At 72.0% G+C, this 57671-nt stretch carries 48 protein-coding genes and 2 pseudogenes (1 of these 50 running past the window's edge); 35 read left to right on the top strand and 15 right to left on the bottom strand.

The genetic code is table 11. From position 1 onward, the window contains the following. Positions 1-376: the 5' portion of a MarR family winged helix-turn-helix transcriptional regulator gene (locus SNE206_RS34200; protein ID WP_407917453.1), read on the bottom strand. The gene continues 38 nt to the left of window position 1, outside the view; only the first 376 of its 414 coding nucleotides appear in the window; its start codon is at positions 374-376; its stop codon lies beyond the left edge, outside the window. A 242-nt stretch (positions 377-618) separates the two neighbouring features. On the opposite strand from SNE206_RS34200, the gene SNE206_RS34195 reads away from it, so the two are divergent. From SNE206_RS34195 to SNE206_RS34180, 4 genes are all read left to right on the top strand, one after another. Continuing rightward, positions 619-1530: an SDR family oxidoreductase gene (locus SNE206_RS34195; protein ID WP_407917452.1), complete on the top strand. Its 912-nt coding sequence runs from the start codon at positions 619-621 to the stop codon at positions 1528-1530. Position 1531: 1 nt separating this feature from the next. Beyond that, a complete protein-coding gene (locus SNE206_RS34190; protein WP_407917451.1) occupies positions 1532-2419 on the top strand; it encodes an amidohydrolase family protein in 888 nt (295 codons plus the stop codon). Between the two features lie 10 nt (positions 2420-2429). Next, the gene (locus SNE206_RS34185) at positions 2430-3971 is read left to right on the top strand and encodes an acyl-CoA synthetase (protein ID WP_407917449.1); all 1542 of its coding nucleotides are present in this window, start codon (positions 2430-2432) and stop codon (positions 3969-3971) included. A gap of 107 nt (positions 3972-4078) precedes the next feature. After that, entirely contained in the window at positions 4079-4537 is a 459-nt protein-coding gene (locus SNE206_RS34180; RefSeq protein WP_407917448.1) for a MaoC family dehydratase, read from the top strand. 199 nt (positions 4538-4736) lie between these two features. Here the strand turns inward: SNE206_RS34180 and SNE206_RS34175 are convergent, their stop codons facing one another. Both SNE206_RS34175 and SNE206_RS34170 read right to left on the bottom strand, forming a co-directional pair. Continuing rightward, on the bottom strand, positions 4737-6194 hold the full coding sequence (locus SNE206_RS34175) for an amidase (protein WP_407917447.1): 1458 nt from the start codon (positions 6192-6194) through the stop codon (positions 4737-4739). 356 nt (positions 6195-6550) lie between these two features. After that, a complete protein-coding gene (locus SNE206_RS34170; RefSeq protein ID WP_407917446.1) occupies positions 6551-7252 on the bottom strand; it encodes a substrate-binding domain-containing protein in 702 nt (233 codons plus the stop codon). Positions 7253-7326: 74 nt separating this feature from the next. Here SNE206_RS34170 and SNE206_RS34165 point away from each other — a divergent pair, with 74 nt between their 5' ends. The 9 genes from SNE206_RS34165 (at position 7327) to SNE206_RS34125 (ending at position 16818) form a co-directional block, all read left to right on the top strand. Then, the gene (locus SNE206_RS34165) at positions 7327-8094 is read left to right on the top strand and encodes an IclR family transcriptional regulator (protein ID WP_407917445.1); all 768 of its coding nucleotides are present in this window, start codon (positions 7327-7329) and stop codon (positions 8092-8094) included. Positions 8095-8208: 114 nt separating this feature from the next. Further along, the gene (locus SNE206_RS34160; RefSeq protein WP_407917444.1) at positions 8209-9450 is read left to right on the top strand and encodes a 4-hydroxybenzoate 3-monooxygenase; all 1242 of its coding nucleotides are present in this window, start codon (positions 8209-8211) and stop codon (positions 9448-9450) included. Continuing rightward, positions 9447-10472 (top strand): amidohydrolase family protein, encoded by a 1026-nt coding sequence (locus SNE206_RS34155; protein WP_407917443.1) that lies wholly within the window; start codon positions 9447-9449, stop codon positions 10470-10472. Before SNE206_RS34160 ends, SNE206_RS34155 begins: the two co-directional genes overlap by 4 nt. Positions 10473-10488: 16 nt before the next feature. After that, positions 10489-11181: a 4-carboxy-4-hydroxy-2-oxoadipate aldolase/oxaloacetate decarboxylase gene (gene ligK / locus SNE206_RS34150; RefSeq protein ID WP_407917442.1), complete on the top strand. Its 693-nt coding sequence runs from the start codon at positions 10489-10491 to the stop codon at positions 11179-11181. Then, entirely contained in the window at positions 11181-12101 is a 921-nt protein-coding gene (locus SNE206_RS34145; RefSeq protein ID WP_407917441.1) for an amidohydrolase family protein, read from the top strand. The genes ligK and SNE206_RS34145 overlap by 1 nt, the downstream gene beginning before the upstream one ends. A gap of 25 nt (positions 12102-12126) precedes the next feature. Continuing rightward, the gene (gene ligA / locus SNE206_RS34140) at positions 12127-13434 is read left to right on the top strand and encodes a protocatechuate 4,5-dioxygenase subunit alpha (RefSeq protein ID WP_407917440.1); all 1308 of its coding nucleotides are present in this window, start codon (positions 12127-12129) and stop codon (positions 13432-13434) included. Between the two features lies 1 nt (position 13435). After that, a complete protein-coding gene (locus tag SNE206_RS34135; protein ID WP_407917439.1) occupies positions 13436-14410 on the top strand; it encodes a Gfo/Idh/MocA family oxidoreductase in 975 nt (324 codons plus the stop codon). Next, on the top strand, positions 14407-15465 hold the full coding sequence (locus SNE206_RS34130; protein ID WP_407917438.1) for an aldo/keto reductase: 1059 nt from the start codon (positions 14407-14409) through the stop codon (positions 15463-15465). Before SNE206_RS34135 ends, SNE206_RS34130 begins: the two co-directional genes overlap by 4 nt. A gap of 300 nt (positions 15466-15765) precedes the next feature. Continuing rightward, positions 15766-16818 (top strand): ferritin-like domain-containing protein, encoded by a 1053-nt coding sequence (locus SNE206_RS34125; protein ID WP_407917437.1) that lies wholly within the window; start codon positions 15766-15768, stop codon positions 16816-16818. A 101-nt stretch (positions 16819-16919) separates the two neighbouring features. On the opposite strand, the gene SNE206_RS34120 is transcribed toward SNE206_RS34125, so the two are convergent. Then, a complete protein-coding gene (locus SNE206_RS34120; protein ID WP_407917436.1) occupies positions 16920-17573 on the bottom strand; it encodes a DUF1326 domain-containing protein in 654 nt (217 codons plus the stop codon). 300 nt (positions 17574-17873) lie between these two features. Between SNE206_RS34120 and SNE206_RS34115 the strand changes: the two genes are divergently transcribed. From SNE206_RS34115 to SNE206_RS34105, 3 genes are all read left to right on the top strand, one after another. Beyond that, the gene (locus tag SNE206_RS34115) at positions 17874-18674 is read left to right on the top strand and encodes a DUF2182 domain-containing protein (protein ID WP_407917435.1); all 801 of its coding nucleotides are present in this window, start codon (positions 17874-17876) and stop codon (positions 18672-18674) included. A 167-nt stretch (positions 18675-18841) separates the two neighbouring features. After that, positions 18842-19756 carry an NADP-dependent oxidoreductase gene (locus SNE206_RS34110; RefSeq protein ID WP_407917434.1) on the top strand — a complete coding sequence of 305 codons (915 nt, stop codon included), beginning with the start codon at positions 18842-18844 and terminating at the stop codon, positions 19754-19756. A gap of 55 nt (positions 19757-19811) precedes the next feature. Further along, positions 19812-20288: a MarR family winged helix-turn-helix transcriptional regulator gene (locus SNE206_RS34105; protein WP_407917433.1), complete on the top strand. Its 477-nt coding sequence runs from the start codon at positions 19812-19814 to the stop codon at positions 20286-20288. 390 nt (positions 20289-20678) lie between these two features. On the opposite strand, the gene SNE206_RS34100 is transcribed toward SNE206_RS34105, so the two are convergent. Next, complete coding sequence (locus SNE206_RS34100; protein WP_407917432.1) at positions 20679-21179, bottom strand: hypothetical protein; 501 nt, start codon at positions 21177-21179, stop codon at positions 20679-20681. Between the two features lie 496 nt (positions 21180-21675). Between SNE206_RS34100 and SNE206_RS34095 the strand changes: the two genes are divergently transcribed. Beyond that, positions 21676-21798, top strand: a complete 123-nt coding sequence (locus tag SNE206_RS34095; RefSeq protein WP_407917431.1) for a hypothetical protein — start codon at positions 21676-21678, stop codon at positions 21796-21798. Positions 21799-21808: 10 nt separating this feature from the next. Beyond that, complete coding sequence (locus SNE206_RS34090) at positions 21809-22687, top strand: alpha/beta hydrolase family protein (protein WP_407917430.1); 879 nt, start codon at positions 21809-21811, stop codon at positions 22685-22687. Positions 22688-22722: 35 nt separating this feature from the next. Here SNE206_RS34090 and SNE206_RS34085 read toward each other — a convergent pair whose 3' ends face one another. After that, complete coding sequence (locus SNE206_RS34085) at positions 22723-22926, bottom strand: hypothetical protein (protein WP_407917429.1); 204 nt, start codon at positions 22924-22926, stop codon at positions 22723-22725. Between the two features lie 102 nt (positions 22927-23028). On the opposite strand from SNE206_RS34085, the gene SNE206_RS34080 reads away from it, so the two are divergent. After that, entirely contained in the window at positions 23029-23457 is a 429-nt protein-coding gene (locus tag SNE206_RS34080) for a glutaredoxin domain-containing protein (protein ID WP_407917428.1), read from the top strand. 96 nt (positions 23458-23553) lie between these two features. Here SNE206_RS34080 and SNE206_RS34075 read toward each other — a convergent pair whose 3' ends face one another. After that, on the bottom strand, positions 23554-24192 hold the full coding sequence (locus SNE206_RS34075; protein ID WP_407917427.1) for a TetR/AcrR family transcriptional regulator: 639 nt from the start codon (positions 24190-24192) through the stop codon (positions 23554-23556). A 73-nt stretch (positions 24193-24265) separates the two neighbouring features. On the opposite strand from SNE206_RS34075, the gene SNE206_RS34070 reads away from it, so the two are divergent. After that, positions 24266-24979 (top strand): carboxymuconolactone decarboxylase family protein, encoded by a 714-nt coding sequence (locus SNE206_RS34070; protein WP_407917426.1) that lies wholly within the window; start codon positions 24266-24268, stop codon positions 24977-24979. A 287-nt stretch (positions 24980-25266) separates the two neighbouring features. Here SNE206_RS34070 and SNE206_RS34065 read toward each other — a convergent pair whose 3' ends face one another. Beyond that, positions 25267-25446 (bottom strand): hypothetical protein, encoded by a 180-nt coding sequence (locus SNE206_RS34065; protein ID WP_407917425.1) that lies wholly within the window; start codon positions 25444-25446, stop codon positions 25267-25269. 259 nt (positions 25447-25705) lie between these two features. Here SNE206_RS34065 and SNE206_RS34060 point away from each other — a divergent pair, with 259 nt between their 5' ends. Further along, positions 25706-25834 (top strand): hypothetical protein, encoded by a 129-nt coding sequence (locus SNE206_RS34060; RefSeq protein WP_407917424.1) that lies wholly within the window; start codon positions 25706-25708, stop codon positions 25832-25834. 246 nt (positions 25835-26080) lie between these two features. On the opposite strand, the gene SNE206_RS34055 is transcribed toward SNE206_RS34060, so the two are convergent. The 3 genes and pseudogenes from SNE206_RS34055 to SNE206_RS34045 form a co-directional block, all read right to left on the bottom strand. After that, positions 26081-27547, bottom strand: a complete 1467-nt coding sequence (locus SNE206_RS34055; protein WP_407917423.1) for a hypothetical protein — start codon at positions 27545-27547, stop codon at positions 26081-26083. Positions 27548-27578: 31 nt separating this feature from the next. Continuing rightward, a pseudogene (locus SNE206_RS34050) lies at positions 27579-28048 on the bottom strand (transposase); the annotation flags it as partial. 407 nt (positions 28049-28455) lie between these two features. Beyond that, positions 28456-29766 carry a cellulose binding domain-containing protein gene (locus tag SNE206_RS34045; RefSeq protein WP_407917422.1) on the bottom strand — a complete coding sequence of 437 codons (1311 nt, stop codon included), beginning with the start codon at positions 29764-29766 and terminating at the stop codon, positions 28456-28458. A gap of 263 nt (positions 29767-30029) precedes the next feature. Here SNE206_RS34045 and SNE206_RS34040 point away from each other — a divergent pair, with 263 nt between their 5' ends. After that, positions 30030-31232, top strand: a complete 1203-nt coding sequence (locus SNE206_RS34040) for a right-handed parallel beta-helix repeat-containing protein (protein WP_407917421.1) — start codon at positions 30030-30032, stop codon at positions 31230-31232. Positions 31233-32168: 936 nt separating this feature from the next. On the opposite strand, the pseudogene SNE206_RS34035 reads toward SNE206_RS34040, so the two are convergent. After that, positions 32169-32574, bottom strand: a pseudogene (locus tag SNE206_RS34035) (ISAzo13-like element transposase-related protein); the annotation flags it as partial. Between the two features lie 387 nt (positions 32575-32961). Between SNE206_RS34035 and SNE206_RS34030 the strand changes: the two are divergent. The 10 genes from SNE206_RS34030 (at position 32962) to SNE206_RS33985 (ending at position 47025) form a co-directional block, all read left to right on the top strand. Beyond that, a complete protein-coding gene (locus SNE206_RS34030; RefSeq protein ID WP_407917420.1) occupies positions 32962-33654 on the top strand; it encodes an HAD family hydrolase in 693 nt (230 codons plus the stop codon). Further along, positions 33609-34082 (top strand): hypothetical protein, encoded by a 474-nt coding sequence (locus SNE206_RS34025; protein ID WP_407917419.1) that lies wholly within the window; start codon positions 33609-33611, stop codon positions 34080-34082. The genes SNE206_RS34030 and SNE206_RS34025 overlap by 46 nt, the downstream gene beginning before the upstream one ends. Before the next feature lie 2 nt (positions 34083-34084). Then, positions 34085-34609, top strand: coding sequence for a gluconate 2-dehydrogenase subunit 3 family protein (locus tag SNE206_RS34020; RefSeq protein ID WP_407917418.1), 525 nt, complete (start codon positions 34085-34087; stop codon positions 34607-34609). Then, positions 34606-36285 carry a GMC oxidoreductase gene (locus SNE206_RS34015; protein WP_407917417.1) on the top strand — a complete coding sequence of 560 codons (1680 nt, stop codon included), beginning with the start codon at positions 34606-34608 and terminating at the stop codon, positions 36283-36285. The genes SNE206_RS34020 and SNE206_RS34015 overlap by 4 nt, the downstream gene beginning before the upstream one ends. 71 nt (positions 36286-36356) lie before the next feature. Continuing rightward, entirely contained in the window at positions 36357-37565 is a 1209-nt protein-coding gene (locus SNE206_RS34010; protein ID WP_407917416.1) for a hypothetical protein, read from the top strand. Beyond that, positions 37558-38859, top strand: a complete 1302-nt coding sequence (locus SNE206_RS34005; RefSeq protein WP_407917415.1) for a hypothetical protein — start codon at positions 37558-37560, stop codon at positions 38857-38859. Before SNE206_RS34010 ends, SNE206_RS34005 begins: the two co-directional genes overlap by 8 nt. Before the next feature lie 47 nt (positions 38860-38906). Continuing rightward, the gene (locus tag SNE206_RS34000; RefSeq protein WP_407917414.1) at positions 38907-41450 is read left to right on the top strand and encodes a S8 family serine peptidase; all 2544 of its coding nucleotides are present in this window, start codon (positions 38907-38909) and stop codon (positions 41448-41450) included. Then, on the top strand, positions 41447-43066 hold the full coding sequence (locus tag SNE206_RS33995; RefSeq protein ID WP_407917413.1) for a glycerophosphodiester phosphodiesterase family protein: 1620 nt from the start codon (positions 41447-41449) through the stop codon (positions 43064-43066). The genes SNE206_RS34000 and SNE206_RS33995 overlap by 4 nt, the downstream gene beginning before the upstream one ends. Positions 43067-43219: 153 nt before the next feature. After that, positions 43220-46345, top strand: coding sequence for an AAA family ATPase (locus SNE206_RS33990; protein WP_407917412.1), 3126 nt, complete (start codon positions 43220-43222; stop codon positions 46343-46345). A 311-nt stretch (positions 46346-46656) separates the two neighbouring features. After that, positions 46657-47025 carry a PH domain-containing protein gene (locus SNE206_RS33985; RefSeq protein ID WP_407917411.1) on the top strand — a complete coding sequence of 123 codons (369 nt, stop codon included), beginning with the start codon at positions 46657-46659 and terminating at the stop codon, positions 47023-47025. A 252-nt stretch (positions 47026-47277) separates the two neighbouring features. Here the strand turns inward: SNE206_RS33985 and SNE206_RS33980 are convergent, their stop codons facing one another. Next, the gene (locus SNE206_RS33980) at positions 47278-47865 is read right to left on the bottom strand and encodes a DinB family protein (protein WP_407917410.1); all 588 of its coding nucleotides are present in this window, start codon (positions 47863-47865) and stop codon (positions 47278-47280) included. Positions 47866-48188: 323 nt separating this feature from the next. Between SNE206_RS33980 and SNE206_RS33975 the strand changes: the two genes are divergently transcribed. Then, positions 48189-50162 carry a lamin tail domain-containing protein gene (locus SNE206_RS33975; protein ID WP_407917409.1) on the top strand — a complete coding sequence of 658 codons (1974 nt, stop codon included), beginning with the start codon at positions 48189-48191 and terminating at the stop codon, positions 50160-50162. A 325-nt stretch (positions 50163-50487) separates the two neighbouring features. Then, on the top strand, positions 50488-50676 hold the full coding sequence (locus tag SNE206_RS33970) for a hypothetical protein (RefSeq protein WP_407917408.1): 189 nt from the start codon (positions 50488-50490) through the stop codon (positions 50674-50676). Between the two features lie 107 nt (positions 50677-50783). Here SNE206_RS33970 and SNE206_RS33965 read toward each other — a convergent pair whose 3' ends face one another. Continuing rightward, complete coding sequence (locus tag SNE206_RS33965) at positions 50784-53363, bottom strand: hypothetical protein (protein ID WP_407917456.1); 2580 nt, start codon at positions 53361-53363, stop codon at positions 50784-50786. A gap of 551 nt (positions 53364-53914) precedes the next feature. Next, on the bottom strand, positions 53915-56815 hold the full coding sequence (locus tag SNE206_RS33960) for a hypothetical protein (protein ID WP_407917407.1): 2901 nt from the start codon (positions 56813-56815) through the stop codon (positions 53915-53917). Positions 56816-56942: 127 nt separating this feature from the next. On the opposite strand from SNE206_RS33960, the gene SNE206_RS33955 reads away from it, so the two are divergent. Beyond that, entirely contained in the window at positions 56943-57143 is a 201-nt protein-coding gene (locus tag SNE206_RS33955; protein ID WP_407917406.1) for a hypothetical protein, read from the top strand. The last annotated feature ends 528 nt before the right edge of the window (positions 57144-57671 follow it).

Here is a 57671-nt window from a genome sequence, read left to right as displayed (position 1 = left end):
TGAATCGGTCGACCTCCTCGGCGGTGAGTCCGGCGACCATGCGTTCCTCCAGCTCCCGGGCCGGCCCGGCGTGCGCGGCGAGCAGCTGCCGGCCCGGCTCGGCGAGCAGCACGAGGCGCTCGCGGCGGTTGCCGGGGTTCGGCTCGCGGCGGATCAGGCCGCGGCCCTCCAGGGTGCGGATCATGTCGGCCATCGACTGGGCCGTGACGAAGGAGTCGCGGGCCAGCTGGGCGGCGGAGATGCCGTCGTGCCGCTCCAGCACCGTGAGCGCGGTGTACTGCAGCGCCGTGATGCCGGCCGGTCTGAGCAGCTCGTCGAGCCGCGCGCGCACCGCCAGCTCCGTCCTCTTCACCAGGTACAGCAGCGAGGTGCTCACGGCCGTCCTCCTGCGGTGGCGGTCGGCGCGGGTCGGTTCATGTCGCTCCCTTCGCTGGGCGCCGCCGGTGCGGCGGCACGGGGCCAAGCCTAGGGCATTGACAGGAATCCTGATGATTGGCGAGACTCCATTCATCAGGATTCCTGTCGATCCTGGTCCGTGCCGTGCTCTCGGCCACCCCCGCCACACCCACCATCACCACCCACCCACCATCACCACCCACCCACGAGAGGTGCACCCTCATGGATCTCCAAGGCAAGGTCGCCGTCGTCACCGGCAGCGGACGCGGTCTCGGACTCGCGTACGCACGAGCCCTCGCCGCGGCCGGCGCCGCCGTCGTCGTCAACGACGTCGACCAGGACGCCGTCGACGCCGCCGTCGCCTCGATCACCTCCGCCGGCGGCCGCGCCACCGGCGCCGTCGCCGCGGTCGGCGACAGCGACGCCGCCCAGCTGCTGGTCGACACCGCCGTGCGGGAGTTCGGCAGCCTGGACGTGCTCGTCACCAACGCCGGCATCCTGCGTGACCGCGTGCTGTGGAAGATGACCGACGACGACTTCGACGCCGTCGTCCGCGTCCACCTGCGCGGCACCTTCACCTGCGCCCGCGCCGCCGCGATCCGCATGCGCGAACAGGGCACCGGCGGGCGGCTCGTCCTCATCTCCTCGCCGGCCGGCCAGCGCGGCAACTTCGGCCAGACCAACTACGCCGCCGCCAAGGCCGGCATCGTCGCCATGGCCCGCACCTGGGCCATGGAACTCTCCCGCGCCGGCATCACCGTCAACGCCGTCGTCCCGGTCGCCGCCACCGAGATGACCAGGACCATCCCGGCCTTCGCCCCGGTCATCGAGGAGGCCGAGCGCACCGGAAACCCGCTGCCCGACTGGCTGCGCAAGGAGGAGGGCCTCGGCACCGTCGAGGACGTCGCCGCCCTGATCACCTTCCTCGCCTCCGACGCCTCCAGGGACGTCACCGGCCAGGCCGTCGGCATCGGCGGCGACCGCCTCGCCCTGTGGACCCACCCCCGGGAGAAGGCCGTCGCCCTCGCCGACGGAGGCTGGAGCGCCGGGGCCATCGCCGCCCGGTGGCACGACGGCGTCGGCGCCGAGCCCGAGACCTACGGCATCCCCGCACCCAAGGCCCCGGAGGCCTGACATGGCCGACCTCGCACTCGACCTCGACCGGCTGACTGCCATCGACGTGCACACCCACGCCGAGATCTCCAAGGACGGCCACGGCGCACTCAGCCCCGAGCTGTTCGGAGCCTCCGAGAAGTACTTCAAGGCCCACGGACACCGGCAGCCGACCATCGACGAGATGGCCGACCACTACCGCGAGCGCCGCATGGCCGCCGTGGTCTTCACCGTCGACGCCGAACACGCCACCGGCCACCCGCGGATCCCCAACGAGGAGATCGCGGAGAGCTGCGCCGCCCACGCCGACGTGCTGATCCCGTTCGCCAGCATCGACCCGCACAAGGGGCGCGCCGGGGTGCGGGAGGCCCGGCGCCTGGTGGAGGAGCACGGCGTCCGCGGGTTCAAGTTCCACCCCAGCATCCAGGCGTTCGCCCCGAACGACCGGCTGGCCTACCCGCTGTACGAGGCCATCGAGGAACTCGGCGTGCCCGCGCTCTTCCACACCGGCCAGACCGGCATCGGCGCCGGCGTCCCCGGTGGGGGCGGCATCCGGCTGAAGTACTCCGACCCGATGCTCGTCGACGACGTGGCGGTCGACTTCCCGGAGCTGCGGATCATCCTGGCCCACCCGTCCTTCCCCTGGCAGGACGAGGCCCTGGCGGTGGCCACCCACAAGCCGCACGTCCACATCGACCTGTCCGGCTGGTCGCCGAAGTACTTCCCGCCGCAGCTCGTCCGCTACGCCAACACGCTGCTCCAGGACAAGGTCCTCTTCGGCTCCGACTACCCGGTCATCACCCCCGACCGGTGGCTGGCCGACTTCGCGGGGCTCGACATCAAGCCAGAGGTCCGGCCGAAGATCCTCAAGGAGAACGCCGCCCGACTGCTCGGCCTGCTCACGGACTGAAGGAGTCCCCGTGCTGAACCAAGGCATCGGCTCGTGGCCGGCGCGCCGGGCCCGCAAGACACCCGACCGGGTCGCCGTCGTCCACGAGGACCGCACCCGGACCTACCGCGACCTGCACCGGCGTGTCCTGCGGCTCGCCCACGGTCTGCGCGCCCTCGGCGTCGGGCCGGGTGACCGGATCGCGTACCTGGGCCCCAACCACCCGGCCTTCCTGGAGACGCTGTTCGCCGCCGGATCCCTCGGGGCGGTCTTCGTCCCGCTCAACACCCGCCTCGCCGCCCCGGAACTGTCGTACAACCTGTCGGACTCGGGCAGCACCGTCCTCGTCCACGCACCCGAGCAGGCCGAGGCGGCCCGGTCCGCGGCCGGCGACGCCGGGATCTTGCACCGGATCGCCCTGGACGGACCCGGTGACGGTGCCCTCGGGTACGAGGAACTGATCGACGGCGGAGCCGCCGAACCGCTGGACGTTGCCGTCGCCCCGGACGACCCGTGCATGATCATGTACACCTCGGGGACCACCGGCCGCCCCAAGGGCGCGGTGCTCTCCCACGGGAACATCATCTGGAACAGCGTCAACGTCCTCGTCGACACCGACCTCTCCGGTGACGAGGTGACCCTGGTCGTGGCCCCGCTCTTCCACACCGCGGGCCTCAACATGACCTGCCTGCCCACCCTCCTCAAGGGCGGCCGGGTGGTGCTCCTCGGCGCCTTCGACGCCGAACTGGTGCTGCGCACCGTCGAACGCATGCGCGTCACCTACATGTTCGGCGTCCCGACGATGTACGACGCGATGGCCGCCCGGCCCGGCTGGACGACCACGGACCTCTCCAGCCTCCGCACCCTCAACTGCGGCGGCGCCCCCGTGCCGGCCCGCACCATCGCCACCTACCTCGCCCGCGGCCTGGCCTTCAGCCAGGGGTACGGCATGACCGAGGCGTCCCCCGGAATCCTCTACCTCGACCGGGAACAGACCACGGCCAAGGCGGGCTCCGCGGGCGTGCCGCACTTCTTCACCGACACCCGGGTGGTCGGGCCCGACGGCAGCGACACCGCGCCCGGCCTGCGCGGAGAGGTCCTCGTCCACGGACCCAACGTCATGACGGGCTACTGGGGCCGGCCCGAGGACACCGAGGCCGCCTTCACCGGCGGCTGGCTGCGGACGGGCGACGTCGCCCGCACCGACGCGGACGGCTACGCCTACATCGTCGACCGGGTGAAGGACATGTTCGTCTCCGGCGGCGAGAACGTCTACCCGGCCGAGGTCGAGGACGTGATCCTCACCCACCCCGCCGTCGAGGAGTGCGCGGTCGTCGGGATGCCCGACCCGGTCTGGGGCGAGGTCGGCCGCGCCGTCGTCGTCCTCCGGGCCGGCGCCCGCGCCGAGGAGCAGGACATCCTCGGCCACCTGCAGGGCCGGCTCGCCAAGTACAAGATCCCCAAGTCGGTGGTGGTCACGGACACCCTGCCCCGCACGGCCTCCGGAAAGATCATCAAGCCCGCCGTCCGCGACCTGCACGCGCGCAGGACCGCAGAGCACCCCCCTCCGTAACCGCGCCCCGACACCCCGCGCCCCGACACCCCGTACCCCGACACCCCGTACCCCGGCACCCCGTCGCAGGCCGCGCTGCGGACACTGCGTCATCGAAAGGACCCTCCATGTCCACCACCGCCCACGGCATCGACGGACTCAAGGCCCTCAGCGGCGCCGACCTCGGCCGCACCGAGTGGCGCGAGATCACCCAGGACCGGGTGAACACCTTCGCCGACGCCACCGACGACCACCAGTGGATCCACACGGACCCCGAGAAGGCCAAGGACGGCCCGTTCGGCGGCCCGATCGCCCACGGCTACCTCACCCTCTCCCTCGTCATCCCGTTCTTCGGCGAGCTGCTCGACATCACCGGCATCTCCATGAGCGTCAACTACGGTCTGGAGAAGGTCCGTTTCCCCAGCCCCGTTCCGGTCGGCGCGAAGATCCGGCTGCACGGCACCGTCGGCAGCGTGGAGGAGGTCAAGGGCGGCGGCGTACAGATGCCGCTCACCTTCACCGTCGAGGTCGAGGGCGGCGGCAAGCCCGCCTGCGTGGCCCAGGCCGTCTACCGCCACTACGCCTGACCGGCAACGGCCCTGTGCCGGGCGGGCCTTCCGGCCCGGTGCGGACCTCACGGTCCGCGCCGGGCCGGAAGGCCGTCCGCATGTCCGTCCGCATGTCCGTCCGCATGTCCGTCCGCATGTCCGTCCGCATGTCCGCCGGAGCACGGCGAAGGGCAGGCGCCCCGTGCGGGGCGCCTGCCCTTCCTGCGGTGGGTCCGGGTCAGAGCGCGGGGGCCAGCCGGGGTGTCCTGTCCTCGACGGCCTGGGCGGCGTCGAGCACCATCTCCTCCTCGAAGCGGCCGCCGATCAGCTGCACGCTCATCGGCAGGCCGTCGACGAGGGCACTGGGCACCGTGGCGGCCGGGAAGCCGAGGATCGGGACGGCCGCCATCGGCCACATCGCGGTGACGAGCTGCGCGGCCCGCTCGGGGCCGGCGAGGTCGGCGTCCTGCTCGAACGGGGGCTCCGCGGACACGGGCGTGAGCAGCAGCCGCTCCCGGCCCAGCAGTTGCTGGAGCTCGGTGACCAGGGCCCCGCGGCGGGACCAGCCGTGGATGTACTCCGCCAGCGAGGGGGAGTCGCCCCACTGCCGGGCCGCCGCGGCGAAGGAGTACCTCAGCGAGGTGCGGATGTCCGCGTCGCCGATCTGCTCGACGGTCGGCATGGTGGGGCGGAAGTCCTCGTAGATGAGCAGGGACCACAGCCGCGCCGCCTCGGCGAGCAGCGGGAGGCCGTCCAGTTCCTCGACCTGGTACCCGGCGTCGGTCAGCTTCCCGACGGCCTCGTCGAGGGCCTTCTCGACGGCGGGGTGGTTCGCGACCGTGCCGATGCCGCGCACCACGCTGATGCGGGGCAGGGCGTCCGGTGCGGGGAGGCTCGGGACGGCGGGGACGCCGACCGGGTCTCGCAGGTCGGCGGTGGTCATCACCCGCAGGGCCAGCCGGGCGTCGGCCACCGTGCGGGCGAGCGGACCCTCGACGGCGCAGTTCAGCACGGTCGGCGGCATGACGAGCTGTCGGCGGCCGCCCGGGGTGTCGACGAACACCGGCTCCGTCCAGTTGGAGACCCGGCCGACGGTGGGGCGGATGCCCACCACTCCGCAGCAGGCGGCCGGGTAGCGGATGGATCCGCCGATGTCGTTGCCCTGGGCGATCGGCGTCATGCCCGCGGCCAGGCTCGCGGAGGCACCTCCGCTGGAGCCTCCGGGGGTGCGGTCGGGCGCCCAGGGGTTGAGCGTGCGCCCGTGCAGGTCGTTGGTGCTGAACCAGCGGTAGGAGAAGGCCGGGGCGTTGCTGCGGCCGACCAGGACGGCTCCGGCGTCGCGGAGGGCGGTCACGCACGCGGCGTCCTGGGCGGCGGGGGCCTCGGCGAGGGCGACGACCCCGTGGCTGGTGGCGTATCCCCGCTGATCGGTGTTGATCTTCGTGGAGACGGGGATGCCGTGCAGCGGGCCGAGCCCGGCGCCCGAGGCGGTGCGCCGGTCGGCGGCGCGGGCCTGGTCGAGCGCCTCCTCGGGGCGGAGGTCGGCGAGTGCGTTGATGCGGGGGTTGACGGCGTCGATGCGGTCCAGACAGGACTGCACGATGTCGACGGAGGACAGCGTGCGGTTGCGGATCGCGGCCGCGAGCTCGACGGCCGGGAGCTGCCACGGTTCGGTGGCGGGGGAGTCGTGTTCCATGATCGCCTCTACGACGGCGCGCCCGCAGCGGAGCGCGCGGAGGGAGCGGAGGGGCGGCGCGGGTGCCGCTCCGGAGATGCAACGCCGTTATAGGACAGCGTTTGATTCAGCCATCGTGGTCCCCGGTGCCGGAGCTGTCAAGGACGCGCCGTCGTCGACCGCCGCGCTCGGGCACTCCCGTGCGCGATCGCCCCGGTGCCCACGCTACGGACCCGCCGCGCGGCTCGCATGCGTTGCGGGCAGCGGCAGGCGGCAGGCGGCAGGCGGCGGGAGAGACGGGATGGGCGGCGGGAGCGGGTGAGGTCGTGGGACGGGGCGGGGGCGCACGGCTCCCGGCGGCGAAGGAGCCGGCGCCGTCAGGCGGGGTGCCGGGCGATCCGCATGCCCGCGGCGAGGACGGTCGTCGACGCCTCGCCGGAGCCGAGCAGGTCGAGCATCGCGGCGGCGCGGGCCGGCCGGGTGGAGGCGGCCAGCACACCGCCGCTGAACGTCGTGCTGATCGCGGTGCCACCGGGCAGCGGCCCGACGATCACGACACCGGGCAGGTCCATCAGTTCACTGTGCTGCTGGAAGGCCAGCTCGGCCGCACCGGGGACGAGCAGGCTGCCGGCCGGCACTCCCGGCGGTGCCTGGACGAGCCGCGGTGCGAGTACGCCGGTGAGACCCAGCCGCGCCGTCAGGTCGACGAGGGCCGTACCGCTGGGGCCCGTGGAGTACACGATCCGCTCCGCGGCCAGCAGGGCGGCCCGGAGGTCGGACTCCGAGTCGAGGGCGGGGACCGGCGATCCCCCGGGCACGGCGGCGACGACCTGCGAGACCCACAGCGGCCGCACCGTGCCACCGAGGAGGTGCCCCTCACGGTCCAGTTGCGCCAGTGCGTCGTCGGCGAGCACCAGCAGGTCTCCTTCGGCGCCCTCGCGCACCCGGCGCGCGACCTCGACCCCGCCGGCCGATTCGAACCGCACCGCAGCGCCGTGGACGCGGCGGATGCGGGCGGACAGCTCGGCCAGGAGCCGGCGCGTCGCCATCGAGGACAGTCCGGTGATCTCTCGGTCCACGTCGTCTCCTTGTGCGTGGCCGATGCTGCGACGGGTGGACGGGCGGCCCGGTGCCTGTCTGCGACACTGACCGCGTGAGCACAACCCGGAGCACGGCGGCTGGAAAAGTTCTCGAAGTCCTCTCGACGTTCGGCCGCGAGTGCCGGTCGCAGACGCTGTCGGAGATCGCCCAGCGTACGGGCCTGCCCCTGAGCACCGCGCACCGGGTCGTCGCCGAGCTGGCGGCCTGGGGCGCCCTGGAGCGCGGCGAGGACGGCTCGTGGCACGTCGGCCTGCGGCTGTGGGAGATCGCCTCGGGCTGCCCCCGCAGCCAGATCCTGCGCGACGTGGCGCTGCCGTTCATGCAGGACCTGTACGAGGCGACCCACGAGAACATCCAGCTCGCGGTGCGCGAGGGCACCGAACTCGTCTTCGTCGAACGCATCGCCGGGCACCGGTCGGTGGAGCTGGTGACCATGGTCGGATCCCGCTTCCCCGTCGGTTCCACCGGGATGGGCCGGGTCCTGCTGGCGCACGCACCGCAGGACATCCAGGAGGCGGCCCTCGAAGCACCGCTGCGGGCCTGGACCCCGCACACCGTCACCGACCCGAAGGTCCTGCGCGCCCAGCTGGACCGGATCCGCCGCGAGCAGGTCTTCGTGAGCGACCGACAACTCTCGGAGAGCACGGTCGCGGTGGCCGCACCCGTACGGATCGGCCGGACCGGCCCGGTCGGCGCCGCGCTGGGGATCGTCATCGCGGCGCGCAGCGCCAGCCGCGCCCGCGGACTGCGCGAGCCGCTGCTGAGAGCCGTGCACGGCATCTCCGAGGAGCTCGGCCGGCGCGCCCGCGCGGCGCTCTGATCCTCGCGGATCCTCGCGCCGGCTTCCGCCTGGCGGAAGTGGTGCTGACCGGCTGCGGTCGCGGATGCCAGCGTTCGGGGTGTTCCGGACGCTCGCAGCCGCTCAGGAGATGCCATGGCCGATGCCACCGTCGACACCGTCACCCCGGTACCGGTCGCCATCGTCGGCGCCGGCCCGGCCGGCCTCATGCTGGCGCACCTGCTCGGCCGCGCAGGGGTCGACACGGTCGTGGTCGACACCCGTACCCGGCACGGGATCGCCACCACCCACCGGGCCGGCATCCTGGAGGCGGACGTCGTCCGGGATCTCGTCGAGACCGGCGTGTCCGACCGTGTCCTGCGCGAGGGCCACGAACACGAAGGCATCGAACTCCGCTTCGGCGGCCGGCCGCACCGCATCCACTTCAAGGACCTGGTGGGCGCGTCGGCGTGGCTCTACCCGCAGACCGACGTGTTCACCGACCTGGCCGACGCCCGCGACCGCGACGGCGGCACCGTCCTCTTCGGGATCCGCGACACCGAGGTCCTCGACGTCACCACCGACACCCCCCGGGTGCGCTGCACCGCCCCCGACGGCACCCGCCACGAGATCCGGGCGCGGTACGTGGTCGGCGCCGACGGCTCGCGCAGCATGTGCCGCGACCTGGTGCCCGAGGACCGGCGGGTCCGCTACGGCAAGGAGTACCCCTTCGCCTGGTTCGGCATCATGGCCGAAGCCCCGGCGAGCGCGCCCGAGCTGGTCTACGCCCACTCCGAACACGGTTTCGCGCTGATCAGCCAGCGCACCGAGACCGTGCAGCGGATGTACTTCCAGTGCGCCCCCGGCGAGTCCGCCGACGCCTGGACCGACGACCGCATCTGGGAGACGCTCCAGGCCCGGGTGGCCGGCGAGGACGGCTTCCGCCTCCAGGCGGGGCCGATCCTGGAGAAGACGGTGCTGCGGTTCCGCTCGTTCGTGCAGGAGCCGATGCGCTGGGGCTCGCTGGCCCTCGCGGGCGACGCCGCACACACCGTGCCGCCGACCGGGGCCCGCGGGCTCAACCTCGCGCTGCACGACGTGAAGGTGCTCGCCGGCGTCCTGCTGCGGGCCCTCGGCAGCGAGGGCGGGGCCGCGCTGGACGACTACCAGCCACGCGCCCTCCAACGGATCTGGCGGGCCCAGAACTTCTCCTCCTGGATGACCCGGCTCCTGCACACCGCGCCCGGCGGCACCCCGTTCGACCTGCGCCGTCAGCTCGGCGAGCTCGACAACGTGGCGGGCACCCGCGCCGGCCGCACCTATCTCGCCGAGCAGTACACCGGCTGGCCCACCGTCAGCCCGCGCCGACCCGCACACCCATCGGGAGGACACCCGTGATCATCGACTGCCACGGCCACTTCACCACTGCACCACCGCAGCTGGCGGCATGGCGGGACCGCCAGGTGGCGGCGGCCGGCACCCCCGCCGACGCACCCGACCCCGACGACCTGGTCATCACCGACGACGACCTGCGTCAGGCGATCGAGGGCAACCAGCTGCGGCTCATGGACGAGCGCGGCATCGACCTGACGGTCTTCTCCCCGCGGGCCAGCTTCATGGCGCACCACATCGGCGACTTCCGGGTCTCCTCGGTGTGGGCGCGGATCTGCAACGACCTGGTCCACCGCGTCAGCAGGCTCCACCCCGACCGGTTCGCGATGGGCGCGATGCTCCCGCAGTCGCCCGGCGCCGACCCCGCCACCTGCCTGCCCGAGCTGCGCCGCGCGGTCGAGGAGCTCGGCGCGGTGACGGTCAACCTCAACCCCGACCCGTCGGGCGGCAGGTGGACGGCGCCGCCGCTGACCGACCGCAGCTGGTACCCGCTGTACGAGGCCATGGTCGGGTACGACATCCCCGCCATGATCCACGTCAGCACCTCGTGCAACCCGGCCTTCCACACCACCGGCGCCCACTACCTCAACGCCGACACCACGGCGTTCATGCAGCTGCTCCAGGGCGACCTGTTCGCCGACTTCCCGACCCTGCGGTTCGTGATCCCGCACGGCGGCGGCGCGGTGCCCTACCACTGGGGCCGGTTCCGCGGCCTCGCGGACGCACTGGGCCGGCCCGACCCGGAGGCGCTGCTGGACAACGTCTCCTTCGACACCTGCGTCTACCACCAGCCGGGCATCGACCTGCTCACCCGGGTCGTCCCCAGCAGGGCGCTCCTCTTCGCCAGCGAGATGATCGGCGCCGTCCGCGGCATCGACCCGAACACCGGCCACCACTACGACGACACCGGGCGGTACGTCGACGCCACCCCGCACCTCTCCGACGACGAGCGGGCGGCCGTCCTCGGCGGCAACGCCCTCCGCGTCCACCCCCGACTTGCCGCCCGCCTCGCCGCGGCCGGCCGCTGACCCCAGGAGGACACGCATGCACCACAGCGAGATCGGCGTCGTCCGCACGTCGCCCACCCGCGCCGACCCCGAGGCCGTCGCCGCGCTGTCGGCCTTCGGTGTGGCGACGATCCACGAAGCCATGGGCCGCACGGGCCTGATGCGCCCCTACCTGCGCCCGGTCCACCCGAAGGCCCGCCTGTGCGGGACGGCGGTGACCGTCCTGCTGCAGCCCGGCGACAACTGGATGCTCCACGTCGCCGCCGAGCAGATCCGCGAGGGCGACGTCGTCGTCGCGGCCTGCACGACCGAGAGCGAGGACGGCTTCTTCGGCGAGCTGCTCGCCACCTCCTTCCGCGCCCGGGGCTGCCGGGGTCTGGTCATCGACGGCGGCGTGCGCGACGTGGCCGACCTGGAGGAGATGGACTTCCCCGTCTTCGCCCGGGCAGTCAACGCCAGGGGCACGGTCAAGGCCACGCTCGGCTCGGTCAACGTGCCGGTGGTCTGCGCCAACGCCCTGGTCCGGCCCGGCGACGTCGTCGTGGCCGACGCCGACGGGGTCGTCGTGGTGCCGCGCGAGCGGGCCGCGGAGGTCGCCGAGGCCTCCGCGAAGCGCGAGGCGAACGAGGAGGGCAAGCGCGCGCAGCTCCGCGCGGGTGTGCTCGGCCTGGACATGTACGGCATGCGCCGCCCGCTGGCCGAGCTCGGCCTGCGCTACGAGGAGCGGTGATGACGACGGACACCGAGAAGACCCCCGGCTGGCTGGACTGGTACGCCGGCCCGGGCCGGCCCCGTTTCGAGCTGCCCGCGGGCGCGGTCGACGCGCACTGCCACGTCTTCGGCCCGGCGGCCGGGTTCCCCTTCGCCCCCGAACGCAGGTACACCCCCTGCGACGCGTCCAGGGACCAGCTCTTCGCACTCCGCGACCATCTGGGGTTCGCCCGCAACGTCGTCGTGCAGGCGACCTGCCACGGCGCCGACAACAGCGCCCTGGTCGACGCCCTGCGGGCCTCGGGCGGCCTGGCCCGGGGCGTCGCCACCGTGCGGCCCGGGGTCACGGACGCGGAGCTGCGCGAGCTGCACGAGGCGGGCGTCCGCGGCGTGCGGTTCACCTTCGTCGAGCGCCTCGCCGACGCGGCCCCGCGGCAGGACCTGCTGGACGTCGCCGAACGGATCGCCCCGTACGGCTGGCACGTCGTCGTCTACTTCGAGGCCGCCGACCTCGCCGACCTGCACGACCTCCTCCTCTCGATCCCGGTGCCGCTGGTCGTCGACCACATGGGGCGTCCCGACGTCACCAAGGACCCGCACGGCCCCGACTTCGAGGCGTTCCTCGACCTCCTGCGCGCACGGCCCGACATCCTGTGCAAGGTCACCTGCCCCGAACGGCTGTCCGTGAGCGGCCCGCCTGCCCTCGACGGGCAGCGGCACCCCTACCGCGACGTCGTCCCGTTCGCCCGGCGCGTCGTCGAGGAGTTCCCCGACCGGGTGCTGTGGGGCACCGACTGGCCGCACCCCAACCTCACCGACCACATGCCCGACGACGGCCTGCTCGTCGACTTCGTCCCGCACATCGCGCCGACGCCGGAGCTGCAGCGCAAGCTCCTGGTCGACAACCCGATGCGCCTCTACTGGCCGGACGCCGACTGACCCACCGCACGAACGGAGCCCCAGCATGTCGCTGGACAAGACCTACAAGCTGGTCCCGGGGACGACGATCTTCGACGCCGAGCAGTCCGCCAGGGGATACCACCTCAACCAGTTCTGCATGTCGCTGATGACCCCGGAGAACCGCGGGCGCTACCTCGCCGACGAACGCGCCTACCTCGACGCGTGGCCCCTGCGGGAGGAACAGAAGCAGGCCCTGCTCGACCGCGACCTCAACGCCGCCATACGCGAGGGCGGCAACATCTACTTCCTCGCCAAGTGGGGCGCCACCCTCGGCCTGTCCTTCCAGCAGATGGCGGGCTCGATGACGGGCATGACCGAGCAGGAGTACCGCGCCATGATGGTCGGCGGCGGCCGCTCCGTCGAGGGCAACCGGATCGACCACGCCGTCCTGGAGGCGGCCCACGCCGACCCCGCCCCGCCGGCCGAGCACGCCGTGATCACCGCCGCCGTCTTCACCTCCCACGTGCCGGCGATCGGCGCGGCGATCGACCACCACAAGACCGACGAGCCGTACTGGAAGCCCGTCTTCGACGGCTACACGTACTCCAAGCAGTGGGTGCAGGAGGACCTCCCCGACGTCGTCCTCCTCGTCTACAACGACCACGCCACCACCTTCGACCTGTCGCTGATCCCGACCTTCGTCCTCGGCACCGGCGCGGCCTACCCCACCGCCGACGAGGGCTACGGCCCCCGCCCCGTCCCGGGCATCGAGAGCGACCCCGACCTGGCCGCACACATCGCCCACTCGCTCATCCGCGACGACTTCGACCTCACCCTGGTCAACGAGATGGCCGTCGACCACGGCCTGACCGTGCCCCTGTCACTGATGTTCGGGGACGTCGAGCGGTGGCCGTGCAAGGTGATCCCGTTCCACGTCAACGTCGTGCAGTACCCGGTGCCCTCGGGCGAGCGGTGCTTCAATCTCGGCCGGGCGCTGCGCCGCGCCGTCGAGTCCTACGGCCGGCCGCTGAACGTCCAGGTGTGGGGCACCGGCGGCATGAGCCACCAGCTGCAGGGCCCCCGCGCGGGCCTCATCAACCGCACGTGGGACAACGCCTTCCTGGACAGGCTGGTCGACGACCCGGCCGGACTCGCGCAGCTGCCCCACCTCGACTACGTCGAGCAGGCCGGCTCCGAGGGCATCGAACTCGTCATGTGGCTGATCGCCCGCGGCGCGATGAGCGACGTCGACGGGACCGGAGCGGTCGAGGTCAAGCACCGCTTCTACCACGTGCCGGCGTCCAACACCGCCGTCGGCCACCTGATCCTGGAGAACCAGCCGCGGGCCGGAACGCCCGCCGAGGAGGAGTGACATGAGCCACCGGAAGACCGTCCGGGTCGCCCTGGCCGGAGGAGGCGCCTTCGGGGCCAAGCACGCAGCCGCACTCAGGCGGATCGACGGCGTCGAGGTGACCGCCGTCGTCAGCAGCACCCTCGACAGCGCCCGGAAGTTCGCCGCCGAGCACGGCGTCGGCCGCGGCGTCGCCACCCTGGACGAGGTGCTCGCGGCCGACGACGTCGACGCCGTCATCCTCGCCACACCCACCCCCGTGCACGCCGAGCAGACCATCGCCTGCCTCGAAGCCGGCAAACACGTACAGACCGAGATCCCGCTCGCCGACTCCCTCGCCGACGCCGAGGCGTGCCTGGCGGCGCAGCAGCGCACCGGCCTCGTCGCCATGGCGGGCCACACGCGCCGCTTCAACCCCAGCCACCAGTGGATCCGGCAGCGGATCCGGGCCGGCGAGTACCGCATCCAGCAGATGGACGTGCAGACGTACTTCCTGCGTCGCACCAACCTCAACGCGCTCGGGCAGCCCCGCTCCTGGACCGACCACCTGCTGTGGCACCACGCCGCGCACACCGTCGACCTGTTCGCCCACCAGACCGGCTCGCCGATCGTGCAGGCCCATGCGATCCAGGGCCCGATCCACCCCGATCTCGGCATCGCGATGGACATGTCGATCCAGCTGCGCACGGAGAACGGCGCCATCTGCACGCTCTCCCTGTCGTTCAACAACGACGGGCCGTTCGGTACCTTCTTCCGCTACATCGGCGACACCGGCACCTACCTCGCACGGTACGACGACCTGTTCACCGGCAAGGACGAACCGATCGACGTGAGCCGGGTCGACGTCTCCACCGACGGCATCGAACTGCAGGACCGCGAGTTCGTCGCCGCCATCCGCGAAGGCCGCGAGCCGAACGCCTCCCTCGCCCAGGTCCTGCCCTGCTACCGGACGCTGGACGCCCTCGAACAGCAGCTCACCGCTGCCACGAACCCGTGACCGCGGCGCCGACGGCCGCCCCCGGCCGCACCCCGTACCGCACCCCGCGCCGCATCGGGCCCTTCGAGGTCCCGGCGATCGGCCTCGGTTGCATGAACCTCAGCCACGCCTACGACGTCCCGCCCACGCCCGAGTCCGCCGAACGACTCCTCCTGACGGCACTGGAGGAAGGCGTCACCCTCTTCGACACCGCGGCCCTCTACGGCTTCGGGAGCAACGAGGAACTCCTCGGCCGCGTACTCGCCCGCCACCGGGACCGCATCGTGCTGGCCAGCAAGTGCGGGATGACCGGCGTCGACGGCCGGCGCGTCGTCGACGGCCGCCCCGAGACCCTCCGGCGCACCGCCGACGAGGCGCTCGCCCGGCTCCGCACCGACACCATCGACCTCTACCACCTGCACCGCGTCGACCGGCAGGTCCCGGTCGAGGAGAGCATCGGAGCGATGGCCGACCTGGTGGCGGCGGGCAAGGTGCGTGCGCTCGGACTCTCCGAAGTGTCCGCCGCCACGCTGCGCCGCGCCCACGCCGTGCACCCCATCGCCGCGCTGCAGAACGAGTACAGCCTCTGGTCACGCAACCCCGAAGAGGGCACCCTGGCGGCGACACGCGAACTGGGCGTCGCCCTGGTCGCCTTCAGCCCGCTGGCACGCGGCTTCCTCACCCCGGCGCCACCCGACCCCGACCGCCTGCCCGCCCATGACATCCGCCGGGCCATGCCTCGCTTCGACGCCCACCACTACCCCGCCAATCTGGCGCTCCGGCGCGAACTCGACGGAATCGCCGGGGAGGCCGGCTGCACGCTCGCACAGCTGGCGCTGACGTGGGTCCTCTCCCGGGCGCCCCACGTGATCGCCATCCCCGGAACCCGGTCCGTCGCACACCTGCGGGAGAACCTGTCCGCGCTCCACCTCGACCTGCCCGGCGAGGTCCTCGACGCGGCAGGCCGGGTGCTGAACGCTGCGACCGTCCACGGGCCGCGCTACGACGAGGCCACCCTTGCCGAGACCGACACGGAGCGGTGCGGGCCGGGTGCGGCCGACGGCTCCGGCCCGTGATCGGCGGCGGGCTGCGGTGGCCTGCGGTGGCCTGCGGTGGCGACTGTCGCCGGCGTGGCGTGCGTGATGTCGACGAGCTTGCGGGCGCGGCGCTTTCGGAGGTGTCGGTGGAGGGGCGGCTCTCCCCGGGGGTGAAGGCCCGGGGGTGAAGGTCCGGAGCGTGCCGTCCGCGGGGGCGTCCGGGGCTGCGTGCCCGCAATCGGGTGAACCGTCAGCGGGCTTCGCATGCGCATGATGTGACCGGCCCGCCGGGCGCATAGGGTTCCCATTCCATCCGTATGCGAATGAGAGAGGCGCGGCATGACCCAGACCCTCGAATATCAGAGCAATGCCATCGTCGAGCTGTTGGGAGTCCTCCCCGCGGACCGCGATGCGGAGTGGCTGAAGGACTCCCTGCAGCAGGCGATCATGGTGGAGATCGCGACCATCGGCCCCTACGCGAGCGCCCTGTGGTCGATCAAGGATCCGAACGAGGCGGTCGCCAAGGCCATCCGGGAGATCATCTTCGACGAGATGACCCACATGGGACTCGTGTGCAACATGCTCACCACCATCGGGGGGACACCGGTCCTCGCCGACCCGAAGGTGGTGCCGAAGTACGAGCACGTGCTGCCGGGCGGCGTACGGCCCGATCTCGTCGTCTTCCTCGAAGGCCTCAGCAGGGACTCGGTCGAGATGTTCTCCGAGATCGAACGCCCGGAGCATCCGGTCGCCCAGTTCGACGTGCCCGCCACCATCGGGGCCTTCTACACCGCGATCGAGGAGGCGTTCGAGGCGCAGCAGCACCTCATCGGCGGCGATCGGCAGATCGAGTTCTCCCTCGACAACCACGGCCAGGGAAACAGGATCGTGCCGCTCGACACCATCGAGAAGGTCCGAGCCGCGATCGGGATCATCAAGGAACAGGGCGAGGGCACCTCCGCCTCACCCGAGAACCCCTTTCCCGGCAAGCCCGGGGAGCTGGCGCACTTCTACGTGTTCCGGGAGATGTTCCGCGGCAAGAAGCTGATCAAGGTGTCGGAGAATCCCGTCGTCTGGGACTTCAAGGGCGACGACGTTCCCCTGCCCCCGGCCTTCCCCATGGGGAGGGTGCCGGAGGGAGGATGGGCCGACGGCGGGCCGAACGCGCCCGCGCCCGCGGTCCAGCAGGTGCTCGGCGCGTTCAACCTGCATTTCAGCGCGATGCTGCGGGGGCTCCAGGCAGCCTGGCGGACGGGTGACCCGGACCCGCTGTTCACGGCGATCGGCCACATGGGCAAGATGCGCACGGAGGCGCGGAAGCTCGTACAGCTGGAGCTGCCCGACGGCAGCGGGAAGACCTACGGGCCGGAGTTCCTGTACGTCGAGGAGTGAGCGGACGTCCCGTCCCCGGTTCCCGGGGCCGGGTTCCTCGCCGGTGGGGGTGGTTCCGCCGGTGAGTCCGCGGGTCGGATGCAGCCGTACAGGCCGGCGGTTCAGTCGGGGCCGCTCCAGTCGAACGGGAAATGCTTGCTGGATCTGCCGCTGCGGTTCCAGCTGAAGCCGAAGGCGTCGGCGTGGTCGGTGGTGGCGCGGCCCCAGGTGGCGATCTGGCCCGGTCCGACCTCGGCGCCGGGGGCGTTGTGGACCTGCACGCGTCCGCCCTCCGGAGTGGTGGGGCCGGTGAGGGCTTCGGCGCGGGCGGTGACCCGGCCGGGTATCTCGACGCTCCATGCCCCGAGGTCGTCACCGATCTCCACGGTGATGGGGGCGACGTCCATGCCGCGCACCTCGGTCGTGGCGAGCTCGCCGAACCGCTTCGGCCACCCGCCCACCTGGCCGCTGAAGATCGTGCCGAGTGCGGCGCGCTGCGGGTCGTCGGCGCGCTCGTCGATGAAGAAGGCGGCACGCGAGTCCGTGGCGGCACCCGCCCAGATGTTGCCGGTGAAGGACCCGAGCATCACGAAGTTCAACCCGTCGAGCGGGACGTCCCCGTACCGGCCCTCACGGATGTGCCAGACGAGCACGCCCTCGCAGTCGCCCTCGGTCGGGGGCTGGGCGAAGGTGCAGGGACAGGGTATGGCGCACTTGCAGGTGTCGAACCAGTCGCCGGCCAGGTGCCAGGCCGGGCCGGTGGTCGCGTCGGTCATCTCTCCGACCTCCTCACCCCCCGCTGTCGCACGGTTCCAGGAGTGACGGGGCTGTCCGCACGAAAGCCCGCGGGCCACGTCGGCGGAGCGGCCTCATCTCCAGCCTGCACCAATTCGGCATCACCCGGTATTCCTGCGCGGGTAGGGACTGCCGAACCGTGACGCGCTGTCCCGGAGGACCTGCCGCCCGCGACCGGCGCCGTCCCGTGTGCCGTCCCGTGTGCCGCCGCGCGGGACGGCGGCCGGGTTTTGCCGTCGGCGCACGTGTGCTGTCCTGGAAGGACCAGGCAGGAGAGCAGCATGCGTACCGTCACCGTGGAGAAGCAGCCGCTGCGCACCGGGGTGCTGATGCCCGCCAGGGATCTGGCCCTCGCCTGGGGCCTGATCATGGTGATCGCGGCCCTGGCCTGGCTGTTCACGGCCGGGCAGGCTCGGGGCATGGGGATCGAGCCCGGCACGATGGGGATGGCGCTGCCGCTGTTCCTGGTGCTGTGGCTGGCGATGATGGCCGCGATGATGCTGCCCTCGGTGGCTCCGGTGGCGGTGACCTGGGCCCGCAGCATCGGCCGGCGGTCGAGCGGCGCCGAGCGGGCGGTCCGCACGACGGAGTTCCTCGGCGGCTATCTGCTGGTGTGGACGGCGTTCGGGCTGCTCGCGTACGCCGGCCTCGCGCTCACCGGCCACCTGGTCGAGCGCGATCCGGACACCGGGAAGTGGATCGGTGCGGCGGCGTTCGCCCTGGCCGGGCTGTACCAGCTGGGCCCGCTGAAGTACGTGTGCCTGCGGCACTGCCGCAGCCCGATGGCGCAGCTGATGCACTACGCGGGCTACCGGCCGCCGCTGCGGGACCTGCGGGTCGGGCTGCACCACGGCGGGTACTGCCTGGGCTGCTGCTGGGCGCTGATGGTGGTGCTGGTGCCGCTCGGAGTGATGAACGTGGCGGCGATGGCGGGGATCGCGGTGGTGATCTTCCTGGAGAAGCTGTGGCGGCGCGGGCCGCTGCTGGCCCGGGTCGCCGGGGTGGCGTTCCTCGTGCTCGCCGTGCTGGCGCCGTTCCAGAGCTGGCTGCTGCCGGGGCTCACCCCGGGCGACATGATGTAGCGCTCACGATGTAGCGCTCACGGCCGGGAGGGGCGGAGCTCAAGCGGGGAGCGCCCGGGCGTTGCCGTCGAACGATTACTTGGCCAGCCACATAAATGGTGCTACTTTTATGTGGCTGGCCACATAAGGGTGGTCGGCCAGGCATCCCCCTTGAGGAGACAGCAGTCATGAAGGCCATCGTTTTCGACACGTTCGGCGGCACCGAGGTCCTGCACGAGGCGGAGCTCGCGATCCCTCGGCCCGGCCCCGGCCAGGTCCGCGTGCGCGTCCGGGCCGTCGGCGTCAATCCGGTGGACGGCAAGATCCGGTCCGGGATCATGGAGGCCATCTTCCCGACCACGTTGCCCGCCGTGCCCGGCGGAGAGATCGCCGGCGTGGTCGACGCCGTGGGCGAGGGGGTCGACGGCGTGAAGGAGGGCGACGAGGTCCTGGGCTGGTCCGACACCGGTTCCTACGCGCAGTACGCCCTGGCCCCCGCGGCCGTCCTCGCCCCGAAGCCGGCCGGGCTGGACTGGACGCACGCTGCCGCACTGCCCGTGGCCGGCGACGGCGCCGACCGGGTGCTGGACCTGCTGAACGTCACGGCCGGCGAGACGCTGCTGATCCACGGCGCGTCCGGCGCGCTCGGCACCGTCGCCGTCCAGCTCGCCGTCGCCCGCGGCGCCCGCGTCCTCGGCACCGCCGGCCCGGCCAACCAGGAGTACGTCACCTCGCTCGGCGGCACCGCGCTGGTCTACGGGGAGGGCCTGGTCGAGCGGGTCCGCGCGCTCGCCCCCGAAGGGGTGGACGCGGTCTTCGACGCGGCGGGCAAGGGCGCGCTGGAGGACTCCATCACCCTGCGCGGCGGCACCGACCGCATCGTCACCACCGCCGACTTCCGCGCCGGCGAACTCGGCGTCGTCTTCGCCGAGGGCCCGCAGCGCCGCTCCGCGACCCGGCTGGCCGAACTGGCCCAGCAGGCCGCCGACGGCACACTGGTGACCACGGTCGGGGCCACCTACCCGCTCGCCGAAGCGGCCGAGGCCCAGCAGGCCAGCGACCGCGGCCACAACCGAGGGAAGATCGTCCTCACCGTCGACTAGACGGTGCCCCTGACCACAGCCCTACCGGCACCGTCCGACACCTTACGGAGCACCGTTGTCCGAGACTCCGCCCGAGCCGCCGAGCGCCGCGAGCGAGGGACGCCTGAGCTACGCCATCTTCCAGCTCGCCCGCGTGCACCGCGGCTACGCCGCCGCGATGCTGCGCGCCATGAACCTGCACCCGGGGCAGGAACTGCTGCTCATGCAGCTCTTCGACCACGACGGCCGGACCCAGGCCGAACTGCTGGAGAAAGCCGGCCTCGACCACTCCACCGTCTCCAAATCACTGCGCCGCATGCAGGAGGCCGGACTGCTCACCCGGGAACCCGCCCCCCACGATCGCCGCGTCATGGTCGTCCGCCTCACCGACGACGGCCGCGCGCTGCGGAAGCCCATCACCGACATGTGGCGCACCCTGGAGCAGATCTCCGTCCGCGACCTGACCCCTGAGCAGATCGAGGCGTTCACCGCGTCGGCTCACACGATCGAGACGTCGGTCAGGAACCACGGCCGCCGGACCCCCGACGAGTAGCCGGGCCCGGCCGAGCGGCCCACTCACCGGCCCAGCCGCCCCGACGGGTCTGTACGGCCTTCGGCTGTGGCCCGTCATCGGTGGTGACCAACGGTGACGGCTTTCGTCGGCATGGTGTGCGTGATGTCGACGAGCTTGTGGGTGCGGTGTTTTCGGGGCTGTCCGCGCTGGCCGCCGAGGGCGTGACGGACGAGGTGAGGTCGTCGGGGTGTCGGCGCGGACCCGGGAGGATCCGGCACCGCATCCTCCTGCAGTGAGCTGTTTCAGTTGCCACTCGGCAGGGTGAGGCCTTGCCTGTTGTTGACGGCAGCCCGGGCCGGCGTGATCGCGCTCGGTCGTACTGACTGCGGCCACAGCTCCGTCACCCGATCAATGGCCGTTCTGAAAGGCTCAATCATTCATCCAGAAGGCTTCCATGGGAAGGCCGCGGCCCGTTGTGCCAATCTGCATGGTTCCGTCGGGCAGGTAGGTGGGGCCACTCAGCCAGCCCTCGTTCCTGATGTAGGCGTCACCAGCCATGTCCTGCGTACCGATCATGATCGCTTCCATCGGGGAGTTCATGCCCGTGGTGCCGATCTGGGCCTGGGCGCCTCCCCACGCGCAAGTCCAATTGGAATCCCAACCGAAGTTGGTCCGGTGCGCCTTCATGCAGTAAGAAATGCGCGTAGGCGACTGGAATCTCACTGCTTCGACATTCCGGGCCTCACCGATCGTGCCAGCCCATTGTCCGCCGCACATCCACTCCTGCCAGCCCTTGTTCTGCAGGTGTGCCTGGTAGGCGAAGGCGCCGCCACACGGAGCACTGGAAGCACCTGCCGGTCCTGCGCCACCGATGAGGCCTGTCGCGGCTATCGACACGGCGGCAAAAGTGTGAATGGTTCTTTTGAGCATTTACTGTCCCCTGTTCGCGTGGGGCCTCGATGCTTGACGCCCCGTCATGGCTTCGCATGAAGGATGTCAGGGTGCTGCCTGGCCGTGTTGGCACTGCGTCGACAGTTCCTTGGGTTTCCGTCTACCGGCCTGCTGGACCGGACAGTTCCCTGCTGCTCTCTACCGGTCCGGGTACCTCCCGGCGTGGATCAGGCGGGTCTCCCTGCGAATCTGCATGAAGGAGTCTTTTCAGAACGGCCACCGATCGGGTGACCGAGCCGCGGCCGCGGTCAGTACGACCGAGCGCGATCACGCCGGCCCGGGCTGCCGTCAACGACAGGCAAAGCCTCACCCTGCCGAGTGGCAACTGAGATAGCTCGGTGATTCGCACGGAGCGTTACCACCGATACGGGACGGAGCCGTTGGCCGGACACACCCGCTCGTCGGAGCCGACCCGTCACCCGGACAAGGGGCAGGCCGGTTGCACCGGGCCGACCCGGACGACCGCGCTGCCCGGGTGACCGCCACAACCGGCTACGCCGCCGCCCGCGCCGGGGCCGAGAGCGGTGAGCGGCTGCGCGCCGAGAGCGGTGAGCGGCTGCGCGCCGAGTCCGTCTCCCTGGGCACCGCCGTCTCGTAGGCTGCGGAGCATGATTGATCCTGTGATACGCGAGTTCGGTGACACCGCGCGCCGTAGCTGGTCGCCCGAGGATGCCGTCGACGCCCCGCGTCCGGTCAGGGTCTATCTCTGGGAGCCGCCCACGCCACCCGCCGTCGGCCCGCCCCCGCTGCTGCTGATGTCGCACGGCACCGGCGGCAGCGCCCGCGACCTGGCGTGGCTGGCGGAGGCGCTGGCCGGGGCCGGGTTCCTGGTGGCCGGGGTCGACCACCACGGCAACAACTGGGTGGACGGCTACCTCCCGGAAGGCTTCGCCTGCATGTGGGAACGCCCGCGCGACCTGGGCTTCCTGCTGGAGCAGTTGCGGCGGGAACGTCCGCTGGGCCCGGTGGGTGCCGTCGGTTTCTCGCTCGGCGGTTACACCGCCGCCGCAACCGTGGGCGCGCGGATCGCCCCCGAGCGCTACCGGGCCGTGACGCAGGGGCTGGTGCCGATGCCACCGCTGCCCGAATTCCCCGACCTGCTGGAAGCCATGAACGCCCGGTACACGCCGGAGCAGTACGAAGCGGCAGTCCAGCAGTCCGGGGCGGACTGCTCCGTGCCTGCCGTCGAGGCAGCCTTCCTGATCTGCCCCGGCATCGGCCTGTTGATCGACGAGGAGTCGCTCGCGGCGGTGGCCCGGCCGGTCTCCATCCGCTGGGGCGGCGCCGACGACAATTCCCCCGGCCCCGGCAACGCCCTTCACTACGCCGAGCACATCCCCGGCGCGGAGGTCGTCTGCGTGGGCGAGGACGTCGGCCACTACCTGTTCGTGGACGGCAGCGAGTCAGGCGAGCCGATCCGCCGCCGGGTCGCCGCGGACGCGGTCGCGTTCTTCCGCCACAGGCTGGCGGAGGCTGCTTCGGTCTGAGCCCGACTCTGTCGGGGATCCCGGTCGCTGCCGCGTCAGCTGACGGCTCGCCAGGAACGCAGGCGCGGGATGCCCTGCTGGTCGTGGTGGTCCTGGAAGGCGGTCGGCGGTCGCGGGAGCGCGCTTTCGCCGCGAGGCTGCTTGCCGAGGCGTTCGGTGTTGGCGGCGATGACGGTGTTGGCGGCGAGGACGTGCGGCAGGTGTGCCCTGGCCTGTCCCCGGTAGCGGGGGCGGCGCATGCCGTGGCCGTGGGTGAACTCGCAGGCGGTGTCCTGTCCCGGCCATCGGCAGTGCTCCGCACCGGCCCGCGCACAGCCCCCCGACCGGTAGTCTGCGCCACTGTGACGCGTGCCTGGATCCTGCCCTCATTGTTTGCCGCCAGCGGCTCACTCCTTGCGGCGATGCTGGTCGTCAAGGGGTCCTGGGGCGTTGCCGTCGTCATGTTGCCGGTGTTCGTCCTGCTCGCCGGACTGCACTCACCGCTGGCCTTCCCGCGGTCGATCGGGGCAGCCGAGGCACAGCGCCGGAGCGCGGTCGACGGCCGGCCGGTCGTCTACTGGCGGGCAGGCTGCACGTACTGCCTGCGCCTGCGGATCCGGCTGGGCCGCAGCGCCCGGCAGGTGCACTGGGTCGACATCTGGAGCGATCCGGAGGGGGCGACGCGGGTGAGAGCGGCCAACGACGGCAACGAGACCGTGCCCACCGTCGTGGTGGCGGGCCAGGCGTACGTCAACCCCGATCCGCAGTGGGTGCGCGGACAACTCGGCTGATCCCTGTGACGGACGGCGGGGCCTGGCGCCGACCACCGGCAGAACCCACGAAGTCGGTCTTCCTCCACCTGGACGCCCAGCCGCTGCACGCCGCCGTCACGCTTCCGCGGGCGCGACGCCGACCAGTTTCACCAGGAACCGGTCCACCTGCTCCTCCAGCGGGGGCCAGGTCAGCTCGGGTTGGTTGACGCGTAGCGAGACCGCGCCGTGGACGGCCGTGCGCAGATCCAGGGAGACGGTCTCCGCGTCGCCGTGCGGTGCCAGCCCGGCGTCCATGCAGCGGCGGATCGCCATGGTGGTGCGCTCGGCCATCTCCTCCTTGAAGGACATGTCCGCGCGCCGGTTGAGCGTGCTCTCGTGCAACACCTTGTAGAGCCCGGGGTGCTCGCGGGACCACGCGCCGAGCAGTGCCGTCCGCGCGCGCAGCGCGGCCACGGGGTCGGTGGCGCCCGACTCCGCGTTGTCCACGGCGCGCAGCAGGTCGGCGTGGCAGTGCTCCAGCGCGGCCAGCACGAGCGCGTCGCGGTCGGCGAAGTGGATGTAGACGGAGGTCGCGGCGATGCCCACCTCCCGGGCGACCGCCCGCAGTGAGAGCGCCTGGTCGTCGGCGAGTTCGTCCAGCAGCCGCAGCGCCGTGCCGACGATCTCGGCGCGCAGCCGCTCGCCCTGGCCGCGCGGGTTGCGGCCGCGCGGCGCGGTGCGGGCGGTCGTCCGGGGCGGAGTGGTCGCGTCCATGGTCAGCATTGTATTGGACCATCTGTAGGGCTACAGTCGTAGCCCTACAGATGTCCACTCAAGGAGAGCCGCCATGACGCTGCCGACCCTGACCACGGTCGAGGCGCTCGACCCGGCGTTCGCGGAGATGGCCGCCGTGAGCTTCCGACAGGCCGGAACGGGAACGGAGCTGACGCCGCGTGAGCGGATCCTGCTCCTCCTCGTTGCCGACGTCTGCGAACAGGTCCTCGGGATGCCGTTCGAACTGCACGTGCGGGCCGCCCTGGACAACGGCCTCGACGCCGACGACCTACGCGAACTGCTCCGCTTCATCTCCTACGACAGCGGCTACCCGGCAGCGCTGGCCGCCTTGGAGCGGCTGGCCGAGGTCGAGCGCGAGCACGGCCTGCCCGGACCGACCGGGCAGAGCCACCGGCTGAACGCGGACGGGACGGGCAGCCCCCTCCCGGCGGCGATGCGCGCCGAGGTGCGGGCCCTCGACCCGGGCTTCGCCGACTACATGGACCTGCAGTCGCGGCTGCGCGCCGACATGTCCCGGATCAGTGTCCGCGAGCGGGCGTTCGCCACCATGACGGTGGACGTCCTCTACCAGACCCTCCAGGAGAGCTTCCGTGCCCACGTCGGCCGCGCGCTGGGCACGGGAGCGACGCCCGGGGAGGTGCGCGCCGCCGTCCGCGCCACCGCCACGTTCGGGATGACCCGGACCTGGCGCGCCATGAACGTCCTCGACGCGCTGCTGGCAGACCAGGAGGAGCAGGAGGGAAAGCGGACGACCCCGGGTGCCTGAACGCCTGTCGCCCGCACCCGTACAGGCACCCGCGCCCGCACACGACTCGGGCCGCAGGGCCGGTCCGTCGTGGTGCAGGCCGCGGGCGCACGTCCCGCGTCAAGTCGTCGGCAGGTTTCGGGCTCCGGGAAAGCCGGGGACGAGAGGTCGTCCCCGCCGGTGGACGTCGTGAGGACGGATGCAGAAGTCCGGCTGCCGGACCTGGTTCGGCGGGTCGGCCCGGTCGCGGAGGCGGCCTTGCGACGGGCCGCGAGCTGGTCGCTCGGTCTCCCTGCGGCCGTCGCCGGTCATTGCGGCCAGCAGGTGGGCGGCGGGCACTTCGCCGTGCCGGGAGCCCGGGCGGTCCCGCCGTCCACGGCCGTCGAGTCCGAGCCGCCGGGGTCGGCGCCGGTCGGATCCGTCAGGCCGTCGGGGCAGACCAGGCCGATGACCCGCCGGATCGTGGCGGCACCCGGTGCGGTGCGCACGCCCGTCGCACCTGTCACGCGGGCACCCGGGCGGGCCAGGGCGTGCTGCGGAGTGTTCGCGGACCGATGGCCGATGGCCGCGTAGGAGCGCGCCGGCGACCACCGCCGAGGCTGCGACCAGCAGTACCGCCACGAACGGGTGATGCATCGAAGCTCCGGTGGTTCAGGGCGACTTGGGAAGGTCACCCTGTTCAACCGGAGCTTCGATGCGTTCCTGACGGTCCAGACCAGACCTCACCAACCGCCGTGACCTGCAGACTTGCGTGCTCGCCAAGACTTTGAAGCGGCCCTGCTGCAGGAGCGCCACTTCCGCGGTGGCGGTTGCCGCGCCGGCAGCCTGGAAGCGGAGTTCACCGGCGTCCGGTGGGACGACTTCGGCGTCCTGTGACAACCGTCGGCTTGGACCGGACAGTCATCACGCCGTTGTGGAGGACGACGCCCACCTGCCGCTGCATGTCAGCGGTTGCCGTAGTCGTCGCGATCAGGACTCCCGTCTGATGGCCGAGTGCGGTGAAGCCCCGGTCATTCGGTACTGACGATCTTCGGCCACAGGCCGTTGCCGGATGGGGCCGGGGCTTGTCACCGCCTCGTGGTCTCCTGCCATGAACTCGTTCGACTCGCTTGCGACAGGCTGTCAGCTCTCAGGAAGGCTCAGCAATTCCGATACGGAAATTATGGAATTTGTGAATATGTTGTCCAGGCCGTAGCTGTCCCGCTCTCGGGAGGTCTCTTCTTCGTCGATGCCGTCCCGGTAAATGTTGAGAATCTTTTTCTCGAAGTCGACCGACGAAATGAAGTTGTCGTAGCCGGTCTCCGGACCCCAGAAGGCCGCCAAATGCCGCGGCCTGCGTGTCACGTTGACCATGTTGTTGTTGTGGCGCACCTGGCTGTGATAAACGAGGTACTCTCCGCACTCATCCGGAGGGCAGTAGTATCGCGTATCATCCTTGTCCCAGGAGTATCCCGCGGTAGATCCGTATTCCGGGTCGAGCCTGCCGCGGTCCCTTCTCATGTAGTCGATTCCCAATGTCGCTTCCAGCTGGCCGTACCGCGCATCCACAGGCAGTGTAATTGATTTCTCCGAAGAGAATTCCTCTCCTGCTTCAAGCAGGGAGCCGAGCGTGTTGAAATGGCCTGAATTTATTACCTCCGACTCGCCTTCATGGGAATATCGTTCGGCTTGTACATCGCCGACGGACGCCTCCTCGTCGGCTTTCCACTGCCCCAGGCCGTCGCCATTGGCGGAGTGGTCGACCGGTGTCCCCCAGACGGTGTAGTCGTCGTTGATGATGTATACGGGGATCCCCCCGTCGTTTTTGATGTACAGCTTGAGTGGAACGGTGACGTAGTTGGGGTCGGAGGATGCTTGCGGCGTACCGAATTCTGCCTTGAGGATAAATCGAATCGGTGCCGCGGTGGGTTGATACATGGTTGAATAGGCGATGCTGACAGCTGTCAGGAGTGCAGTGGCAGCAACCCCGGCCGCAAATTTCTTCGGATGAGGAATTCCCTGCCAAGCCTTTTCGCGGATGAGCAGATAAAGTGCCCACACGGACCAGAGGAGGAGCGGGATGAATGCGAAAAGGTAGGGTGTGTACTCCCTCTCTTCGAGCCACATGAATAAAAGAATGGCGCTGGTCGGAAGTGTGAGCAGGGCCCCGAGCAGGACGATCGCCCCGGATGTGTTCGACTGTCTCCTTCCCCAGTAGTCGAGGGCTGCAAATATTGCTGCACCCTGCAGCAGGCCCATCAGGATGAAAATGATGCCGACAATTCTTTGCGTGAAAGTAAGTGCTCCGAGGGCGTCCGGCCAGCCGATGGTTATGTGCATGACGGCGGACCCGAGCATTCCCACGATCATCAGCGCCAGGATTCCGCGCCTTCTCCATGGACGGCTGGGCCACGTCTTGCTGTCCCCTCCGCGCCAATGTATGCATGTCGGGTCCTCCAGGTCCATCGCCTCCGGGTAGCCGAGGCGATTCAGGGTCTTTCGCAGTTCGCGAAGTGACCAGGCATTGGCGACCACCTCCCCGTTGACGATGACCTTGCGAAGGCCGCGACTGTCGGGCGGATCCACGATTACCCACGGCTGAGTGCTCATGGAACCAAGATCAAACCTGACTCGGCGATTTTCAAGAGGAGTTGCTCCGTTCGGCTACGATCCAAAGGCTCTCGCCGGGTGTTTCGCTCCTGACTTTGGGTGCCATGTTCAGATCCAGATGAGGGGCCTCACCGGTGAGTCGGCGGGTCATGAGGCCGATCATCGCGACGTGGACCATGGCTTCGGAGCGGGCCGGGAGGGCTTCGTGGTCGCGGGCGAGGCGGCGGTGCTGCATGAGCGCGCGGTGCGGCGGACGATCTTGATGTCGATGCCCAGGGTGGCGCCGTGTTCGACGACGGCGTTCTTGTGGCCCGTGTCGGCCCAGGCCTTGCGGGCGGTGGGATGTCGGGCGGCGAGCCGGGGCGGCAGTTGCCGGCCGGCGGTGCCGTCCTGGACGCTCGCGGCGGTGACCAGGACCGCGAGCAGGAGGCCGATCGTGTCGGTGGCGACGTTGCGTTCCCTGCCCGCGATTTTCTTCCCGGCATCGCGGCCCTCGGCAGTGCGGACCAGGCGCCGAAGCCCACCCCGCAAGGCCGTCACACCGGCGCCACTCAACGCCCCGCGTCCTGGGCCTGCTGTGGTGGCTGCGTGACCGGCGTGACCGCGCAGCGGCGGCACTCCTGCCCACCCTGAAGCCCGACCCGCACCAGGTCGCCGCCACGGCGTCGTCCGACGATCGCCGTGCCGTTCGGCTTGCCCGTCATCGCCGTCCGGCCGAAACGCCACAACCCGTTCGAGACCCACTGTGCCCGTATCCGGAACCGAAGGCACTCGGCAGGGAGCGACGCAGGCTGCCGCGGGTGCGCATCCTCGGGCCTCTGCGGCGACCAGGCCCCCCGACGCCCCCAAGGGCGTTGCACCGGACCTCCGTGCTTCCCCCCGGCCGGGGCCGGGGGGAAGCGGTGCCGTCAGTAGCCCCAGCGGTTCTTCAGGTGACGCCAGAAGTCGCGGAGCATCCACTTGTCGAACTCGGTGATCTGCGTCGCGCTTCCGGCGTTCATGATGAAGCCGCCGACACCCGAGGGCGTCCAGTCGTAGAAGTCGTCGAGGCCGAAGGTGTGTCCCATCTCGTGCAGCAGGATGTGGATGTTCTCGCTGCCGAGCGCACCCAGGTAGTACTCGCTGCCGATCCGCTGGCCCCAGTCGCCGCCCGCGCCGCCGGACATGCCCGCGGTCAGCCACAGCGAGAGGTCGTAGTGGTGGGAGTCGCCGCCGGGGCAGCCGGAGTAGTTGCCGTCCTGGTGGAAGAAGCGGCCGCACGGCGGGGTGCACTGCGGTGCGCCCTCGCCGAGGTCGTTCACGTAGATGTCCGAGGTGCCGCCGGTCCACTCCAGCTGTGCGCGGTCCCGCACCGCCCAGCCGGTCACCTTCACCGGGACCTTCGGGTACGGCCAGGAGTTCCAGCCGGTCCCGTTGTCGGTCAGCTGGTCGATCCACTTCTGGAACTGCTTGCCGAGCGCCGCCTCGATCTGGTCCCGCTGCGCGGCGGTGACGTGCGCGGTGGAGTCCCAGCGGACGCAGTAGTTGATGGTCCCCTTGTTGGCCATCACCTGGTCCCAGCCGTAGTTCCGGAAGCCGTACAGGTCGGTGTACGTGCTCTCCTCGTGCTGCCAGACCTGGGAGAGCGGGGTGACGAGGGAGGCCGGGGGGTTCCAGGCGCTGCCGGTGGGTGTCGGCGTGGGCGTGGGTGTCGGCGTGGGTGTCGGTGTGGGCGTGGGTGTCGGCGTCGGGGTGGGTGTCGGCGTCGGGGTGGGTGTCGGGGTGCTGGTGGATCCCGCGCAGACGGTGCCGTTGAGGGTGAAGGAGGCCGGGCGGACATTGCTGCCGCTGTAGGCGAAGCTCGCGCCGAGCGAGGCGCTGCCGCCGGCGGCCAGGGTCCGGCCCCAGTCGGGATTGCCGACGGTGACGTTCTTGCCGGACTGGCTCCACACGCCGCTCCAGCCCTGCTGGAGCTGCTGGTTGCCGGTGAAGGCGAAGCCCAGGGTCCAGCCGTCGATCGCGGTGGTGCCCCGGTTGGTGAGGGTGATGCCGGCGTTGAAGCCGCTGCCCCAGTCGTTGACCGTCCAGTCGACGGCGCAGCCGACGCCGGCGGCCCGGGCGGGCGTCGGGGAAGTGCCGGTGAGCAGCCCGGCGACCGCCGCGATCAGTGCGACGAACAGGACCAGCAGGGAGCGGTGCGTCCGTGGTGCGGGTGGGGATGCATGGAGCCGTCGGTGCACGGGGTGCCTCCGGTCGGGGTGGGGGAGTGGAGGTACGGCGCCCTGGACGCGACGCTGATACACCGTCAGAAGTGGGCGTCACGACGGTAGGAACACGGCGGCGCCCCGTCAACGGCCGCAAACGGAAGTCGCCCGAAGCGGCCAGCGGACGGCTGGCCGGAAGCGGCGGGGTGCGGCCGGCTCCGTTGACCGGGCCCGGACCGGGTGGTGGGCTGGGCCGCCCGGCACTCCCGCCGAGCGCACCCCGATCCCGGAGGCACCCCATGTACCGACGGCTCCCCGCCGCGTTCGGCGCCGTCCTCGCGCTCTCCGCCGTTCTCGCGCCGGCCGCTCACGCCGCCGACACCCCGCGCACCCTGGTGGTCGCCACCACCGGTAGCGACGCCGCGCCCGGCACCCTCACCCAGCCGCTGCGCACCGTGCAGGCCGCCATCGACCTGGCCCGGCCCGGCGACACCATCACCGTCCGGGGCGGTCGCTACCCGCTCACCGACAACCTGACCGTCGCCCACTCCGGCGAGGCGGCCCGCCCGATCACCCTGGGCGCCTACCCCGGCGAGCGGGTGGTGATCGACGGCGAGCAACTGCCCGCCGGCCACACCCCGCTCGGCGGCTCCATCGCGCGCGCCGACCGCGGCGCCCTGCACATCGAGGCCGCGTACTGGCGGATCTCGGACCTGGAGCTGGTCAACGGCCCGTACGGGGTCTACTGCCGGGACTGCACCGGCAACGTCTTCGCCCGGCTGTCCACGCACGACAACTACGAGAGCGGTTTCCAGCTGGAGGGCGCCTCCGGCAACAACCAGATCCTCGACCTGGACAGCTACCGCAACCGTGATCCGCGCAAGAACGGCGAGAGCGCCGACGGCCTGGCGATCAAGGAGGGCGGCGGCACCGGCAACCTGGTACGCGGCGCCCGGCTGTGGGACAACGTGGACGACGGTCTCGACGCCTGGAAGTTCACCTCGCCGATCACCGTCGAGAACACCGTCTCGTACGGCAACGGCTACAACCGGTGGAACTTCCCGGACTTCGCCGGCGACGGCAACGGCTTCAAGCTCGGCGGCGGCACCCCCGCCCCCGCCGCAGGCCACATCCTGCGCAACGTCCTCGCCTTCGACAACGCCGCCAAGGGCCTGACGGACAACGGCAATCCGGGTGCGATCACGGTGAGCCGCTCCACCAGCTACGCCAACAAGGCGACCGGCTTCGACTTCGACACCGCCGCCGCGAAGGCCGGACTCACCGACAACCTTTCGGTCGCCGACCCGACCGCGTACGCGGGCAGCGCCACGACCACGGCCACCGGCAACTCCTGGAATCTCAGCGGCAGCTGGGGAGCATCTGCGATGCAGAGCACCGCCACCGCAGCGATCACCGCCGCCCGCCGCGCCGACGGCTCACTGCCCGCCGCGCCGAGCCTGCTGGTGCCCAGGTCCGGTACCGCGATCGGCGCCCGGTTCTGACCTCGCACCGGCTCGACGGGGACGGGGGGCGAGGCGAGGGTGTTCTCGCTGCGGCGGCCCGCCTCGAAGTCCTGGACGTTGCCCAGGGTGGCGGCGACGACCCGGCCGAACTGCGGAGGCTGATGACCGGTGTGCGGGTGACGGTGTACGTGGACGACGGGTGGATTCAACCGGTCGTCGCAACACCTCCGTGAGTTGGAGGTTTGCGGATGGGCGTGGGGAATCGGCAGGGGGCGGCGCGGGAGTACCGCGGGCAGATGCCCTCGCAGAGTCTTCTTCGCCACGCTGAAGCGGGAGCTGCTTGCCGACCAGCCGTGGCTCCGGTCGGACAGCGGCCCCGTACCGCGATCTTCGAATGGATCGAGAGCTGATACAACGCACGAAGGCTGCACAGCAGCCTTGGTTACCGCAGTGCCGCCGAGTACGAGACCGCCCTCGTGGCCTGACCACCACACCGATGGTGTCCGTCAAAGCGGAGCAAGCTCAGGGACCGTCGGGAGGCCCGTCACATCTGCGGCGTCCGAGTGGCGCATCCGCGCCTCACTTCGGAGACTACGCCGAACGCGCAGACTGGTCATCCCCTCCCGGTGCCCTGGCAGTTGCCGCAGACCCCGCCGCGGGCGGAACGGCAGCGGTCAGTGATCGGACGGGTTGCGCCGGGCGCTCCGTTCCGGCGCCGACGGGGCTGGAACCGCCCAGGATCCAACGGAACGTAGTCGGCGGAAAATCTTCGGGAATTCCGGCGGGCCGGCCCGGGGAACGTGCGGTGAGCCAGGGCATTTCTGCAGGTAGGGGTGAGTGCCGGGCCACTGCGAAGGTGTACTGAACGTGACCGGGAGCAGGGGCCTGCCGAAGAACCACCCACTGCTCCCGGTGGGCTCGTCGGGGGGCCGGGTGCGGCCTGCGACGGCGGCGAGCCGGTCGGCTGCGGTCGCGGTGGTCGCACCACGGGGACGGGGTCTTGTCGCCGCAGGGGAAGCGGTCGAACTCCGTTGGTCGAAAGGCCTGTTCGGGGGCCAGTGGTTCGGGACGAAGGGGGTGTGGTGCCAGGTGCCGTGCCACTCGTGGGTGTCCAGGGGAGGGCGCTTCATGACGTGGCCGGGAACGGTGACGCCGGGGGACGGGGCGCCGGGGCCGAGCTCGGCGCGGATGCCCGGCCCGGTGCGCGTCCGGGGCGCCCCGATGCGGCTCATGGCGACTTCGTGGCAGGTCGGCGGGCGTCCGCGCCGGTCGGTCCCGATCTGCGAGAACAAGCGGTGCTCCGTCTCGTTCCACGTCGATGTCCCGGCGGAAAGTGACAGAAAGTCACCGCGAGGCCGGTGGCCAGGGCGAAGACCGCCACCCGGCCGGCGTCCGCGGCCAGGCCGTGGATCCCCTACGGCACCGAACAGCCCAGGCAGATCAAGGAGTTCTTCTCCGGCGGACCCCCAGGACCGGGAAGGGCACCTCCGCCGTCAGGACGCCGGCCCGCCGTCGACGGGGCGGTACCGCGCCGCCGGCCGTCCCGGAGCGTCGAGGCGTCGCGGCCCCGGCGCATCCGACGCTCCGTGTCGATAGGTGATCGTCACCGGACGATCACGTACGGATATCAGGGTTTTCCACGATGTTGTGCGGCCCACGGACCGGTCTGCTGGTGTTGCGGTCCACGACCGCCGGCGCGCCCCACGACGTCGCGTCCGTCCGGCTCGTACACATCCAGGCGCGTACACATCCAGGGAAGGGGTGTCCCATGCCCGGCACCACCGTCGACTGCGACGCGGTCTTCTTCGACCTGCGCGACACCCTCGGCGACGTCGACCGGCCCGGTCATCTCGCGCTGTACCGACCCAGCACCGAGAAGCTGCTCGACGCCGTGCGGGACCTGGTGGGGCTGCGTGTCGGCGTGATCACCAACCTGCCCGCGGAGGTCAGCGCCGAGCAGGGGCACCGGATGATCGCCGAGGCCGTCGTCGCCGAGAACGGCGGCAGCGCCGTCCACCTCGCCGACGTCCTGGACCCGCACGGCATCGTGATCAACCACGAGGCCAAGCTGAACAAGCCCGATCCCGCCATCTACCGCTTCGCGGCCGATCAGATGGGGGTACCGATCGAGCGGTGCCTGTTCGTCGGGGAGAACCTCATCGAAGTCCTCGCCGCCCAGGCGGCCGGCATGCGGGGCGTGCTCAAGCCGTCGCCGCCCGGCAAGGAGTTCCAGCCCGCGGTGATCACCCGGCAGGGGGAATCGGTCCGCAACAGCGGCCGTGCCTTCGAGGAGTTCCTCGAACAGGAGCACCTGCTCGGCGAACGCCTCCTCGCGTGCGGCAGCCGCATCGTGCACGCACTCGACCCGGTGCACCGGTCACCGGACATCCCGCCGGGGGTGCGCACCGCGATGGGATGCTCGTGTACGCGCTCACCAACTTCACGGACCGGTCGCATCTGAAGGCCGAGGAGGCGATCGTGCCGCTGGCCGTCGCCCGCGGCATGCCGCCCGACCGCGCCCGCTGGATGTTCGACCAGCACGACCAGGTCCGCGCCTACGGGGAGGCGATCCGCGTCGCCTGGCAACGGATACAGAACGGCGACCCCCGCGACGTGTCCCACGCGATCTCCGACTTCCGCCGCTGCACGGAGGGCCTCGTACTGCTCTTCCGGTCGCATGCGGAACGCGAGAAAGACGAGTTGTACCCGGAGCTGGGCCGCCACCTCACCGACGCGGACGACGCGACCGTGCTCTCCGTCGTCCGCCACACCGGCCCGCCGGACACCGGACCCTACGCGGCGGTCGTCGGTGCGATGGAGGAGGCGCTCGACAACGCGGACGTCGCAGACAGCGCGGACGGGGCGACCCGGACCGCCGGAAAGGCCTGACCATGTGGCTCCTGCGAACGCCCGGCACCGGCTGTTTCGACAAGGACCAGCGGCGCGCCGTGGAGGTGCTCTTCGACGCGATCCTGCCCGGCGGACCCCGACGACCCGGCGCGGCCGACGCGGACGCCGCCGAATACGTCGACCGGCTCCTGGCCATGGGCCCCGAGACGCACCCCGAGATTCCGGCGTGGCGCCTGGCCTACCCGGTGCTGCTCGCCGCTCTCGACACCGCCGCGCAACAGGCGCACGGCGGACGCGGCGTCGCCGAACTCGACCGCGCCGAGGCCACCGCGCTGCTGCGCGACCTGGCAGCGGGGGCCCTGCCCGCCTGGCCCGCGGCCGCCCTCGCCCAGCCGGCGGCGTTCGCCCTGCTGCGGGCCCACTGCATCGAGGGCTGCTTCGGCGACCCCCGCTGGGGCGGCAACCGCGAAGCGGTGATCTGGCGCTGGTACGGCTACCCCACGCCGGCCGAACCCTTCACCCGCCCCGCCACCACGACCGCCGCCCGGCCCGGGGAGGAACCATGACCGCCACGACCAGCACACCCGGCGCACCCGGCGGATACGACGCGATCGTCGTGGGCGCCGGCGCGGGCGGCGGCACCGCGGCCCGCGTGCTCACCTCGCGAGGACGCCGCGTCGCCGTGCTGGAGAAGGGCCCGCTCCCGGTCGCCGACGACTTCCTTCCCTACGACGAACTCCACTTCCACACGCACAAGACGCTCATCCCGCACCGCGACACCGACCCCAACATCTACATGGCCGGACCCGCCCAGGACCGGCCCACCCGGGTCGAGCGCTGGTGGAACGTCAACATGGTCGGCGGCGCGACGAACGTGTGGGACGCCAACGTGCCCCGCTACACCGAGGAGGACTTCCGCGTCCTCGACCACCTGCGCGACGTGCCGCCCGAGGCGGACATGGTGGACTGGCCGTGGACCTACCGAGAGTTCGAGCCGTGGTTCGAGCGGGCCGAGCACGAGTGGGGCGTCTCCGGGCGGGCCCGGCAGTCCCCGGCTCAGGAGCCGATACGGGCCGGCTACGACTACGCGATGCCGCCGCTGCGCCCGCACGCGGCCGTGCCGTTCCTGACCGAGGCGTTCGGCCGCGCCGGGATGCGGCCCTACCTCGGCCCCCGGGCGATCAACTCCCGTGTGAACGACGGCCGTCCGGCCTGCTCGTTCTGCGGCCTCAACCAGTTCTTCGGCTGCGCTGTCAACTCACGGGCCTCGGCGCTGAACACGGTGCTCCAGCGCGCCCTGGCCACCGGCCGGTGCGACCTGCTGACCGGACACTGCGTGACCCGGCTCGTGCACGAGGGCGGGCGGGTACGCGGCGTGATGTACCGCACCGAACCCGGCGGACCCGAAACGTTCCTGGGCGCCTCCCAGGTGATCGTGTCCGTCCAGACCATCGAGTCGGCGCGGCTGTTCCTCGTGTCGCAGGTGCCCGACCCCAACCGGATGATCGGCCACTACCTGACCTATCACACCCACGGGAACGCCGAAGTCACCCTGCCGCTCCAGCCGGTGTGGACCGGCAACGGCGCCCAGCAGCCCTCCACCGCGATCGGCTCCCTGCAACTGCGCGACCTGTACGTGGTCGACGACCCCGCGACCCCGGTCACCAAGGCCGGCAAGTTTTCCGTGTACGACCCCTACACGTGCGTGCCGCCGGTCAGGCTCGTCAAGGGCGCCTCGCTCGGACCCGGCCGCGGCGGCCTGTGGGGCGAGGACCTGTACACCTACCTCGAAGAACTCCGACACCAGGGCGGCGTCTACTTCTCCTTCACCGGAGAGGCGCTCTCCCTCTACGACAACCGGGTCGAACTCGACCCCGACGTCACCGACCCGTGGGGCATGCCCGCGGCCCGGATCTGGTACCGGCACCATGCCTACGACCTGGCCGCGGCCCGCTACGCCATCGACCGCGTGGTGCGGGTGATGGAGGACGCGGGCGGCGAGTTGCGCGGCTACGACGTCCCCGGCGCGGAGAACCCCGGCTACGGACACGTGCAGGGCACGCTGCGCGCAGGCACCGATCCCGACGCCTCGGTGCTCGACGAGAACTGCCAGTCGCACACCGTCTCCGGGCTCTACGTCCTCGACTGCGCGTTCATGCCGACCGCCGGCGCCTCGAACCCCACCCTGACCCTGCTCGCCAACGCCTACCGGGTGTGCGAGCAACTCCCTGACCCCGGCTGAGAAGCACGCCCTCGGCGAGGTACGGACACACCGACACCGGGCCGACCGGGAACGAATCGAAAGGCAGCACCATGGACACCCTCGACGGGCGGGTCGACATCGCCCGCGCCCTGCTGTCCGCCGGGATCACCCCGGCCGACCTCGAACTGTCGCCCGACCTGGCCGCGGCGCCGGAAGGCCCCGCCCTCGCCGCGGACCTCGGGATCGTCTTCCCCGACGGGCTCGCACCCGTCCCACGGCCCCTCGGCGTCGAGCCGTCCCCCGACGCCGCGCTGCCCCGCGCCGACGTCGTCGTGATCACCTGGACCGTCGCCGAACAGGACGCCCTCGCCGACGTGTTCACCCCGGGCTTCGGGCGGCAGCGCTGGTACCGGTACACCCGCCGCTTCGAGGAGCACTACCGGCCGCTGATCAGAGGCGGAGCGCCCTCGCTCGCCGCCCGCCCGCCACGCCTGGGCTCGTACTTCCCCGTCAAGCTCGGCGACCTGGACGTGCTGTGCGTGAAGTCCGAACTCCACCTCAACCAGGACGGTCTCAAGACCGGCGAAGGCACCGCCACCCTGCCCGTACGGGACTTCTTCGAGCAGATCATCGAGGAGGTCCGGCCGCGGGTGATCGCCACCATCGGCACCTCGGGCAGCGTCTTCGCCGACTTCCCCCTGGGCGACGTGGTGGTCACGCGCGCGGCGAAGTTCCGCTGCCAGAAGGAGTTCCGCAACGAGGACTTCAACGGCCGGACGTTCCGGTCCGACTGGACCCTCCCGCTCGGCCGGATCGACGACGCGCAGAAGCTGATGCGCGGCTTCGCCGACCGGCTCACCGAACCACCGCTCGGCCCGCCGTCCACCCGCTTCCCCTTCGTCGGGCCGCTGCTCGAACCGCCCGACAACGACCCGGCCGTCCGCATCGAGCAGGACGCGCGGGACATGCCCGAGTTCCACCCGATCCTGACCACCGACTACTTCGAGTACGGCACCTCCACGAACGGCCTGGAACACGAGGGAGCAGCCGTCGAGATGGGCGACGCGGCACTCGGTCTGGCCTGCGCCGACCTCGCCGCCGCTGGCTCGGACCACGTGCCCGACTGGGTGGTGGTCCGCAACATGTCCGACCCCCAGATCAACGGCGAACTCCCCACCCGCGAGTTCCGCCTCAACCCGCAGACCATGTGGGCGGTGTCCTACTACGAGTCGTACGGCTACTGGACCAGCGTCTGCGGTGCGCTCACCACGTGGGGTCTGCTCGCGGGACTCTCCGAGGCGGGCATCGACGATGCCTGACCCACCGGCCGCCACCCGGCTCCCCGCCGAGGTCGAGCTGCTGTTCGAGCTCATGCCGTGCAATGCGCTGCGCACCTCGCAGCACGCCGGCCCCGGAACCCATCCGTGCGCCTACTTCCGCTCGTGGGGCACCTACCACGCCTACGACTACGACGCCGACGAGCCGCCGCCGGACGCCTCGATCGTGCGGCCCTCGCACTACACCGGCCGGATGACCCCGCTGCCGGAACCGCTGTCCGGTTGCCGCAAGGCCCCGATCCTCGCCGTCGGCATCAACCCCAACCTCCCGGGCTGGTGGCCCGACAGCCACGGCTCGCTCACCCCCGACTTCGACTCCGTGCGCCAGTACGCGCACTACTTCCGACACCGAGGGGTGTTCAAGCCCGAGCTGCCCGACGACGCGTACCGCACCTTCGGCGGCGGACCCGACGACGATCCCCTGGCCGGGATCCCGCTCACCGTTCCCGAGGACGCGCAGGGCCGCCGCGAGATCGCGGTCCGCGAGCAGCCGCAGCGCATGTACCTCGTCTACCAGCAACTGCTGGACGCCCTCGGCGCGGAACTGGGCCTCGACCGGGGCACGCTCACCGTCGGCGAGGACCTGTCGTACGGCAACATGGTCGCCTGCGCCTCGGCCAAGTGGACCACCCGGACCGACCCGCACGACCCTGCCCTTCCGCCGATGACCGACGACCAGCGCGTCGGAATCGTCGGCGAGTGCTTCCGCACCCGCCGCCACCTGCTGCGTCAGATGTTCCAGTCGCTGCCGGCCGTGATCCTCGTGCTCGGACAGAGCACCGCCAACGCGTTCACCGGCGAACTCGGCGACCGCCTGACACCCGTACCCACCCCGGACACCCCCATGGCGCAGCTGATGGCGACCGAGATCCGGCTCACCTACGGCACCCTCGACGACGGCGAGGAACTCGACGCCCGGGTGCTGTTCGCCCCGCACCCCACCGGGCACCCCGACGACTACGCGCGAGCCCGGCCGCTGCTCGTCGAACAGCTCCTGCACGAGGCCCGCTCCGGCCGGCTGGGTCACGACGGACGCATCGGACACCTGACGCGCCCCCGCGGATCGTGCTCCTTCTGCCCGCTGCTCGACATCGGCCCGTGCCCGTACGCCGATGTGCTCACGCCGCTCCCGGGCGGGGGCCCCGCCCTGCTCGCCGACGGACCGGCCCCCGTCGTGCCGGAGAAACGCACCCAACTGCGGCTGCTCGACGGCATCACCGAACGGGCCGCGCCCGTCGCCGAGGTCTGGGCACGCACCGACGATCGGGAGGACTGACGCCGAAACGCCCCACCAGCGCCACCACCCCCGAAAGCGAGACCCCGATGTCCGGCAGAGCCGCCCCCGAGGGAGCACCCGACAGGCAGTACCGCATCGCCGTCTACTTCGACACCGGCCGGGAGGCCGAGCACATCGAGGCGATCCTCGGAGACCGGACGCACCGCTACCGCGAAGTCATCCTCGCCGAGACCTCCGGGGACCGGATCGCCCGACTTCGCTCGACCGGCTGCCTCGTCGACGTCCGCGCCGATCTCACAGCCCAGCACGGAGCCCGGAGCGAGACCACCGCGACGGACGCGCCACCCGGCAGTGACGGCCCGCAGAGCATGCTGCCCCCGCGCGGCGCCGGCCCGGCCGCCACCACCGACCGAGTCGCACCCGACCCGGAGTTCGTGGCCGACCTCACCGAACGCGCCGCGATCGCGTGCGAACAGGGCGCGGCTGCCCTGGAGGCCGCGGTGCCCCGTCCCGTCCCGTCGGGCGAGCCGGACCACAACACCTACCTGGTACGTCTGTACGGACCGCTGGACCGGGCCCGCCGCGCCGCCCTCGCCGGGATCGGTGCCCGCGTCACCGAATTCCAGCCGCCCGGAACCTACCGCCTCCGCCTCACCCTCGGGCAACGCGACCAGGTCGCCGACCTGCCGTGGGTGATCGCGGTGCGCCCCTGGGGTCTCGCCGACACGGTCACGCAGGCGCTCGACGACGCACTGGACCGGGACACCCCCCGCGCCGCCGGTCCGCACCTGCTCGCCGACGAGGGCGTCGCCGCACCGGACCCCTACCTCGACACCTTCGACGTCCTCGTGCACGATCCCCTCGACCTCGCCACGCTCCGCCCCGTCCTCGACGCCACGCCCGGTGTCGAGGTGCTCTCCGCCGTCGACGTCATGCTGCGCTTTCGCACCGACCTGACCGGAGACCGGCGGCGTGACCTGCTCGCCGTCGTCGCCGCCCGGGACGAAACCCGCCGGGTCGCCTCCTACCGGCCGCCGCTGCTCTACGCCGACCACGCCCGCCGACTCGTCGGCGTGGACCGCATCGGACCGCGGGCCGACGGCGCCGCACCGACGGCCCCGATGCCCTGGACCGGGACGGACGAGATCGTCGGCGTGTTCGACAGCGGCGTCGACGGCACCCACCCCGACCTCGTCGACCGCATCGTCGTGAACGAATCCCCGGTCGGCGGCGAGGCGTTCGACGTCTGCGGTCACGGCACCCACGTGGCCGGCATCATCGCCGGCACCGGTGCGGCGAGCGGGGGCCTGATCGCCGGTGTCGCCCCCGGCGCCCGGCTGGCCGTCTTCCGCGTCTTCGACGAGGACAACCGACTCCACGTGGGCCCCAGCCTGGGCCCGATGCTCACCCGTGCCGTCGACGCGGGAGCGCACATCATCAACCTCAGCTGGGGCAATCCACTGTCGGGCACCTACGACCAGTACTCGCTCGCCGTGGACAAGTTCGTCGCCGAGCATCCCGACGTGCTCGTGATCGTCGCGGCCGGCAACAGCGGCGTCGCCCCCGAGGGAACCCACGAGTTCAACACCTGCGGCACCCCCGCCACCGCCAAGAACGCGCTCACCGTCGGCGCGTGCGACACCGACCGCGACAACGACGGCCTCGCCGATCTGACCTGGGACCGCTTCCGTCAGCCCCAGTTCCCGCTGCCGCCGGCCGGCGGCGAGCACGTGTGCGGCAACCCCGACCTGCCTGCCGCGATCAGCAGCCGAGGCCCCAGCGACTACGGCAGCGTCGTGCCGCACCTGCTCGCCCCGGGCACCTTCGTGCTCTCGGCCCGCAGCAGCAGCACGCAGATGGACCCGCGGCTGCCCTGGCGCGACTGCCCCGACCACGACGGGCACTACATGTACATCGGCGGCACCAGCATGGCCGCCCCCGTCGTCGCCGGCGCCGCCGCCGTCCTGCGGCAGTACCTGCGCGAGGTCCACCGACTGGCATCGCCCTCCGCCGCGCTCATGAAAGCCGTCCTCATCGCCGCGGCACGCCGCCTGCCCTCGCTGCGCACACCTCACACCGCACAGGATCTCGGCTACCCCGACTTCGACCAGGGCTTCGGACGGCTGGACCTGACCACCGTCCTGCCCACCCCCGACGCGCCGGCGGACCGCCGGCTCGTGTGGGCAGACCTGTCCGACTCCGATCCCGGCGCGCTCGAAGCGTTCGCCGACCCGGCGGGCACCCGACACGGCAGCCGCACCTACCGCCTCACCGTGCCGGACGGTCCCCACACCGACGACCTGCGCGTCGTCCTGGCCTGGACCGACCGCCCCGGCAGCGCCGTGCAGAACAACCTCGACCTCGCGGTGACCACACCCGACGGCACCGTGCACGTCGGCAACGAGGAGCACACCTACAACAAGATCCCCGGCTTCGACCGCAGCGCCGTGGCGCAACTCACCGGTCTCCCGCTCGACCGCGCCAACACGGTCGAAGCCGTCCGGATCGGCAACCCGGCGCCCGGCACCTACACGATCAAGGTGCTCGCGCAGAACACGCCCTTCCCCGCACAGGGTTACGCGGTGTGCGCCGCCGGCCCGATCAGCGAAGAGGAGTTGACGACGCCATGAGGATCGCCGCGATCGGCGGCAACGCCCTGCACGCCCCGCCCCACACCCGTACCGCGCTGACGTCCGCCTACGTCCAGGGCGCCGACGTCCTCGTCTTCGACGTCGCCGTGACCGCCGACGGACACGTCGTGCCCGGCTCCGACGGAGGGCTGCCCCGTCAAGCCGGCTCGACGGCCTCCGTCGGCGAACTCACGTTCACCCGGCTCCGCGCGCTCGACCTGGGCGCAACCTTCAAGCCGCGCGGCTCCCCACACTTCCGCTACCGGCCCGAAGGCCACGCGCCCGTGCGCGTCGAAGCACTCGACGACCTCCTCGACGCGCTGCCCGACGAAGTCACCTACGTGGTGCGGGTGAGCACCGGCGGCGCGGACACGGTCGCCGCCGTCATGGGGATCTTCACCCGCCGCGCCGCCACCGCACGCCTCGTCGTCGCCGCCTCCGACCCCGAACTGCTGCGCCACGCGCGTACGCTCGACCTCCACGCGGGCACCGCGCTGACCGGACCCGCGCTGGACGGCCCCGATACCGGCCCCGACCCCGTCCTGCTCGACAAAGCCCTCCAGGACGGGGCTCTCGACCTGGTCCTCGCCGGCCTCGACGACCTGATCGGCCCCGACGGCCGGCCCACCGAGCTCGGCCTCCGGCTCGGCGCGGCCGACCGCTCGGGAGGCGTGCGGCTCGGCGTGCTCGTCCTGCCCCGGGCCGACCCCGGTCCCGACGACCACGCACTCGCCGCCGCGCAGCCGTACACGTGGGCCGTCGGCACCGACTCCACCTTCGACACCGCCGAAGCCCTCCGCCCCGGCACCCGCCTGATCGACGAGACGTTCGCCGGCACCCACGTCGACACCCGCCGCTTCGCGCTCGGCTACGCCAAGGCCAATCCCTACTGCCACGTCTTCCAGGACGACGGCATCCACGTCCGCATCACCCCGTACACGGGCGACCCCCAGCCGCCCCGGCCCGCCGACCCGGTCGAACGCCGCCTCGCCGAGCTGCAGGAACGCACCTGGGACGCCCTCGGCGACTGGCCGTTCTACAGCGGCGGCGGCATCGGCGTGACCCGCGGCCTGCGCGGCGACTTCGCCGCCGAGGTGCGCGTCGACTCGGCCGTGGCGGCCCAGGCCACCATGTGCGAGATGGCGGCCGTCAACGCCGACCCCGGCACGCACCACCCGCCGTACGACGAGGACGGCTCGCCGCGCCTCCCGCGCTCCTTCCGCGACAAGGACGCCTTCTACGACCCCCACGGCGCACCGCCGTTCGTCGGTGCCGAACACGACGAGGACGACGGTTACCGGATCAACTGGAACCTGGGCACGCTCTACGACACCAACCAGTACGGGCCGCCCGTCGGCGACGGCCGTGTGCTCGCGGCCCGGCTGCGGCTGGAACGGCGCGGCGCCTACTTCGCCGCGTACACCCGCAACGACGTCGACGCCCACGACTGGGTGTGCGTCGGGACGGTGCGCAACGACTCGATGAACGAGACCGTGCACCTGCGGTGCTCCGGGAAGCGGTGGCGCCAGGAGGACGCGGCCGATCCGACGCACTACGTGCCGATGCAGGCCAACGAGTTCGTCTTCCGGGACCTGCGGATCACCTGCTACTTCTGAGCACGCCGCACGCCGCACGCCGGTGCCCGAGCGGGTGAAATCGGCGCCGCAGGCGGGTGCCACCCGTACGGCCGATGCACCGGGCGGTGGCACCCGTCGATCATGGATGGCATCGTCCGCGCGCAGTCCGCACGCGTTCTCGGAGGAGCAGCCATGCCAGCGCCCGACGCAGCACCGGAGCAGCCGACGCAGGAGGACGCACCCGGCCGCGCACCGGCCGGCGCAGGCGGTCCCCCCTCGCCGCCGGACGTCCGCCCGCTCATCGGCCGCGACGAACCGCTGCGCGTGCTGGTCCGCGCCGTGGAGGCCACCATCCGAGGTGCCCCCGGGTTCGTCGAGATCCTCGGCGAACCCGGCATCGGCAAGAGCCGGCTGCTCGGCGAACTCGAGACCTCGGCCCGGGCCCGTGGCCTCGCGGTGCTCTCCGGCCGGGCCGCCGAGTTCCAGCACGAGGTGCCGCTCGCGGTCGTGGTGGACGCCCTCGACGACCACCTGAGGACCCGAGCGACCCGGCTGCGCGGCAAGCTTCCCGGACCGGTCCTCGACCAGCTCGCCAAGATCTTTCCCGCCCTCGAAGCCGCCGTCGACGCGGTGCCGGGGGCGGACCCGGTGCCCGCCGACCGGTACCGGGGATTCAGCGCCGTACGAGACCTGCTCGACGCGCTGGCCGCACCGTCCGGGCTGCTCGTCGTCCTCGACGACGTGCACTGGGCCGACGAGGCGTCGGTCGAACTCGTCGACCACCTGCTGCGCCACCCGCCGTACGGACGCGTCCTGATCGCCATGGCCTACCGCACCGCACAGGTCCCGCCCCGACTCGCGGCCGCGCTCCACCGCGCCGGCACCTCGTGCACGTCGGACCCGGGCACCGGCCGGGGCCCCGTACGCCTCCACCGGATCGTCGTCCGGCCCTTCGACGCCCGCGAGGTCGAGGAGTTCCTGAGCGCCCTCACGCCGGACGTCCCCGACGACCGGACCGTGGCGGCCGGCGCGGGCGTCGTCGGGGACTCGGGTGCGGGCGGTGTACAGGGGCCGATGCCGTGTCCCGCCCGGTCCCGCAGGCTCCACGCCGCCAGCCGGGGCAACCCCTTCTACCTGGAAGCCCTCGTCCGCGGCGACCCCGGGACCGGCAGCACCGACCCCGATCCCGAGCGCTCCGACCCGGCCGCCGTGCCCTCGCCCGTACGGGTGGCCCTCGCGGCCGAACTCGATGCCCTGCCCGCCGACGCCCTGCTCGTCGCCCGCGCGGCGGCCGTCGTCGGCGACGATTTCGACCCCGGCCAGGTCGCCGTCGCCGCGCGCATCTCCCGCGTCCGCACCCTCGACGCCCTGGACGAACTCGCCGCGCGCGACGTGGTCCGCGTGGCCGCCGGAACGGGCCGATTCAGCTTCCGGCACCCTCTGGTCCGGCACGTCGCCTACTCCTCTGCCGCGGCCGGCTGGCGGATCGAGGCCCACGCCGCGACCGCGGCACACCTCGCCGGCATGGGCGCCCCGGCGACCGCCCGCGCCTACCACCTCGCCCGGTCGGCGGGCTTCGGCGACCGCGAGGCCGCAGCGGTGCTCGCCGAAGCCGCCCGCAGCGTCGCCGACCGGGCGCCGGCGACCGCCGCGCACTGGCTCCGGGCGGCCCTGCGGCTGCTGCCCGAGGACGTCCCGGAGACGGTCGGTCTGCTCACCGACCTGGCCCGCGCGCAAAGCGTGAGCGGGCGTCTGCGGGCGGGACGCGACACGGCGATGCGCGTCCTCGAACTACTGCCCCAGGACGACCTGGCGGCCCGGGCGCCCCTCGTCCGGCTGGTCGCGATGATGGAGCGGCTCCTCGGCCGCACCACGCGGAGCCGTGCCGTCGTGCTCGCCGAACTCGACCGCGCCGGCGGCCGTTTCGTGGCCGCACAACTGCCGCTGTGGCTGCGGCTCGCCGCCGAGAACATGCTGCGCGGCGAGCACACGGAGGCGACCCGCGTGCTCGACTCCGTGCTGGCCGACCCCGCGTCCGTCACGGCCCCGGGCCTGATCGCGGCGGTCGCGGCGATGCGTCCCATGGCCGCCTACGCCCAGGGGCGGTACGGCACCGCGACCCGCCAGAGCCGGCGCGCGGCCGCGCTCGTCGACGCGACCGCCGACGTGGACCTCGTGCCCTGGCTCGACTCGTTCGCGTGGCTGTGCTGGGCGGAACTGATCGCCGATCGGGGCCCGGTCGCCGCACCGCACTTCCAGCGCGCGCTGGACCTGGCCCGGGCCAGCGGGCAGAGCTACATCGAGACCACCCTGCTCGCCGGGCAGGCGTGGAACCTCGGCCGGCTCGGCCGACCCCGAGCGGGCCTCGCCGCGGCCGAGGAGTGCGTGGAGATCTCCCGCCTCCTGGGCTGCCGCCAGCCCCTGGTCCTGGGCCTGTCCGTACAGTCGATACTCACCGGCTGGGTCGGCGAACCCGCCGGGGCGCTGCGCAAGGCCGAGGAAGCCGTCGCCGCGGCCGGACACGACGGCGAATGGGCGGGAACCTTCGCGCACGCCGTGTACGCGGTCGCCCTGCTCGACGCCGGACGGGTCGACACGGGCACCGCCGAGGCCGCTGTCATCTGCGGCAACGAGGACGACACCGTCCTCGACCCGTGCAGCCGCCTCATGTGCTGCGAGGCGGCGGCGCGGGCCGAAGCCCTGCGCGGCCGGCCTCGCGCCGCCCGCTGCTGGGCCGACCGGGCCGCGCGGCTCGCGGCGGGCACCGAGCCCGGAGCGGCGGCGGCGGGCGTCGGAGAGGCCACCGCCCTGCTCGCGCACGCCCACGCCCTCGGCACCGGCGAGCCCGCGTCCGCCGCCGACGCGGCCGATCGCGCGGGTGAGATCCTGCTCGCCTCGGGGACGATGATCGAGGCCGGCCGGGCCCTGCTCACCGCCGGTACCGCGCACGCAGCCGCGGGCCGCCGGCACGAAGCCCTCGACCGACTCGCCCACGCCGCCCGCCTGTTCGAGGACGCGGGGGCCCACGGCCTCCTCGGCCGAACCGTCCGCGAACAACGCCGCCTGGGCGCACGCGTGCCGCACCCGGGCGCCACCGGAGCACGTGCGGGCCGCCCCTACGACCTGTCCCAACGCGAACTCGACGTCGTCCGCCGGGTGGTGGCGGGCCACACCAACCAGGCCATCGCCGAGGAGCTCCACCTCAGCGTCCGTACGGTCGAGACCCACCTGTCCCACGTCTTCGCCAAACTCGGCGTCGGTTCCCGCGTGGCGGTGATCACCACGCTGACCGGCCTGTTGCCACCCGAGCAACACTGACCCCGCACCCGGCCCTGGGGTCTGCCGGAGAAGGACCCCTTGATCTGCCCGGGCTGTCCAGGCTCCGGGATGAGGGGGTGACGGAGGTTGCACCCCGAGCGCGGACATCGGGTTTCATGGGCGGACATCGGGTTTCATGGAGCGAGGTCGAGCGGCTGCGGTCCGGTGATCGTTGCGGCTTCGCCGGCCGTGAGCGGGGGCCGGGTGCGTCATGATCCTTCATCGGGCCGCGGGCAGGACAGGGCTCGTGACAGACTTCCGGTCCTTGCTTCCCGGCCGCTCGGGGCGGGAGCACGACAGGAGGACGAGACGTGGCACTCTTCGGCAACGCGCACAAGGTGGACCCGGCGGCGGCTCAGCAGGAGTTCGCCAAGCTGTTCGGGAACGGCGAGCAGGTGCACGCCGCGTACCAGCTGATCCGCGACACGTTCATGTTCACCGACCGCCGGCTGATCCTGATCGACAAGCAGGGCATAACCGGCAAGAAGACCGAGTACCACTCGATCCCCTACAAGAGCATCACGCACTTCGCGGTCGAGACGGCCGGCAACTTCGACCTCGACGCCGAACTGAAGATCTGGGTGTCCGGCAATCCGCTGCCGATCCAGAAGACCTTCACCAAGGGCGTCGACATCTACGAGGTGCAGGCCATCCTGACCCAGTACGTGACCGTGAAGTAGTCCGCCGGGCCGCCCGGGCCCGGTCGGTCGCGCTGCAGCCGGCGAGGCGGTGCTGACGTCGCGCGGTCCTGCCGCTCCGGGGCCGGGGCCGGGGTCCGGCCGGGTCGGGGGCGTCGGAGCGGGCCCGGGGCCGGACAACCGGCGGAAGGCTCCTGACCCGGCCTGGTGGCGCTGCGCCGGCTGCCGGATGTCCGGCGGCCTTCACGCCCGGGGCCTCGACCTGATGCGCGAGGAGGCCGCCGGCATGTGCTGTCAGCCGACGCTCGGGGGCGCGGGTTCCCAGGGCCGGACCCAGGGGTCGGGCCATGCCTCGGCTGCGGCGAGCAGCGGGTCGAAGGTTGCGCCGTCAATGCCCTCGCGGATGACGTCGGCGTGACCGCCGTGCCGTGCGGTCTCCTGGATCAGGTGCAGCAGGACCCAGCGGATCGACCATTCCTTGACCTCCGCGGGAATCCACGGAGCACCCTGCGGCACCGGAACGGCCTGCCCGAGGTCCGGAATGCTGCTGATCACCGCGTCGGTCCGCTCGGCCGCCGCTGCGTGCGCGGCCAGGACCTCGGCCAGGGTCTCGTCCGGGGCGAGCTGGAATTCGTCCGTGTCGGACTCGTCCGTCTCTCGCTGCGTCCCGCCCCGCTGAAGGATGAGGTCGGTCCAGAAGCCCTCGCACCGTGCGGCGTGCTTGATGAGGCCGCCGATGCTCAGTTCGCTGGGAGAGGCCGCCATGCGGGCCTGCTCCTCGGTCAGGCCGTAAGCAGTGACCCGCAGCGCGCGCCGCTGGTGGGCGAGGTAGGCGGTCAGTGCTGTGCGCTCGTCGGTGACGGGCGGGACGACTCTCGGCATGGCTGAACCCTCTCGCGGTGCAAATCCTTGCAGCAAGTTTCAGTCAGACTCTACTGTCGCTTCCCGGCCGACGTACACCGGTCCGATCGGCCCGATCCCCAGCCTTCGGTACCGGCTTGCCGGTCGCGCCGCCGACGGGCGATGCGACCGGGCCGGAAGCCGCCAACTGCCGTGCACGTGACGCTCGCATGGTCGCGTGACGCCCGTGTGGTACCCGCGTGGTGCTGCAGGGCGCGATGCGCGCCGGGCGTTCCGACTGTCAGCAGGTGGCATTCAGCCGCAGTACACGCTGTCTCAACGTTGCGTCGCCAGAGTTCCGCCTCGTGCCTATCTCACACCCGCGTTCCGGCGTTGCCACTGCGTGCGCCGCCGCTCTGACGTTTTCAGGACTGGCCGTCACCGGGATCGTCGCCGCGCAGCCCGCGGCTGCCGCGGACCCGGCCGGCTACCAGAACATCCGGATCAACGAGGTCACCTCGTCGAACAACGACACCGTCGAGCTGTTCAACAGCGGCTCGACGCCGGTGAGCATCAGCGGCTGGAAGATGTCCGACGACAGCTTCTCGCCGCAGTCCTTCAGCCCGTCCTCCTCCACGATCGCGGCCGGTGGCTTCGTCACCTTCAACTCGCCCAAGGGGCTGGGTGACTCGGACAAGGTGGTCATCTACACGGCCGACGGCACGGTGGTCGACCGCACCGAGTGGGCGACCGACAACGCCAAGCCGGCGATGGCGCGCTGCGGCGGCGACGGCACCGGGGCGTGGGTGACCACGACCGTGGCGACCACCTTCGGCTCCGCGAACGCCTCGGGCTGCCCGTCGTCGCTCCCGGCGGCCGGCCGGGTGCGGATCAACGAGGTCACCTCCAACGGTTCGGACACCGTGGAGCTGTACAACGGCGGCACGAGCGCGGTCGGCATCGGGTCGTGGAAGTACGTCGACAACGACACCAGCCACTCCCCGGTCTCGGTCTCGTCCTCCTCGCCGAGCGCGACCAGCATCCCCGCGGGCGGCTACGTCACGTTCAACTCCACCCTCGGTCTGGGCGACAACGACTCGCTCCTCCTGCTCGACGGCAACGGCAACACCGTCGACTCGGTGACCTGGGCCACCGACGCGGCCAAGCCGTCGGACGAGCGCTGCCCCAGCGGCACCGGCTGGTTCCGGACCTCCGTGACCGCGACGCTCGGTAGTGCGAACTCCTGCTCGGGCAGCGGTGGTGGCGGCGGCGGCCAGACCGGCCAGCTGCTGGGCGGCGGCGGATCGCTCACCAGCGGCTGCACCCCCGAGGCGCCCTCCGGCACGGGTTCCACCCCGGCGGGCACCCTGGCGTGGCCGGGCGGGCTGGACGTCACGATCGCCGACAACGTCTGCGCCTTCATCACGTCCACCGGCCCCGAGGGCCGGGACGTGAGCGGCCTGGCGTTCGATCCGGCGAACCCGTCGGTGCTGTGGGCCGCCAAGAACAAGAACTGGCTGTACAAGCTGGTCAAGAGCAACGGCAAGTGGATCCCGGACTCGACGTGGGGCGCGGCCGGCAAGCAGATCCGCTTCGCGGGCGGCTCCGGCCAGCCGGACTCCGAGGGCCTGACGGTCGGCGGCAACGGCCACGTCTACGTGACCTCCGAGCGTGACAACGCCAACAACACGGCCCCCAAGGACACGGTCATGGAGTTCGACCCGGCCGCGACCGGATCGACGCTCACGCCGCTCCACCAGTGGGACATGACCTCGCAGTTCCCGCAGCTCGACACCGGCAGCAAGGACGACGCCAACCTGGGCTTCGAGGGCCTCGGCTACGTGCCGGACAGCTGGCTGACCGCCAACGGCTGGGTCGACCCGCTCACCGGCGCCGCCTACAACCCGGCGAACTACCCGCTGCACGGCTCGGGCCTGTACTTCGCCGGCCTGGAGTGGGACGGCACACTGCACGTCTACGGCCTGAACTCCGACGGCACGTTCACCACGTTCGGCACGATCGCGACCGGCAAGGCCTCCGTGACGGACGTGACGTTCGACGCCGGAACCCAGCGCATCGTCGCGAGCTGCGACAACACCTGCGGCGAGACGCACACCCTCATGAAGGTCAACACCGGCGGCGCGATCGTGCCGGACGTGACCTACACGAAGCCGGCCGTCATGCCGGCCGACAACCTGGAGGGCTTCGCCATCGCCCCGACCTCGACCTGCGTCAACGGCTTCCGCGAGGCGGTCTGGAGCGACGACGGCATCTACGGCCTCGGCTCCGGCAGCTCCTCCTACGGACACGCCCTCTACAGCGGCACCTTCCCCTGCTGATACTGCCCAGCCACGGCACAGGGCCCACTCCTGGCGCCGCCTCCGAGGTGAGGCGGCGCCAGGGTCCGGTGAGGTCCCGGCCGTACGCATCGACGAACCCCCTGGCCGGCCTCCCGCGAGGCATCGGAACCGGGCCGGGCCTGCCCGAAGCCCGAGGCGCGCCTGCCGGCACCGTCACCGGGCGCGTCACCGCGGGCCTGGTGACGGGGCACGCCCGGCCGGCCGGTCATCAGCAGATACGCCAATCCGGCGGCCGGGCTGCTCACCTTCGAACACGGGTCTCCTGGGGCCCTGACCCTGTGGCCGGTGCGGGCTCGCCGGGGGAGTGCCGATCGCTCTCCTGACGGTCCGGGAGTCCGCCCTGAACTCGATCAGCGAGGCGTTCGACCACCACGGACTGCCCCCGGACCTTGTCGAACCGCTGACCCCCGCCATGCCGGCGACGGAACGCGAACTCCCTGAGCACGCCGTCCATGTGCTCGGCGCCACGCGTGACCCGCGGGCCGGCCGCTGATCGGGCCCTTCCTCCACCACCCCGACCCGGACGTGCGCGCGGAAGCCCGCTTCGCGGCAGCCGAGATCACCGCAGCCGCCCCCGAAGGCCGCATGCACAGCTCCTGACTACTGCTTCTCGCCCCGTGGGGTCCGGTCGTACGCGAGAGCCCGCTCGATCAGCGCGCGCAGTTCCTCGTCCTGGAGGATCGTCGAGTATCCCTCGTCCCCGGACAGGCGACGGTCCGACTGCTGCGCCGTCAGGAGCGCTACCCGAGCCGCGGGGCTGATTCCACCGATGCGGATCAGGGCTTCGAGCGCGTCCCGGAAGAAGCCGAAGCCGTCACCACCGTCGGCGATCAGCAGCACGAACTCTTCCAGGACCTGCCTGCTCGGCTCGGCCAGGCCCGTGATCGACCAGAGCGTGACAGCCGCATCCAGCCGCGGCCAGTGGGTGCTGTTCTCCATGGCGAGCCGCACTTGGTCCGCGTACGGCGCCGCATCGAGGCCGAAACCGGCCAAGGCACCGACCGACCCGCACCAGGAGTCTTCCTCCGCCATGACCGCGTCGCCGAAGAACCGTAGCGCCGCCTCGCGGTCCGCGCTGATGTGGGCCGAGGTCCGGGCCACGACCCCATGGTTGTAAGGGGAATCCAGCAGTCGGACGGTGGGCAGGGCGGGCTCGGCCGATGCGGCGGCCGGGCCCAGCGCCCGAAGCACGGCGATCACGTGACCTGAGGTCCAGGTGTCGGTGAGCAGCGGCAGGAGGTCGGGCAGGGCCGGCAGAGCGTCCCCGCCCCATGCCTCCAGCACCTCGATGAACGCGCGGGTCGCACCGCCCCGTGCGCCGCCCTGTCGGATCGTCTCGCGGACAGCGGGCAGCAGGACGTCCGCGTGTGCGCGCAGTGGGATCAGCACGTCCTTGACCTCGGGCCGCCTCGGCTCGTCGTAGGCGTAGCTGCGGTCCTGCTCCTCCTGGGCGCGGAGCTGGGCGATGAGGCCGGGCAGTGCCCGCAGGTCGCCGACGCGGGTCAGTGCCCAGCGGGCGAACTCGCCGACCGTCCCGTCGAGCAGCTCGTCCGCCCCGGGATCGTCGAGCAGGGCGGCGAGCCGGTCGGCGTACGGTGCCGACACCGGGCCGAGAGCTGCGAGGATGTTCACCGCCCGCAGCCGGACGGCGCCGTCGGGATGGTGCAGCAGTCCGCCTGCCAGCGGCAGCAGAGCGGCCTCCACGGACCGCCGCTCGGTAAGGAGCCGCCACGCCAGGTCCAGTGCCTCCCGGCACAGCGGGGTGTCCCCTGTGCGCTGCGCCGACTCGACCAGCCGGCGGGCGAAGGAGAGTTGCGCGTCGGGGTCGTGTCCGAGCAGGAAGCCCGTCAAACGGACGAGGTTTTCGCGGGTCAAGGTGCCGCCGTAGGCCGGGGTGTGCCAGGTCTCCTCGAAACGCGGGCACAGTGCGGGATCGCAGAACACCTCGATCAGTTGGTCCAGCTGCCGGACGAGCAGCTCCGGGTCGAGTTTCGCCGACGCGTGCACGGCCGCTACCCACAGCACCGGATCGTCCCCGTCCAGCGCAGCAGCCAGAACCGCTCGTGCCTCCTCGGCCCCATGGTCCTCAGGGTCTGCCGCTACGGCATCGCCGAGTGCGAGCAGCAGCGGGAGCCGTACCGTCGGGTCGGTCTCCACCCGGCATCGTTCCAGCAGCAGGGGGACGTCACCGGTGAGCAGGATCGCTGCCCGCCGCACTGCCGGGTCCGGATCCGCGAGCAGGGCCCACGCGTCCGTCCAGTTTTCGCCAGCCAGGGCCGGTGCCCGCATGATCGCCAATATCCTGATCAGGGAGACCCGCGCGCCCATGGCGGGGTCGGCGGCAAGCGCGATGATGAACGGCAGAGCGGCCGCCGCAGCCGACGGTGTCTGGCCCTCGATCATGGTCACAAGACAGTAGAGCGGATCACAATCCTTCTCCGTCGCCTCCGCGCCTGCGAGGGCGAGCCGGCGAAGTGCCCGGGACACGTCCGCCGCCGGGTCGGGGGAAAGGTTCGTCTCCAGCCCGTCCCACGCCACAGCGTCCAGTTCCTCCAGCGAGAACCTTGTCACCGTCATCCTGTCCACCACCACCACCACGTCGTCCCGCCCGTCACCGGCCGTCATCGTCCACGAAAACCGCCGTCCTGTCGCCCGAAATCTGCTGCTCCTGACGCTGTGTCGATGCTTCCTGAAGACTGGTTCCGAATCACTTTCCGGGCTCTGTCGCCGATCGAGGGGGCCGTGCCGACCATGAACGGGTGGTGGGCACGACCTGGGCGGGCGGGCGGGCGGCGGGCGGCGGGCGTTCGCCGAGCAGATCCAGGATCTGACGTCCCGGCACGCGCGCCGCACGACCGCCCTCACCACGCAGCTCACCGCGAAGGCCGTGACGCCCAGCACCACCGGCCGCTGTTCCGTCGCCTCGGCGCCGATGCCCGTCACCCGGACACCGACGGCGACTCCGCCGATCACGGAGCCGTCACTGTCCCTGATCGGCATGAAGGTGCGCATCGCGGCATGGCTCCCCACCTCGTTGCGCCCGGTGACCGTACGCCCGGGCCGTAGGGCGTCCAGGCCCGGGGCATAGGGGATGCGCGTGCCGATCAGGTTCGGGTCGGCCTGCGTGTAGCGGATGCCCTGCTTGTCGACGATGACGACGAAGTCGAGCCGCCTCCGGATCCTGGCCGTCGGCCCGTTGCCGCCTGCCCGTACACCGTGTCCCTCGTTCCCGGGCGGTGTTCGGGGAAGATCCCGTTTCCCCGGGTGCAGGCCTTCTACGCTGTGGCCATGACTCTGACGCGACGTGCACGGCTGGTGACCCGGTCCGTCCTGCTGGGTGCGGCTGCGGCCTGTCTGGCCCTGGGGGCGTCGACTGCTCCTGCTCAGGCCGAGGACGCATCATCGGGCCCGGGCCCGTACCACCTCTGCGGGTCGGTTCTCTGGGATGTCCTGGCCGGGGTGACCGCGGCGCACTGCCTGGACGGTCTGCCTCCTCGTTAGGGGGCTGGTGCGACTGCGGAGAAGGGACGACGATCCCGGACCGGTGCAGGTCAGAGGCCGTCGCGGTCGGCGGGGGTGGAGACGGTACGCGTCGTGGTGACCGTCAGGGGGAGGCCGGCGGTGAGCAGGCCCAGGCGGGCGGTGAAAGGGAAAGCTCTGCCGGCCCCGCGTGCCCGGCCCCGCGTGCCCGGCCCCGGGCGTACCGGGGGTGCTGCACACCCGCGCCCTGTTCAGGGCCAGGGCGGAGTGGGAGAGCCGTCCGGGTCCAGTCCGTACGGAAGCCACCTCTGCCGATACGAACGAAGGTGGCCGGCGTCGGCGGCCTGCCGGTAGAGCGCGTCGGCTCCGTCCCGGTCCCCGGCTTCCTCCCGCATCTGCGCCAGGGTGATCAGCGCGTCGGTGCGCCCGGCTTCGACGGCCTGTCGGTAGAGCGCTTCGGCTCCGTCGAGGTCCCCGGCCTCCTTCCGTATCGATGCCAGGTCGGCCAGGGCATCGGTGCGGCCGGTGTCGGCGGCTCGGTGGGCGAGGGCTTCGGCGCTGTCGCGGTCCCCGGCCCGCTCCCGCATCGATGCCAGGACGATCAGGGCGTTGGCGTGGCCGGCGTCGGCGGCCCGGCGGGCGAGGGCTTCGGCGCTGTCGCGGTCCCCGGCCCGCTCCCGATCCTCCGTCAGGTAAATCAGGGCCGGGGCGTGGCCGGTTGCTGCGGCCCGGTGGGCGAGGGCCTCGGCGCCTTCGTGGTCCCCGGCCCGCTCCCGCATCCGTGCGAGTCTGGTCAGGGCTGGGGTGTGGCCGGTGTCGGCGGCCCGGCGGTAGAACGTTTCGGCGCCCTCATGGTCCCCGGCCAGCTCCCGCATCCGTGCCAGCCTGGTCAGGGCAGGGCCGTGGCCGGTGTCGGCGGCCCGCTGGTAGAGCGCTTCGGCGCCGTTCCGGTCCCCGGCTTGCTCCCGTATCTCCGCCAGATGGGCCAGGACACGAGGATCGGCGGCCCGGTGAGCGAGGGCTTCGGCTCCGTCGAGGTCCCCGGCCCGCTCCCGCATCGATGCCAGGACGATCAGGGCGTCGGTGTGGCCGGTGTCGGCGGCTCGGTGGGCGAGGGCTTCGGCGCTGTCGCGGTCCCCAGCCAACTCCCGCATTCGCGCCAGGTCGGTCAGGGAAATGGTGTGGCCCGCGTCGGCGGCCTGCCGGTAGAGCGCTTCGGCACCGTCTCGGTCCCCGGCTTGCTCCCGTATCTCCGCCAGATGGGCCAGGACATGGGGATCGCGGGTGGCGGTAATCCGATGGGCGAGGGCTTCGGCGCCGTCCCGGTCACTGGCACGCTCCCATATCTGTGTCAGGTCGGTCAGGGCATTGGTGTGGCCTGCGTCGGCGGCCTGCCAGTAGAGCGCTTCGGCTCCGTCGAGGTCCCCGGCCCGCTCCCGCATCGATGCCAGGTAGGCCAGGGCATTGGTGTGGCCGGCGTCGGCGGCTCGGTGGGCGAGGGCTTCGGCGCTGTCGCGGTCCCCTGCCTTCTCCCGCATCCGTGCCAGGTCGGTCAGGGCGGTGGTGTGGCCGCTGTCGGCGGCCCGCCGGTAGAGCGTCTCGGCGCCGTCGAGGTCTCCGGCTTCCTCGCGCATCCGTGCCAGGTCGGTCAGGGCGGTGGCGTGGCCGGCGTCGGCGGCCCGGTGCCGGAGGTGGTGGGCCCACTGCAGGCGATGCCTGGCCTCGGCGGAGTCGGCGAGGTTGTCGAGGTCGTCGGGGCGGGTGAGATGGGTGTGGGCGGCGTGCCAGAAGGACGCGGGAGGGCACAGCAGCCTGCGGGTGGTCCGGCCGTGCTGTTCCAGGTAGTCCGCAAGACGGAACACCGGTCCCACTGCCCGGTTCGACGGTGCAGCCGGTGCCGGAACGCCGGGCCGGCGGCGTGCGGGGCGCAAGGTGGTGCGGCGCAGCGGGCTCTGCTTGCCGTGGACGGGACGGGCGAGGTCGGCGTAGGCGGCTTCGGCCCAGTCGTCGGTGAGCTGGTCCCAGTCGTGGTCGGTGAGGTAGTCGGTGGCGGCGTCGGTGAGGAAGGCCTGCGGGAGGTGGAGGCCGACACCGAGGCGGCGGGCGTCCATCGCGGCCTGCAGCAGCGCCCGCACGGCGGGGCTGCCGTCTTCGTAGCGGCGCAGGAGTTCCGGGGCACCGGCGAGGTCCTGGGCAAGACGTCCGTGGGAGCGGACCCGCCCCAGGGCGCCGGCCAGGACCCGGTCCCCGCCCCGCGCGAGCACCTCCACGGCGCCGAGCGCGTCCTGGTCGAAGCTGCCGGGAACGGTGAGGGTGCGTCCGGCCAGCAGCTCACGGACCCGGCTGTGCGGGTCCGGGGCGTCGGGGTCAGGCGGGGCCGTGTACCGGCCGGCGTACTCCGGCCACAGCGTGCCCAGAACCAGCACCGGCCCGCACCCGGGGCGGGTGAGCAGGGCGTGAAGGGCGGCGGCGACGCGCTCACCGGCCTGCGGATCACCGAGGTAGTGCTGCGCCTCGTTGAGCCACACCACCGTGCGCGGCGCGACCCGTTCGAGGTCGGCGAGCGCGGCCTCGGCCCTCGTCGGGTCGTAGGGATGCCACAGCCGCCACCCCTCGGCGGCGAGCGGCTGCACGGCCTCCCAGCACGCCCGGGTCTTGCCCGTCGACGACGAGCCGACCAGCACCACCATCCGGCTGCGCCCCTCGGCGGCCTCGCGTACGGCGCAGGCCAGGGCCCGGTCATGGGCGCGCTCCACATAGCCGGGCAGCACCCGCTCGGACCGGCCAGGACTGTTGAGGGCGACGGTGGCTCCGGCCGGGTGGACCTCCAGATCGTACGGATCCCACTCCGCGATCGGCCTGCCCGGCTCCTCGCCCCGCACCGGCACCGGACCGCTCTCCCCGGCCGCCTCACGCCGCAGCTCCAGCAACGGGCCGTCCGGCAGCCGCAGCACGCGGGCCAGGGCCACGACCGTGTCCGCCGACGGCACCGGCCCACCGGACTGGAACGCGACCTGGACGGTGGTGCGGCCCAGCTTCGCCCGGGCGGCGAACTCGGTCATGTTCAGCCCCGCGCGGGCCCGGCCATCGTCCAGCCGCCTGCGCAGCTCGGCCAGCGCCGCCCGCCGCCCGCCGTGCCCCTCGTCCCGCATCCGCCCCTGCCCTTGCCCCGCTCCCGCGTGTTCGCCGGTGTTCATCTTCCTCCGGCCGAACCACGGCGAACACCGCATCCGGAATCTTCGGTCACGTCAACACCCCACCCCCTCCAGGGAGAACACCGTGACCCACCTCGCCACCGTCCTGCTCACCACCGCCCTTGCCATCGTCTTCGCCCTCCTGACCGCCACCGCCGCAGGCGTCCTCGCCCGCCTCGACGGCGCCACCCACCCCACCGCCCTGCTGCGCGCCGCCACCGCTTTCGCCGCCACTCTCACCCTCGCCGCCGCTCTTGCCGGCGCACTCGCCCAGTTCCTCACCTGAACGGCCCCGGATCCCGCCGGGCCTACCACGCCCGACGGCACCGACCCCGAATGCCGGGAGGCCGTCACCCGCGGGTGACGGCCTCCGGTGCTTTCTCAGGGCCCGAGCAACGTACCGCCGGGCCCACCGCACCGCCCGGCCCTGGCCGCTGTGCGGTCCGGCGCCGACCGGGCTCCGGTTCGGGTCTGAGCCGCCAGACCTGCGCGAAGCGGTCCGTGCGGGGCGCCGTCGGCTTCGCTTCCAGGTCTGGCCACCCGGCGTTCTTGGCCCGCGATCCGGTGGCCGAACTGCTCCGGCGCGGCCCGCCGTGCAGCCCGTGCCGTGTCCCGCGGGCGGTGGTTTTCGTCGTCGGTGGGTCCGTGCTCCCGTGGGCGTGTCGTGGACCCCGCCCGGGGGTGCCGGGTGCGGAAACGGGTCGAGGGGGCCCGGCGGCGGTGTACGCCTGCCGGGCCCCCTCGGGCGCCCCTGGTGGTCCCTGTCCGGCCACCGGGGCGGTGGGGAGGAGCGGCTCGCGCCGGGCAGGGGGTG

It is taken from the genome of Kitasatospora sp. NE20-6 (genome assembly GCF_045862635.1).
Note: the sequence above shows the minus strand (reverse complement) of the source record. Positions and strands in the feature narration are given on the sequence as shown.

Coding starts and splice junctions, on each gene's coding strand:
- SNE206_RS34195 (WP_407917452.1), top strand. CDS start 619: ATGGATCTCCAAGGCAAGGTCGCCGTCGTCACCGGCAGCGGACGCGGT.
- SNE206_RS34190 (WP_407917451.1), top strand. CDS start 1,532: ATGGCCGACCTCGCACTCGACCTCGACCGGCTGACTGCCATCGACGTG.
- SNE206_RS34180 (WP_407917448.1), top strand. CDS start 4,079: ATGTCCACCACCGCCCACGGCATCGACGGACTCAAGGCCCTCAGCGGC.
- SNE206_RS34175 (WP_407917447.1), bottom strand. CDS start 6,194: ATGGAACACGACTCCCCCGCCACCGAACCGTGGCAGCTCCCGGCCGTC.
- SNE206_RS34160 (WP_407917444.1), top strand. CDS start 8,209: ATGGCCGATGCCACCGTCGACACCGTCACCCCGGTACCGGTCGCCATC.
- ligK (WP_407917442.1), top strand. CDS start 10,489: ATGCACCACAGCGAGATCGGCGTCGTCCGCACGTCGCCCACCCGCGCC.
- SNE206_RS34145 (WP_407917441.1), top strand. CDS start 11,181: ATGACGACGGACACCGAGAAGACCCCCGGCTGGCTGGACTGGTACGCC.
- ligA (WP_407917440.1), top strand. CDS start 12,127: ATGTCGCTGGACAAGACCTACAAGCTGGTCCCGGGGACGACGATCTTC.
- SNE206_RS34135 (WP_407917439.1), top strand. CDS start 13,436: ATGAGCCACCGGAAGACCGTCCGGGTCGCCCTGGCCGGAGGAGGCGCC.
- SNE206_RS34125 (WP_407917437.1), top strand. CDS start 15,766: ATGACCCAGACCCTCGAATATCAGAGCAATGCCATCGTCGAGCTGTTG.
- SNE206_RS34120 (WP_407917436.1), bottom strand. CDS start 17,573: ATGACCGACGCGACCACCGGCCCGGCCTGGCACCTGGCCGGCGACTGG.
- SNE206_RS34115 (WP_407917435.1), top strand. CDS start 17,874: ATGCGTACCGTCACCGTGGAGAAGCAGCCGCTGCGCACCGGGGTGCTG.
- SNE206_RS34110 (WP_407917434.1), top strand. CDS start 18,842: ATGAAGGCCATCGTTTTCGACACGTTCGGCGGCACCGAGGTCCTGCAC.
- SNE206_RS34100 (WP_407917432.1), bottom strand. CDS start 21,179: ATGCTCAAAAGAACCATTCACACTTTTGCCGCCGTGTCGATAGCCGCG.
- SNE206_RS34090 (WP_407917430.1), top strand. CDS start 21,809: ATGATTGATCCTGTGATACGCGAGTTCGGTGACACCGCGCGCCGTAGC.
- SNE206_RS34085 (WP_407917429.1), bottom strand. CDS start 22,926: ATGCGCCGCCCCCGCTACCGGGGACAGGCCAGGGCACACCTGCCGCAC.
- SNE206_RS34075 (WP_407917427.1), bottom strand. CDS start 24,192: ATGGACGCGACCACTCCGCCCCGGACGACCGCCCGCACCGCGCCGCGC.
- SNE206_RS34070 (WP_407917426.1), top strand. CDS start 24,266: ATGACGCTGCCGACCCTGACCACGGTCGAGGCGCTCGACCCGGCGTTC.
- SNE206_RS34055 (WP_407917423.1), bottom strand. CDS start 27,547: ATGAGCACTCAGCCGTGGGTAATCGTGGATCCGCCCGACAGTCGCGGC.
- SNE206_RS34040 (WP_407917421.1), top strand. CDS start 30,030: ATGTACCGACGGCTCCCCGCCGCGTTCGGCGCCGTCCTCGCGCTCTCC.
- SNE206_RS34030 (WP_407917420.1), top strand. CDS start 32,962: ATGCCCGGCACCACCGTCGACTGCGACGCGGTCTTCTTCGACCTGCGC.
- SNE206_RS34025 (WP_407917419.1), top strand. CDS start 33,609: ATGCTCGTGTACGCGCTCACCAACTTCACGGACCGGTCGCATCTGAAG.
- SNE206_RS34020 (WP_407917418.1), top strand. CDS start 34,085: ATGTGGCTCCTGCGAACGCCCGGCACCGGCTGTTTCGACAAGGACCAG.
- SNE206_RS34015 (WP_407917417.1), top strand. CDS start 34,606: ATGACCGCCACGACCAGCACACCCGGCGCACCCGGCGGATACGACGCG.
- SNE206_RS34010 (WP_407917416.1), top strand. CDS start 36,357: ATGGACACCCTCGACGGGCGGGTCGACATCGCCCGCGCCCTGCTGTCC.
- SNE206_RS34005 (WP_407917415.1), top strand. CDS start 37,558: ATGCCTGACCCACCGGCCGCCACCCGGCTCCCCGCCGAGGTCGAGCTG.
- SNE206_RS34000 (WP_407917414.1), top strand. CDS start 38,907: ATGTCCGGCAGAGCCGCCCCCGAGGGAGCACCCGACAGGCAGTACCGC.
- SNE206_RS33995 (WP_407917413.1), top strand. CDS start 41,447: ATGAGGATCGCCGCGATCGGCGGCAACGCCCTGCACGCCCCGCCCCAC.
- SNE206_RS33990 (WP_407917412.1), top strand. CDS start 43,220: ATGCCAGCGCCCGACGCAGCACCGGAGCAGCCGACGCAGGAGGACGCA.
- SNE206_RS33980 (WP_407917410.1), bottom strand. CDS start 47,865: ATGCCGAGAGTCGTCCCGCCCGTCACCGACGAGCGCACAGCACTGACC.
- SNE206_RS33960 (WP_407917407.1), bottom strand. CDS start 56,815: ATGCGGGACGAGGGGCACGGCGGGCGGCGGGCGGCGCTGGCCGAGCTG.